Origin of the sequence: Thermotoga petrophila RKU-1 (genome assembly GCF_000016785.1) — a bacterium.
GTDB classification, from domain to species: Bacteria; Thermotogota; Thermotogae; order Thermotogales; family Thermotogaceae; genus Thermotoga; species Thermotoga petrophila.
Genome location: NC_009486.1, coordinates 1719342 through 1777012, shown reverse-complemented (window position 1 = coordinate 1777012; position 57671 = coordinate 1719342). Strand labels below are relative to the sequence as shown.

Sequence of the window (57671 nt, the reverse complement as noted above, 5' to 3'; positions counted from 1 at the left end):
GATTTTGTCCTTTTTGAGAGAGCAAAGGAAGAGTTTAAGAGTGTAGAGAAGGAGTGGCTTGGGAAGTACATACCGGATACTGAAATTCCAAAAGGTCAAGAGACTTATCCGAGACTTATTGAAAACCATGGCTACAAATACTGGAAAGACATGTTCAATGAAAGACAGCTTTTGAGCCTTGGGAGACTTTTGAAGTCAATTTTAGAGTTGGATGTAGATGAGAATGTAAAAGAGTTTTTGGTAATTACGTTTTCGGAAGCACTAAACTACCATAATATGCTTTGTGAATATGCAAGAACCAAGAATCATCTAAGAGACATGTTTGGAAGACATGCATTTCATCCTCCTTTAAATCCTGTAGAAAACAATGTATGGGGAACCCGATCCGGAAGAGGAGTCTTTATTAATGAAATCGATAAAATAATTGAAGGAAAACAATTCAACATAAAACCCTTCGAAAAATACATCCAAAACGGCAAAACATTAGAAAAACCCATGAAAATGCAGATAATTGGGAAACTCGGTAATATTTTTAACGATAGTGATGCAAATGCGATGATAACATGTGGGGATTCCTCTTATCTTGATATTCCAGATAAATCCGTCGATGCAGTGATAACAGACCCACCTTATTACGGCAATGTTATGTATTCCGAGCTTTCCGAATTTTACTATGCATGGCTTCGCTTGGCATTGAAAGACAAATACGAATACTTCAGAAGTGAGCATGTGCCAAACGCAACGGAGATTATAGTAAACAAAGTTCAGGGCAAAGATGAAAAGGATTTTATTGAAGGCTTAACTGCTGTTTTCAAGGAGGCAAACAGAAAACTCAAAGACGACGGCTTGATGGTTTTCACATTCCACCATCAGGAAGAGAAGGCTTGGGGAGCAGTTTTGCAATCCGTTCTGAATGCGGGCTTTTACATTTCAGCCATTTATCCTGTTCAATCGGAATCAGATGTCAGTCCACACATTTTCCAAAAAGCAAATGTTCGCTATGACATGGTTGTTGTTTGCAGAAAAAGAAAAGAAAAACCAGAAAAAAGATACTGGTCGCAGATAGAAGATGAAATTTACTTCAAAGTTCAGGATGAGATAAAAAGGCTTGAAACAAGGAAACGCAACTTGTCACAGGAGGACATATTTGTCATAACCATAGGAAAGTGCCTTGAACTCTACTCCAAATATTATCCGGAGGTTTATAAGAACGATAAGAGAGTCTCCATTGACGAAGCTCTATCTTCAATAAGAGAAATAGTCGATTCTCAACTCATGCACACCCGTTTTAATCAGATTGCATCAGAGACTGACACCTTAACAGCCGTCTATCTATTCTACATGGCTGGAAAAACGAGCATATCCTATGATTCCCTAAACAAAGCCCTAAAGATGAGAAACATTCCAATGAAAGAAGTTCTGGAATCAGGACTCGTAGAAAAAGAAGGAAGCCAGCTTTTAATTTTGACACCAAAAGAGAGAGCAAAGATCATAGAATCAAAAAGAGATCTTTCTGCTATTGATAGAGTTCATTACCTCTATCACCTCTGGAAAGAGGGGACAATCTTAAAGTTTGAGAGTTCTCTAATCAAGGATGAGAAAACATTGTGGTCTTCACAGGCAGTCATCAGAACCCTCGAATATCTCCATGAAATTGAAAACGATAGAACCTACAAAGACTTAATAACATTTATCAAAAGCAGATGGCTTGGGTAGAAACGCAGTTGGGGGTGTGAGTAATGGCAAACATGGATATAGGATTTAATATCATAGAAAAGAAAGAATATTCAGATCAGATTTTTAAAGACAGAATGAGCATAGTTGAGTTTTTAAGACAGGTTTACAGAGAAGAAGAACTTCCACTTAACCTTGCTGTCTTTGGTATAGAGAGCTTGCTTTATTACTCGGAGGAACCTGAAAAAGTTTCGAGAGAAATAAGAAACCTCCTTCAAGACGCTGCAAACTTTCTTGTGAGAGGGAATTACATAATCCAGATCGTTGTTGAAGGGAAAATTGAAATTGTAGAGAGTTTTGAGAGGCCAATAATAAACTATAAAGATGCATCATTTTTATTATATCCCATATTTGGTAGAGTGAAGCAGGTGGATTCTAAACATTTTATTGCTCCACTGAACTTACAATCGTGAGATGTTCAAAATGAAACTATATGGGTGGGAAGGCTGGCATTTTCATCACCTGGCAAGGAGAGCCCGAACGTTTGGATTAGACAGAATAGCCTGTATACTGGAAAAAGCTGGATGGGAGTTAACGAAGAAAGGAAACATTCCTGAAGAAATCATTCCGGATTTAGAAAAAACTCTCAAAAAAATATCATCAATAAAGAATTTTGAAAAAAACCTGCGATAGGTTTGATTGCGAAGTATGTAAAAGAGTCGTAGATGAATTCTTCTCTGATGACTTCGTTGATGCTCCCTGGAAGCTTTCCGTTGAACTCTACAGATGGCAAAAAGAAGCAAAAAAAGCATGGTGGAAAAATGGTGGGAAAGGCATTGTTAAAGTTGTTACTGGTGCAGGGAAAACGATCTTCGCTCTTTCTTTGATATCGGATCTATTTAATTCCGAAGCATACAGTGAGGGTGGTTTAAAAGTAATAATAGTTGTTCCTACCACCGTTCTTCTCGATCAATGGCTCATCGAGATAATGGATAAACTTCACATACCAAGAGAAAACATAGGTGTTTTTTATGGAAAAGAAAAAGAGAATGTTGAAGATAGAAACATACTGATATATGTCATTAACTCGGCAAGAAGGTATCTGAAAGAACATTACGAAAGATTTTTCAAACACGAAGACTTATTTCTGATTGCCGATGAATGCCACAGGTATGGAAGCAAAGAGAATTCCAGAATATTCGAAATACCCTTTTCATACACACTGGGACTTTCTGCCACTCCGGAAAGGTATGGAGACTACGGCTTTGAAGAAAAACTCGTGCCAAATCTTGGTAATGTGATTTACACATACACTTACAGCGATGCTTTGAAAGATGGAATAATACCCCCCTATAAAATTGTGAAACTGAAAGTTCCCCTTACTCCATCAGAAGAAGTTATTTATGAGGATTTAACAGAAAAAATAAACAAACTCACAAAGGCTTTGATATACAAGTATCCAGAGTTAAAGGAAACTTCTCATGTCAATTTTATCAAGCGGTTGAATATGATCCACGAAAAAAACGGAGATGAACTTATAACAAGATACATTGCTCTTTTGAATCAAAGGAAATCTGTGATCCACACCTCAAAATCCAAATTGTACGCTCTTAAATGGTTGTTTAGTGAGGAAAAACTTGACAAAGAAAGAGTATTAATATTTCACGAGAGAATTGAAATTGCCGAATACATTTTCAAATACCTGAAGAAGATAGGATTTGCCGCTGGGATATATCATTCGAAAATGCCTGTAAAAGAAAGACTGGTAAGTATATCTGAATTCAAAGATGGAAGGATAAATGTTCTTGTGGCATGCAAGGCTCTGGATGAAGGATTTGATGTTCCGGCCGCAGAAACAGGGATCATTGTGGCTGGTACAAGTAGCGTAAGGCAATGGATACAGAGAATGGGTAGAATATTGAGAAGATCCACATCGAAAGAATTTTCGAAAATATATGTGATGTTCGTAGACAAGGTTGAAAAGGATGTTTTCACGGAAAGTGATCTCCTGGATTTTGAGAAAGAAGCAATAAAAGTGGAATCGATATACATAAGGTACACTTCATGAGGCTTACGAGCTGCAAATAATCTAAACCCCTATACGGTCGCCTTTTTCTCTCTCAGGTTCCATGCTGTAGATTTCCTTTTATCTCTTTAAGCTCTTCGATAACCTCCTGCACCAATCCTTTGTACTCTTCTTTCAATCTGAAGTTATCTTTCTTCCAGGGCTTGGGCTTGTCGTACATTATGATCGCTCCCAACAGTTCGTCTCTTCCTATCACTGCTGAAACTGTTGATAAGACCAGTCCGGCCTGTCCTAAATCCTTCGCCATTTTTCTTAAAACGAGTTCTTTTTTTACCATTTCTCTCGAAACAACGTCGTACTTCAAGCACAAAGGAAAGAGTATTTCTCTGAGAACGGTTGGGACACGCTCAGTTCGAGATAAATATTCCACGAGTCTGTTCTTCAAATCGGTTTTTGGTTGCTCTTTTCCTTTAAGTTCTTCGATAACAGCGTGGACCATTTCTTTGTACTCTTCTTTTAACCTGAAGTTATCTTTCTTCCAAGGCTTGAGTTTGTCATACGATATGATTGATTCCAATAGTTCATTTTCTCCTATTGCTTTCGAAACCGTCGACAAAACCAATCCAGCCTGTCCCAAATTCTGTGCCATTTTTCTTACAACAAGTTCTTCTTTTATCATTTCCCTTGAAACAACACCATGTTTCAAGCACAGGGGAAGGAGTATTTCCCTGAGAACGGTTGGAACACGTTCAGTTCGAGATAAATACTTTATAAGTTCATCCTTCGTAAGTTCATTCTTCACAAGTTTATTCTTCACATCATCTTGTTCTTTTTGTTCTTTTTCTTGTTCACAGGCTGAAGCAAGTCTTCCAAAGAGTTTTGAAAGTTCCCTCTTGGGAATAACCAGAACATACTTCCCCTCCGAAACCTCTTCAACAGCTTTTATCAGGGGTGAGTTCAGAAGGTCTATGACGCTTTTTATCATCTGGGGTCCCAGTTCCGTTCTTGCAACCAGTGAATCAACGGAGAAGTACCCGAGCAAACTCTGTAGATTTTCCATCTCCTCCACTATGAGTTTCAGGTTTTCCAGAAAATTTGTCCTGTCTCGATGAGATCTTATGATTTCTTCTACAACATAATCAGCGTTACCGGGTGTTTCAAAGAGTCTTTTTAACTCAAGCAGATTGAATGGGTATCTGGCATGTTCTTTCAAAAGTTCTATCAGATCTTTCACCTTCAAAAGAACAACGCCACTTTTTTGGGCTCTTTTTTCCACGTTTCCTTTTGAAAAGTCGGGACCAACAACCACAATGAAATTTGCTTTTGTTTTCTCCCTGTGATCTTCAAGTGAAAGCCAGTCTATCTGAACGTCTGAGATCTTCCCAGACCTGCTGGTTTTCCCATCCACGTTCACTGTGTATGACTCATCGCGCCCTATTTTCGCTTTGAGAACAACGTCCGTGTTTCCTGGTTCCCCCTTGAGTTCTGTCTCAAATCCAAGAAAAGAAAAGGCTTCTTTTAAGACCTCTTCGAACTCTGAGGGAGAGTTGCTTCTGTACTGTGTCTCCTCGAGCCTTCTTATGAGGTGTTGCACCTCTCCAACGGTTTCTTCTCTTTTCTGTTCATAAAACTCTCTCAATCCAAAAAGCCCCCTTCCCACCTTCACAAATGGTGAGTTCTCTCCGTTCAGTCTGATATCATCGTAGATCTGTATTGCCAGGTCCCTGTCAGGTGACTTGGAGGAAGTTTTTATCAACTTTTCTTTCAGGGCTATTTCCACTATTTCCCTTGCAGTCATGGGTCTTTTTTCTCTTTTCAGAATGAAATAGGCAGCTTCTTTGAAGGTCATGATATCGCCTCATTAACCTATTTTTTTCATTTTTTCATCTTTATTTTACTACTTCATACACCCTCATCATATCTTCCGGTGTGATGAGAAAGAGATTTTTGCTTTTCAACTTTAGAAGATTTTCTTCAAAGCCACTTCTGGAAAAAAGAGCGTAGATCTTTCTTCTTTTTCTAGTGTTCACATATTCGCTCCTCAGAAGGAGTTTTCGATATTCTTCTTCTCCCACTTTTTTGTTAGACCACTTGCATTCTCCAAACAACACGTTCTCATCATCGTACGCAACAAGGTCTATATCGTACGACTCGTTTTTTCTGTGAGGAACCCTCCCCCAGTGCTTTCCAACATCTTTCGGTATAAAACCAAAAAAGCCGGGATTTTCCAGAAGGAACTGTCTGCATATCTCCTCAAACTGGAAACCCATGTACTGGTTGAAGTTATTCCAGACGATTTCAAGGGCTTTTTCTGGAGCGTATTCCATGATGGAGTAATTCCTGTAAATGTTTCTGAAGAAGAAGTTGTAGTAATGATCTTTGATCCTGTATTTGTAGTTTCTCTTCTTTTCGGAGAGCAAAGGGCGCTCTTTCGACAGTATCTCGTAGATCTCTGAAAGTTCGGTCAAGTACTTGGAAAGTTTCGTCGTTTCTATGCCGGAAGAATCGGAAATCTCAGACAGTGATTTCATACCTCCCGCTATTGCCTCCAGTATAGAAAAGTACGTCTTGTGTTCTGAGCCGAATTCCGATATCAGAAGGTTCCTTGCCTCCTCTCTAAGAGGAGCAAATTCGTCGATGAAGACATCGTAGATCAGTTGCTTGATGTCTCTTTTGTCTTTGAACAGCCACAGATACTTTGGAACACCTCCCACCATTGCGTATATCTGGAATGCCTCGTGAACATCGTATCCAAAGTCTTTTAACATAGAAACTGTTTCACCAAGAGGAAATTCTTTGATGTTGATGATGCTGTCTGCTCGGCCAAACAACGGCATCTTCTCATCCGTGAAAATGTTCTTCATCAAGCCCACATAAGAGCCGAGTACAATCATCTTTGTTTTGTTTTTGTTATCGTCCCATGCGTGCTGAAGAGCGTATAGAATATCCGGATTCACCTTATGAAAATTCTGGAACTCATCGAACACGATGTACTCGTATCTGTTGAAGAGTTCAGAAAACAAATCGTACCAGTTACTGTACACAGCCTTTGAGAAAGAAAAACTCAGATCTTTCAAGAGTGTCTCTTCTTTCTTAACCTCCACAAAGTAGTAAAAGGCCTTTGTATCTTCAAAGGCTTTTCTTATCAATGTGGTTTTTCCGATACGTCTTCTTCCGAATACCACAACAAAATACTTTCTGTCCATGCCTTTTACCTTCTGAAAAAAGTCAAGTTCTTTTCTTCTGTTGTAGAATTTCATGGTCTTACCTCCTGGATTTATATACTTAGAAGTATTATACCATTGAGTATTATACTCATGAGTATAATCATAAGAGTTCAATTTTCTTGTGTCGTAAAATGTCAATTTTACGACACTACGATTTGAAAAGTATCCACCACTTGGGTTCTGGGGTGAAAAAGCAGCTAGTATTCTGAAAGCCTTTCAAAAATCGGACGAAGAAATGAAGGAAAAACGTCCTGTTGTGATTAAAAAAAGAGGAGCCAAAGGCTCCCCGCATTGTGTGTTTTTCTGCAGATTCACAGCACCATGTCTTTGAAGTTTTCCTTTATCACCGAAAGCAGATTTATAGTTTCGTTCACGCTATCAAGAACAACTTTCAACTGGGAGAAGAAATTCTGTATCGAGGAACTTATTTCTTCTGCTGTTGCTGAGCTCTCTTCAGAAATTGCAAGCAGATTCTGGATGCTGTTTGTTATACCGTTGAGGTTGTCAACCTGTTGATTCAGGACATCTATGAGATCGCTGAGTTTTTGCGATATGGAAGATATAACTTCGCTGGATTCTTTGTTCCTCTCCGAACTCTCGAGGAGCTGATTCGATTGTTCCTTCATCTCTTCAAATTCAGCTTGTATGGTTTGAACGAGTTTGTCGATACCTGTGTTTATGGTCGATAGATACTCTGCTATCTTTGAAGAGGAGCTGCGACTCTCTTCGGCAAGCTTTCTGATTTCATCGGCAACCACCGCAAAACCTCTTCCGGCTTCTCCACTCCTTGCAGCTTCTATGGCGGCATTGAGTGCAAGAAGATTCGTTTGTTCAGCTATATTAGATACGGTTGCGGCAACTTGCATGATCATACCAGCCTGTTCCTGGAGATTTTTGGCCTCTTCAACAAGTTTGGAGAACCTCTGACTCATCTTCACTATACCGTCCGCTGATTGCTCAACGTTATTTGCTGATTGAACAATGAGTGACACGGCCTCATTGAGAGATTTTATGATTTGTGTTTGTTCGGAAATGATCGATGTGATGGTTTCCACGTTTGCTGTAACTGCACTCGATATCCTTTCCGTATCGTTACTTATCTGTACAGCTGTGGTGGCTATTTCACTCGAAAGAGAACTCATGGTTTCAAGCTGTTCCTTCATGGAATTTACTGCATCTACTACTCTCGACGAGTAGGCGTCTATTTCTTGAACGTCTCCCAGTATACCCACTATGATTTCTTTGATCTTTTCTACGGCACTGTTCAGTTCAGCGGAAAGATCAGAGAACTCTTTTAGCCCACTTACTGTAACTGGATTGTCAAAGTTCTTTCGAGAAACGAGTTTTAAAGCTTCTTTCAGAACATTCAATCCCTTTTTGAGGTCTTTCGTGTCAATCACCATTACAAGAGAAATGAGAAGGGCACTTAAAATAGACCTGATCAGGTTTCCGAATGGCAAAAATGTGAAGATGATAAAGATAAAAACGAAACTGAACAGTGGTATCATGAAAACATTTATCGGAACCAGAGATTTCACGAATCCTGCCCCAAGAACGATCAAACTCCTTAGTTTTTCGAATTTTCCGTACTCTTTTGTGGCTTCCACTTCGACTTCGAGGTAGTTTCTACCGTCGATGCTACCTTCTCCCACCACTTTATATTTGATCGGGTCATTAAAAAACTCAGAAGCCGCTTCCATGAGTCCAAGGAAATAATTTTTGAAATTTCGTTTCGATTCATACCTTATCAGCGCTTTACGTGATGAAAGGAGTTTGAAGAAGATTCTCGGAGGTTTCGCTCCTTTGATCCTTCTGGTAAGAACTCTGTGTACCATGTCCATAGCAGCCATGAAAGAAAGAAAACTCGTCTTTTTGAAGTATTCCGGGTAATGTTCGAAGAAGGTTTTCAGGTTTTCTTTACCTGTCTTGTACCAGAGTTCTTCGTAAGTGATCCCTTTTCTTGATGCCAGTTCCCGGGACATATTCACGGGGAGTTCATCGGGGACATCCTCGAGGGGATTGTAAAAAGTATCGGGAACATTGTACTTATTCTTCATTTCTTTTACAACGTCAGCTCCAAAAATACGTGACCAGGTTTGAAGCCAGATGTTGACAACAAAACCCTTCATGTTCCACCCTCCCGAAAATAAAGTTTAAATCATTTTTGACATCAAACTTATCATTTGAATTACTTCATCGACACGATCCTTGAACAGTTCTTCGAACACGTGCTTGAAGGATATCTCTTCTCGAAGGTCCAGGTTGTTTGCTATCTCCTTCAATTTCTGGACGATGAAACCGTCCAGTTTACCATTGATGGCTTCCTGTTCAATTATATCCAGTGCCTCGTGAATTTCCACAGGATCTCGATATGGTCTCTTTTCGGTCAGTGCGGAGAAAACATCACATATTTGTATCAATTTCTGAAGGAACGGCATTTGATCACCTTTCAAGCCAGTCGGGTAACCGCTGCCATCGAGCCTTTCGTGGTGCGCAGCACTGATCAAAGAGAAAAGCCTCAAACCAGCGCGTTCAAGCATGTAGTAGGTATCCACCACGTGTCTCTTCATTATTATCATTTCGCTGGCTTGAAGCCTGCCTTTCTTGTGCAAGATGCTCAGCGGTGTTTTTATCTTTCCTATATCGTGTAAAAGAGAAGCGGTGAAGGCCAGCGCGGCATCTGCTTCTCCTAAAATTTCCTCTGCCAGCAGCTTCGAAACCCTCGCAACAGCAAAAGAATGACTTCTCGTGTATGGACTTCGAAAGTCTAACAATGCGGAAAGTATCATCGCGTAGTGATTGTATTCTTCGAGGCTCAACATTTTTTCCGAGTGAAATTGCGGTTCTTCTTCCAGAAACAGATGATGCTTTGTGAAATCTTTTAACAGATATACAGCTGCTTTTTTCACCTCATCAATTATCCCTTGATCTTTCTGAATAGAAGATATTATTTCATCAATGGATTCTGCGTCCAGCTCTTTATCCGATCCTGTGTATTTTAGAAGTTTGAGTGAGATAACATCCGCCGTTTTTACACAATTGGAAAGGGTCACGATTGAGTCCTTTTCATTTATTTTCTGATAAGGGGTGTGATGATAAAGGATCGATTTTGAACAATCAGAACAGAGCGGTATCTGAGACACTACCATCCACGAAATCACAGAGTGATGATCGTTTTTGTCAAGCGTCAGAACGATCCTTTCCATATCGGGTATTTTTCCAAACATTTCAACGAAGAGTTCGTAGTTACCGATGGAAACTTTCAGGATCAGTCCAACATCGTGCAAAAGACTCGAAAGGTAAACTTCATCTTTTTCAAAGGGTAGTTTCAAGCGGTCAACAATCTCTGTGGTGATGTTGGCAACCTGGATCGAATGTTTCACAAAGTATCTGTATTCCAGAACTCCCATTTCTCGAAAAAGCTTAACGAAGGATTCAAGAGGAACCCTCAGTGTTAGATTCATTTTTTACCCTCCTGACACAGGAGATATCAAACTAAGATTTTTCTGATCCGCCTGGGTTACAACAAAAAGTATTTCTGCAACTGTTAAAACAATTACTGGTACAATCATATACAGAAACGTGGATGATTTCACTAACGACACCTTCTAACGCTAATTTTAACAAATTCATCAACATCAGTCAAAAATAGAACAAAGAATAGGCTTTTTATGTTTGAAAAATATCTCACTGTTTTACTGAAAGTACTTCCAATCCTCGTTTTGGTTATGATGGGATATATTTTAAGGAGATTAAATTTTTTCAAGGAGAAAGAGACAGTAATAGTCTCTTTGAAAAAACTTGTCCTGAACATAGGACTACCTTCGTTTCTGTTCACAGCCTTTTCGACTGCGAATTTCAACCTGGAGTACTTTTCACTCTTTGCTTCAAGCTTTGGAATTTGTATTCTGCTGCTTTTCCTGGGAAAGTTCCTGAAAAAGCCTTTGAAGTTTGATTCTGAATATTTCCCGATGCTCATGACAGGTTTTGAAGCGGGGATGATAGGATACGCACTCTACGCGGCTACTTTTGGAGTAGAGAGACTGTACGAATTCGCCCTTCTGAATTTTGGGCTCGTTGCGTTCATATTCTCAGTGCTCGTTTCCTTAGTTTATCCTTCTATTTCCGATCCTTTTCAATTTTTAAGGAGATTACGGTTTCTTTATGTAGATTTTCATCACAGATCCGATCTGTTCAGTGGCCACTTCATAGCCTTCTCTCAGAGAAAAACTTGTGATCCTCTCTCCTGAAAGGGGATAATCACATACTATGATCAAGGTTTCTCCGGGCTGGAGTTTTTCCAGTTCTTTTCTGGTCGTGATCTCTGGAACAGGACATATTTGTCCTCGCATATCGAGAAGTTTTGTCGATCCAGACGACTCTTCTACTGAGGTGATACTGGAAATTTTCTTTTCTTTTTCGTTCTCGTGGAGCAATTCCACTGCTGCTTCGAGCATCCTGAACACCTGAACAGAAGAAAAATCGTACCTGTCACCTTCGGGTGTCTTTAAGACTTTGAGGATCCCCGCTTTAACCATCTGGTTCAAATACCTGTAAGCGGTTGAGGGATTGATCTTCAGTTTCTCCGCCACTTCTGAAGCGGTGAGACAACTGTCTCTCAAAAGCATCAGAATGTCGAGTCGTGTCTGATTCGATAAGGTTTTAAAGAGTGTCAAAACGCTTCCACGCCGTCCCATGGGTTACCACCTTCTGCAAAAGCCGCGGACGAGCCGCGGCCTGCTGTTGACTTAGTCTTATTTTACTACATCTAAATCCCATCAGCCGATGAACTTCTCTTCACTCTCCAGAAGATCTATGAATTCACTGTAAGTGATCAGTGGAACCTTTGAATCCTCTTCGGAATATCCTCTCGCAAGGAAGTCGTCCTTGATTGTGTAGACCTTTGCTGGTGTCTCGAGTTCTTCCAGAGCCCAGAAAACACCATTTTGTATGAGAACTATTTTATCTTCTGCCTTTGCAGATCTTATTTTGAGCTTTTCCACGGGATGATCCGTTCCGTACTTGACGAGTACGAGTGCCATCTCCTATCACCTCACATGAATATAACGTAGTCGAAGCTGTGTAAGAATTCTGGAAGATTCGCTTCGTCGATCACTTCTGCCCCGAAATTCTCGTCCAGTTCTTTTACCCTGTACTTCTCAAGATGCTGTTTGACTGCGTAAACTTTGGTACCGTATCTTTTGATGTATTTGTGACAGATCGAGAGAGGAAGTAGTCCCAGCATCTCCGGCTTCGTATTTTTGGATAACGCAACAGAAGCCTCTTCAATTAGGAGAACACTTGGTTCCAGATCCTCTCCGTACATTCCAAAGGCAGTTCTGAATGCTTCGTTAACCCAGACACTTCCAACCGGTGATTGATAGGCTACAAACAGTATTTTCTTCATGATCCCACCTCAAGCCATCAGATTTATGAATCTGTCGCAGGTGGCAATCAGGTTTGCGAGTTCTGGGAGGCCGCTTGGTTTCGAACCCTCTATTATCATGTCTGTGGTTATCCCTCTGTAGTCCATACATATTCCACATATATGAACCTCGAAGTTTCCTTTTTGCATAAGTTCTACAAGTTTCTGTGGAATGTTTCTGTCGATTTTGATTGGCTTTATGTTCTTGTTAGTACATATGACGGAATCCGCGAAGAGAAAGAGTGTCACTTCATGACCTTTTTCCATTGCGGCTTCAGCGATCTTTATGGCGGTATCCAGATCTTCATACGTATAGGGTGGAACCATCACCTGTATTCCTATCTTCATGATTTTTTCCCCCTTGTCATTTCTGTCTTCCGAAGAGGAACCAGGCCATTGTCCAGTTTCCGAGAATGAAGAAGATAGATGCTACTATCGATGAGATGGCCAGTGTCGGGACACCGGTGAGGAAGTGACCTATATTACATCCTCCGGCTGTTACCGCACCGAATCCCATGAGGAATCCTCCCAGAAGAACCTGAGCGTAGGTTTTGGGATTCTTTGGCATTCTCAGTTTGAACTCTTTTCCTGCAATGGCGGATATGGCAGCTCCTATTATTATTCCGAGAATCTCAGCACCTCCCCAGTTCAGAGGGGCGTTGTTTGCGTAAACAGAAACCAGATTTATCCAGCCTCCTGTGATACCAAGACCGTAGTTTCTTCCTGTGCTCGCACTTGCCCACCAGGCTATGGGTGCGAGTATCGCTATGAGAACAGAAGCAGCGATCCAGTTCAATTTGGAAGGCCTCTGAGACTTATTCTTCACTCCGAAGGCATACCAGAGCATGAGCGCAAGGAAGATAATTGAGGCGATCCATGGACTGATACCGAGCACCGTTGCGATAGTTGGCCCAGTCTTTGGCGCGTAAATGGGATTCGTGTTCGAAACTGTCACCGTGTAGTTGTTCAGCCATTTGATCCATCCCGAGAACAATCCCTTACTTGTAGCATGAGCCGTCAAAGCGTAGGCCAGAGCTGCGAACCACGCTGTTGTCATTCCTTCACCAGTTCTGTAAGTCACTCCCGAAGCACATCCACCAGCGAGCACCATTCCTATTCCGAAGATGAATCCACCGACGATGTTTCCAATCCAGTTGAGGGGTTTGGGGTTGAGAGTTATGATGCCGGCCTGAGCGAAGATCAAGAGTGTGATGGATTCGAGACCAAGCGTCAGCGCTGCGAGCCTCATCAAGTAGTTGTCTTTGAAGATCAGAACATCTCTGAAGGCAGAGTTAAAGCAGATCCTACCGCGCTGAAGGATTACACCGAACAATACTCCGATCAGTAGACCGGTCCAGACCATGTCGTCTGCACCTCCTTATTTCACTTTGATGTAAATCTTCCATTCGCTTGGACCCACTTCTTCGATTTCCAGAACTTCGTGGCCGAGTTTTTTGACAGTTTCCGGGATTCTTTCTTTCGACATCGGATAGTCGATCCACACCTCGAGGATTTCTCCTGGCTTCATGTTCTGCAGGGCTCTTTTGGTTTCAACATCGGGCACTGGACACACCTCTCCTCTCACATCCAAAGTCTTGGTGACCTGGTACTTCGCCATACCGCACACCTCCCCTTGAGTTTTTGTGAAAAAAATCTCAATCCTTGTGAAAATGATAACATTCTAATGTTACATAGACGTTGAATAATGTTACGATATGGTAAATTTACCAAATGATCACGTTTGAAAATCGAGCTTCTGCTTTTCTTTCGTTAAGTGGTATCATAGAATTAACATTTTAAAAATGTGAAAGAGGGGGATGGGTATGAAGAGATTGATTTTCTTGGTTTTTCTTCTGATCAGCTTCAGTCTTTTTGGAGGATACGCCTATTTCTCTAGATATCCTGTTCTGCATCCAGATGATGGACTCTTCTTTGTGATCTCAGATCTGGAGGATGTCACCCTGAACGTGTGGAAGATAAGTGAAGAAGACTTTTTGAAGGCAGTTTTTGATCCAGAAAACTTCAACTTCTCGCTGTTAGAGATAACACGTCCTATCTACAGTAAAAAGTTCTCCTCAGAGGAGTGGAAAGAATTCTCATTTCCACTGAAAGACAGGGGATTTTACTTTGCGACTCTGGTTTCCAACGAGGGGACGGTTTTCAGAAAGGTGATGGACAGGGGCCTGTTCATCGTCACCGATCTGGAGGTGATTTACTTTTCCGACAGCGAAAAGCTGAGGCTCCACGTGTTCGACTCAGATGGTGATTTTGTGGAAGGAGCGGAGGTCCTTCCCTTTGAAGATTCGAAACTGATCGACAGAGTTTTCACCGGCAAAGACGGGGTCGTTTCTATCACGAAACACTTCGACACGTTCTACATCAGGTACGGGGACTCTCGATTTTTGGGAGGGGTGTACTTTTCAGGTGGAGGGCTTGAAAGAGAAAAGCTTTTCTTTGTCACAGACAGGCCGATCTACAAACCTTCCGACACGGTCCACTTCAGAGGTCAGATCTTCTCTTTTGAAGAGGGTCTCTACAGAGCCTTTGAGAAAACGAAAGTAACCGTTTCCATTTTCGACACAAAGAACAACGAAGTTTACAGATCGGAGCTTGAAACCGACGAGCTCGGTGGATTCAACGGTTTTATGAAGCTTCCAGACACAGCCCCGGTCGGACTCTACAGGGTGAAGGTCGATCATGGAGGAAGACGCTACTACGAATATTTTCTGGTGGAAGAATACAGAAAGCCCGAGTACAAAGTCGAAATCGAAACGGATAAAGACTTGTACATATCCGGCGAAGTTGTGAACTACCTTGTCAGGGTGAAGTACTTCAACGACCAGCCTGTTGCGAAAGCGCAGGTTGCCTACTACGTTCGAGCCTTTCCAGAGGAAGGAAGCGGATATCTGGTTTACAGGGGAACGGACTTCACAGACGAAGAGGGAAACCTCAGACTCGGTGTGAAAACAGAAGAAGGATTTCAGGGGTTCTACCGGCTGGAGGTGATCGTGACGGATGAAAGCCAGCGTCAGATTGAGGAAACAAGGTCTGTGAAGGTGTACGCAGACAACGTTCTGATATCTCCGATGAATCGGTACGTTTTCGCTTCACCGGGCAAGCAGGTGAGGGTGAAGGTGAAAGTGACGGATCTTTCCGGAAATCCTTTAGATGGACTGCTCACCGTCTCTTCCAAAGATTCAACGAGTACGGTGGTCGTGGAAAACGGCGAAGCGATCGTTACTTTCACTCCAAAAGAACCAGAAAGTTACAGAATAGAACTCTCCTTCGGAAAGGCGAAAACTCACCTCTACGTGTACGCTTACTACGGTGCAGGAACAAGCAGCGAGTTCGTCATTAATCCAGCAACGAACACGGTGAAACCTGGAGATGAACTTTCGGTTCAGATCCTTGCACCTGGTAAGGTGATGGGAGTTCTGGGAATCGTCTCAAACAGGGTTTACGACACTATTCCTGTCTCCTTCACCGGGTCTGTCAACCTGCGTGTCAGAATACCGAAAGATATCCCTGAGAAGAATCTCTTCCTCAGCTTCATAGGACTCGACGACAATGGGCGTATCTACAAGCTGGAAAGGCTGAACGTTCTGCTCGACACGAATTTCACCACCATGAAGATTCTGTTCGACAAGGATCAGTACGAACCTGGAGAAATGGCACAGATCACGATCGAATCGAATGTGGACAGAGTCTGTCTTTTCCTCGTTGATGAAGCGATATACGCCATGGTTGGAGCAGAACCACCGGTGCTCGAAAACTTCCTCTATCCTCACATGAACTATCCCCAAACAAGAGGAGGATTTCCGCATTACTGGAGACTCTATGTTTCAAGGGATTCGTTCCGAAACAAACTCGCTTCCCTCCCGGAGGAGAAGACCTTCGCCGATTTCAAACAGAACGCCATTCCATCTAAGTTGAACGTCAGGGAGTACTTCCCGGACACGGCCCTCTGGATTCCTTCACTGGAGCTTCACAACGGAATCGCGAGGGTGAGCTTCAAGGTCCCAGACAGCATCACTTCTTTCAGGGCAACGGCCTACGGTTTCTCAAAGGATCGATTCTCCCAGGCAGAAAGCGAAATGGTCGTTTCCAAAAAGTTCTATCTGATGCCTCACCTTCCGTCTTTTTTGAGGGAGGGTGATGTGATAAAAATATCCGCAACCGTTTTCAACAGGACTTCGAAGACGCTTCCGGTTCAACTCATGGTGGAACTTCCCGAGAACATAGAACTCCTCGAGGGGAGTTCCTCAAGACGCTTTTTGATGGAGGCGAACTCCTCACACACAGAGACCTGGACAGTGAAGGCTGTCTTTGCTTCTGAAGGAAGTTTTGTGAAATTTACTGCGGTTGGAGGTGATCTGAGCGACGCGGTCTCCATGAGACTGCCCGTTGAAAGATTCGCTTTTGAAAGGGAATTCTACCGCATCATGCTCTTGGACGGGAAAGAGACGCTGAAGATCCCGGAGCAGTTCATCTCATCGAGGATAAGGTTTCTGGACAGCATCGTTCCGCTCGTCGAGGATAGCCTGAAAAGGCTGGTAGACTTCCCGTACGGTTGTGTCGAACAGACCATGAGCCGGTTCTTCCCGGCCGTGGTTGCAGCAAGTGTAGGAATAGAGGTGGAGAACCTGGAAGAGATCATCCAGAGGGGGCTGTTCAGACTCTACTCCTACCAGCACAACGATGGCGGTTGGGGATGGTTCAGATTCGACGAATCCGATGACTTCATGACCTGCTACGTGATGGAAGGGCTGTACTTCACCATGAAGGCGGGATACGATGTCGCAGAAAGCGTCCTGCAGAGAGGAATAGAGTATCTCAGGGAACATCCGTCGGCCTACGGATCGTACGTTCTCGATCTGTACGGAGTAGATCACGAGCCGTTCAGGCCAGAAAGCGAAGTGGATCTGGTGTTTCTGAGTTTGAGTTCAAAAGAGGCTCTGAAACAGCTGATGAACTACGTCGTCCAGGACGAGCAGAAGGCCTATCTGAAAATATCTTCCGATAACCCCCTCATCAGTGAAATCCAGCTCAACAGCGTTTTCCTCAGGGCTCTTGCAAAGTGGAAAGAATTTCCGGAACTGGAAAGAAAACTGGCAAATTACCTTCTCTTGAAAAAAGACAGCGCCTTCTGGACTTCCACAAAGGACACGTCCTTTGTTATTCTGGCTCTCCTTGAGGCGATGCCGGAGTACGCTTCAACCACACTGAAAGTCATCAACTCCGAAAACACCTTCGAACTGAAGCCAGGTGAAGAAAGATCTCTCGTTCCCGGTTCACTGATCGTTTCTGGAAAAGGCATCGTGGAGGTGGAGATAACCTACGTCGAAGTTCCGAAAGAGTCTGTGAGTGAAGGCCTGGAGATAAAAAGAGAATTCTACAAAAGGTACGAACTCCTGATAGAGGAGAAAAAAATGATTGTAGATGCCTTCGTGCCGATCGGGAGAGGATACGTACCGCACTCGATACACCCTGTCGAGAAAGAGCAAAACGAAGAACTCTACATCCTGCCGTACGAGTACTGGAAGAAGACAATCGAATACAGAGGATTTCCCCTCGAGATAGACGGTGCAGAAGTGAAAATAAAAGGAGAGACTTACACGTTCTTCAGGATCGAAACGTTCAACGGCCTGATTCTTGTAGTTCTCAGAAACGAAGCGCTCGTCTATGATACGGAAAAGAACACTATCACCAGGTATCTGGACGTGATGGACGCAGGTTTCATGAAGAGTGGTCTTGTCTTTCTCATGAAAGGATTCGTGCTGATCGGTGATGAAAAGATACCCGTTCCTGAAGACGTTACGGGGCTGTCCTGCACGATGGATGAGATCCTGCTGAGGGGAGAAAACAAAACGTACTGGTACAGGAACGGAGAGTTCGTGGATCTTCCGTTCGTTGCCAGAAGGGTATTCTTCTGGGATGGAAAAAAGCTGGTTGCGGAGAACATACGCTTCAGCGGGTCTTCAAAGACTCTTCGGAACAGAGTTTTCGAGGTGGTCTTCGATGTTGAAGATGTGAGGATAGAGTTGGGAGACATAATCAAAACGGTGGTGAGGGTTGAAGGAGACGGGAACTACCTCATAGTGGAGGATTTCATTCCGTCCTGCGCGCAGGTGCTCTCGAACTACAGAGAAAAAGGGATCGAGGAAAACAAGTTCTCGTACAGCTGGTACTCTTCATGGGACGCGTGGTACTCTGGAAGGGAGATTCGAACGGACAGGGTTGCGCTCTTTGCCCGATACCTTTACGGTGATAGTTTTGACTACGTCTGGAGGGCGACTGCAGAGGGGGTGTTTCATCTTCTTCCAGCACGGATTTATCCGATGTATTCTCGTGATCTCTATGCTCATACAGATCCAGATGTGCTTTTCATCGGGGCGGATTTTATCGATGGAAGAGATGATCAACCTTGAGCTGGGAAAAGACTTTCTGGATCGCTTCACGAAGGTATGTGAATTCTTGAGAATCGAGCCGAACCTGGACGTGATGGTCTTCGAGTGCGGAAGTCTTGTGGAGTTCCACGGAATTACGGGTATGCCGTACCACACAGGCGGGGTTTACCACGAAGGTGTCATCTACACCCAGCCGCTCGATGTACTTCGAAGAAAAAACTCCCTCGAAGAGACGATCCTCCATGAGCTTCTACATCACGTTCTGGAGACGTACTTTGATCTGCCTCGGTGGATGGAAGAGGGTGTGGTCCTTGCAGTGCTCGGTGTGAAACCGGAAGAGGTCTTTGGCTACCACAGGGACTGCCTTTTGAGACTCATTGGGAAGGTGCGTTATGAGGAGATACCTGATCTTGTTGATCGTTACAGGCGTTCTTCTGTGGAACGTCGTTGAGGTTTTGAGGTTCAGGGTGGAGTTTTCTGGTGAGACTTTCGTTCTGAAGGACGTCCAGGACATTTTCGTTCCTCTTGAAGTCAGAGGAGCGAAGGTGGAGTGTTCCAAAAACTTCGTGCTCGAAGAAAACGGTGTTCTGATTAAACGGGTGAAGCCCGGCGAGACCGTAACTCTGCACTTTGAAAGCGGTGGTATCTTCAGGATGAAGAAGAAGCTGAAGATCGAAGCCAGAGCCAGCGAAGAAGACAGCGACGGCGATGGATATCCGGACTCCCTGGAGCTCGACAGTGAAGACAGCGAGAGGTTCAGAAACTGGTTCGTCTGGATAGCCCTGTCGGCGTTCAAGAACGATCCTCCTCTCTGGCCGAAAGAGGAAAGGGACTGCTCTGGTTTCGTCAGGTACTGCGCAAGAGAGGCACTGAAGAAACACACAGGAAGCTGGCTTTCTCTCTCAGGTTACGACGGGCCCATCTGGGAAGACGTGGAGAAGTACAACTACCCGAATCTTCCACTGGTTGGAACGAAGATGTTCAGGATAGAGAAAGGAGCTTACAGGGGAGTGGAGGACTTTTCAAGCTTTGCGGTTGCGAGGATCCTTGTGGAGTGCAGTATGGAATTTGTCACAAAGAGCGTTTCAAAAGCGCTTCCGGGTGACATAGCGGTTTTCTTCCATCCTGAAGACGTCGAGATGCCGTACCATCTCATGATATTCGTCGGGAACCTGAACCTCGCTGATCACGAAGGGTGGTTCGTGTACCATACGGGTCCGATCGGAGAAAGCCCGGGAGAGCTCAGATTCGTCAGATACTCCGAACTTGTGAACTATGACCCCTCCTGGGCACCCCTTGAGATAAATCCGTACTTTCTCGGGTTTTACAGGTTCAGGTTTTTGGAGTGATTTTGTGTACAATTTGAGTGGAATACAGCAAATTTAACAAAGACAGCGTTGTTTTTATCACAAAATACTTTGATACATTCTACTTCTATGATATCCAATGTCATATAGAGAATTTGAATAAGGTGGTACGCAGAGTTACGTATTTGCTTTTTAGATGATGAACGGATATAGTTATTTGATTTTAATTTCAGGTAAAGTATCACTGAACTCATTATCGATTAGACTTATTTGGCTCTTAATGATTTTTCTCATTTTTATTGCTGGTTTTAAACAAAACGTTTCAAATTCATTTTTGCTAATGTCATCTCTCTCGTGTACATGGGGGAAAATCAGTTTTAAATATCCTGTGCATATTTTTACTATAGCTCTAGTATCCCTCGTATCTGCATTTTTAGGTATATCTAACAAAGAATCCACTATCTTAGTAAAATCTGGAGTTGTTCTTAGCTTATGTAATATTTCAGAGAAATATTCAACATTCAATGCGTATCCTCTCAACTTTAAATCTTCTCGCATTCTAGGTAATTTCCATCCTTCAATGAAACCATGGAATCTGTCTAGCAAAGCAGAATCTTGAAAGAATTTTGGTAAATTAACGAAGTATTTGCTATGTAGTGGTTTTCTATCTTTTGTTAGTGGAATATTTCCCAATAACATGAAACCTGCAGAAGAAACCCCTCTATAGTTTGCCACAGAAAAATTCCCTGATTCCAAATAATTTTTTAAAGCTCCCTGTAATTCGCTTGGATCTGTAAATGTTATACTCTCAATCTCATCTAAGACTACAAAATCATAGCGGGTTATTATACCGGGAGTCGAACGAGCTACATCGTAAAGCAACTTTGCCCTTGAAACAGTGCCGCCACTTATAACCCAACCGTATTTACTTAAATTATTAAATGTATAAGACTTGCCCGTTCCTTTAGGTGCCAATTCTATCATATTCAAGTTTGGTTCAACAAAAACGAGAAGTCGGGCTAGAAATAATAACTTTTGAGAAAGTGATTCGAACCCATTGGGGTTGTATTCCATAGAACGTATTAAAAGATCTATCCACTCTTCTAAAGTAAATTCCTTTCGTTTCTCTCTGAAATATTCTACATCTACTTCATAAGGTTTAAATGGTTTATAATCCACTATTTCTATTGTTCCTTTTTGTTTTCCTTCGGGTGGAATATAAGCTAATTTAACGACACCCCAAACTTCTCCTCCTTTCAACTCCAGATACTTCTTAGCAACATGAGGGGGAATTCGTCCTTCGTCGAGTTTTATACCGATATCAGGTATAGAGAATCTCAATATTCCTGACTTTATATCTGGCTCCACTATAATTCTCGCAAGCAATGTAACTTCTTTTAAGTCATTTAAAAGAGTCCCTTTTATTTTGCTTCCTTTATGTGCAATGTGGGTATTCAAAAAAAGTTTTAAAGCATCTACATCCAAATTTCCAAATTCGTCTGTAAACTTCCTTAATATCCAATCCTTAACAAAAGATGGAAGATTATATCCAGAAAACATTCTATATTCTTTTGGACTTTTAAACACAGATTCCTCTGAAAATATTTTCTTTATCTTTTCATCTAACTCATTCATAAAAGATCCCTCTCTTTAAATCCTCCTCTGATAGTTACATTTATTTGATAGTTCATATCCCCTATCTTCAACATTATCGTGTATGTCCCAGCTTTTAAACCTTTTAGATCTATTTTATAGATATCATTCTCTTTCTCGTACGACATATTCAATAATTGTTCATTGAAGAAAGCTTCAGGAATATACGAAGGTTGTGGATATATTTTGAATTGAACTACAGGATTGGTTATCCATACCTCAGGATCAGTAAGTTCAATTTTATATTTAATTTCATCTTTATTTTTTTCAGTTTCTATTACAATATAAGGCACCAAAACTTCTTCAGGCGTGGCACCTCCATGGACTTCTCTATAAGGAGTGTTATTTAATGACACATGTTTCAATGCCACAAGGACTTTTCTATCCCGGCAATTTCCTTCATCAACATTCCAAACAATAAAATATTCGTCATCTTTATAATCTATCTTGTCAATCCACATGTATCTTCCCTCATGTTCGGCGTTTGAAAAATTGAATCTTTTGAAGTTATCAAAATCCTTCAAACACAAAAAACTGAATCCATGATCTGAAACAATACATATTCTATCGTCCGGCATTTCCATAATTTTCTTCACAATTTCTTCTATAAGTTCAATTTCTTTGATTAAATCATCTGGATAATTATATGATTTTTGGTTATGTATATGATTATCTAAATCTTCAATTCTTTCAAATTCATATCTATTGCATTTTGTAATGCTTGGCAAATTGACTCGTGTAAGCATTTTCTTTTTTATAATTTTTCCGTTCTCTTTGCCATATTTGTTAAGTAGATTAACTATTAACGGAAACCACTCAGCTCCCAATCCATCTATCCACACATATTTGAAATCTTTTGCTATTTCTGCTTTAGGCAAAGAATAATACCAATTCGAAAAAGTAGACTTATCTTTGTTTTTGTTACTAATTAATTCTTCTATTTTTTGAGATTTAGTATGCCTTATTTTCGAACAGTTGTACTTTTTAAAGTATTCAAGTATCCAATTATCCACTTCATTATCGGGCTTTATTAAGTCCCAATCCAGATAATATGCTAATTCTGGATAAACTCTTTTTAGATCAGGAATAATTTCTTGAATATTAATATTAGTGTTTTTTAATTCGGAAATAATATATCTTCTTTCAATAAATGTTATGTTGGTCAAATATTTGAGTTTTTTCTTTAATGGATAACTTTTTATGTTATCAAGCGCATTATCGAGTTTTCTTTCTATGAATTGAGCTGATATATTGAGTTTCTTATGTATGAAATTTAAAAATTCTCTTCTCTCGGAAAAAATATCTTCAGTTAGTGTTTCGAAAGGTAAGTTAAATATTTCTAACCATAACTTTTCTATCAAATCCTTTTCTTTTAATTCCCCTAATCTTTCGAAACATTTGTATAAATAAGAAGATTTAAACTTACCTAAAGATAACAAAAAATTTCTAATTAGCCACCTTTCATAATGTTCATTAGTTCTTAAATAGCGATCAAGAAATTCTTCAGATGTTAATTTTTCTGCGCTTCCAAGATTAAAATGACTCAAAAATATATTCTCTATAGTTAGTCCTTTTTGATTATATCTAACTGCTTCTTTTATGAGTTCATTCCAAAACTCCTTTTCATCATCTTTAAACTCTATCGGAACATTGATTTCAAAAATATCTTTAAGAAATTCTTTTTGGTTTGAAATCTCTCTCAATTCAAATACTTGATCTGGGAGAAAATTTTTATAAAAGCATGACAAAGATTTAGACAAGGATAGAATACCTTTCATGTTTCCCTTTTTCCAAACATTTAGCCATTCTTCAGTGGTAAGTACTATTTCAAAGTTTTCTGGCAGAAAAAGATTTTCATAATTTAATTCAAAATTTATTTGATATATAATTATTTTTTGAGAATGGCTTTCTAACTTCCAAATCGGTGCCCATTCTTCCTTTCTGTAAAAATTTGTCCAGAACTCTTGTTTAAATCTTTCACATAATCCAACTAATGGTATATAAATTCTTATATTATTTTGTGTTTCGATTTCAGTTAATTTTTTTAAAGTTATATAAAAATTTTCTTTATTTTGAAATCTCAAAAATTCTGAGAGCGAGGTTACGACAGCATTGTTATATATTCCCTTTATCCAATTTACTATTTCATTTGGTGTTAGCCATTGATCTTTGCTAGATAGAAGTTCCGTTATTTCTTTACTTTCAGCACCACAATCATCCTTCAGAAATCTAATAATTTCTTGTAATTCTTCGAAAGAATTAATGAAGATAAGCCTTATTGGAAACCTCCTGTCAGAGATTCTTTTAGAATTTTTATCCTGTTTTATTCTATCGTATAATTTTTCAAGAGAATAAAAGTTCTCTATTTTCATTAATCCTCCTCCAGATATTCTTTAATTGTTTTTACGATTTCGGGGTGTTTGTCTATCAGTTTAATTAAAATTTCTCTGATCTTCTCTGCGGAACAGCTTTCGATTTGTTGTTTAATATCCTGTTTAATATCCTCCACCTTTTCTTCAGATATTGAATTATTTCGGGGGGTGGCTGTTTCATTACCCTGCTTAGGGCTTCTCGATTCTTTTTGCTGGTTTTTAAGTAATTCTTTAAGTTTCCAATCTTTAACCTTTTCTCTAACTTTGCCTTCTGTCCAAGAAGCAACCTCTTCTTGCATATTTTTTCTAATGTAGTCTATAACCTCTTCTATATCCTCGGACGAAATTTCAATTCCTTCAATACTTTTCAACCACTTTTTAAACATCTCTTTCGGATTCTCTCGGATTATTAAATTGCTAAGATCATACTCTAAGCCCTCTATGGTATTTAGATAATCCTTTATCTTTTCATGTGTGAGCTCTCTATCAATTGATTGAATGAGCTCAAAAATGGTATCTATAGCTTTTTTAGTATTTTCATTTATATTCTCTGCGAATTTGAATACCCATATCGGAAATCCTTGTTTTTTAATCCATTCTCTAATTTTCCACCTTGCATCATTCAAACTTCTAACATCTTCAAGTCTAAACAAATCTTTCAGAATTTCAATAAGTTGTTCTTCATCTTTTGTTCCAAAACGAACCTCCAACTTTTCTCCACGCGTTCCTTCTCCCCAGTAATCGAATAAGGTTAGTATTTTATCTCTCATTACCTCTTTTTGAATTGGTATTCCTGTTCCCGCCTCAAAAATTTTACCGATGTATTCCCTCATTAAAAAGCTAATTGCCGCCATACTAACCATATTGAGGTATAACCCATATGGTGGTTTGGTCAGGAACCTTAGAGCTTCCCCTAGATTAAACACTCCGTTGCTCTTTTCTTTTTCAAAGACTTTTCTTACTTCTAAATACATCTTTTTTAGAGGATGATTTTCAGGAACATCATCTTTTATTTTCAGATTTGCATCTACGATGTATTCTCCGTTGTTATCTTTTATAATCTCTCGTAAATATTTTTCTAGACTTCCAGATGTTTTTTCTTCTATATCCTCTCTACTATTGGCGAATAAAAATATTTCGACAGAAGTTTTAGATCGTTTGTATGTCCAAATGTTTCTATTCTTTTGAGTTCTAGCTATATTCTCTAAACCATAGGAAAATATCTTTCTGGACAATTCCTCGTTTATCTTTCTACTAAATTGATTCATCAGTTCTTTACCAGTCTCATCCCGAAAAAACCACTCGATGTATCCAGATTTTACTTGGTTGATCCAGTCGTCAATAATTTTCCTTGCATATTCCTCGTTTATCCTTCTCTCTTCAGTATAATTATGTCTGTCTGCAACTATCGCCCTTGCTTTATACTCTATGAATCTATTGAATGTTTTATTATCCAAAATTATTTCAGATACAACAAAAATTATATTTCTAAAGTCATCATTAGAAATACTCTTTAATATATCTTTTATTTGTTGTAGTTCTTGATCATTTTTTCCTAAAAACAAACACAAGTGAATTGCATGGTCTTTTTTAAAGGCTTTTTCTATTTTACTCCTTATTAGATATTCTTTTGAATTAGCGTCCATTATTATGAACTCAACATCTCTATTTACGGAAGCTCTAATCGTGTCTTGTAGCTCTTTTTTTTGCTCTCCATTAAGTATTCTGTCAATTGTATCATATTCATTTTTTATCTTATTTTTCTCAGTTTCAACTTCTCTCGAGTGTAGACTTGAGCTTGTAATTAAGTATAAGTTATCTGGTGTTTTATTGATAATTTGCTTTTCATCAATGAATGATAGGATGACAGTTAAATCTTTCTGATTAATAACACCAGCAAAAAGATTTATTATGTTCTTCTCGGAAGGAGCAACAAGAGAAAATTCCCCAACCTCCACAAATCCGTAAAGAAGGTTTAGAAGAAGAACTCCTTTAAACACAGATAAATATTCATCACCTTTCTCTTCCAAAGAGTTCTTATGTAGTTTATATTTTTCCAACACGGCATGAACTTTTTCACTTTCCATCCTTTCAAATTCTTCATAGAAAAAGTCCCAGAGATAATCTGCTGTCAAAAATATCTTTCCTTTTTCTTCTGGATTTTCTTTTATGAATTTCTTGAAGCTGATTTCCGCTCCAGCCTTACCATAAAGGAATTCGAATATACTCCTTTCTGTAGAGCCAATATTTCTTCCTATAAAAGTTGCTAAATATGCAGTATAAGGATGGATAGGGAAAAGGTTCTCTAAGGATTTTTGAACTTTTGTTCCTTCACTTCCTGTAATTTCTTCTATTAAAGGTTTCACTGAATCTATGTATTCATCTTTGATTTTTATAAATCTGTCCATATCTTTTTTCTTAATAGCAGCGTCGATAATGTGGTAAGTAGTTACAGGCTCCATTGAATAATCCAACACTTTAAATCTTCCAAGAACTTTCTCTACATCATCTCTTGAAATATTTGTCTGATAGGGTTTTCTATGGGCAACAACAAACAAATAAACACCTTTATTGATAGATAGTTCTGCTATATTCTGCAATTCCGTCAATAATAGACCAGATTTAGGGAGTTCCAAAATCCCGGTGAATTCATCCCAATAAATTACTAAATAATCTGCAATTCCTTTATCTTTTAGTTCGTTTCTTACCTCTACCAACCAGTTTGCAATATTTTCAGTAGAAAAGTGAATGCTTTTTTGTGAAAGTGCCTCTTCTATCTTGGTTAATATATATTCATCCCCTTGTTGAAGTTTAGAAATTATATCTTCCTTGGTCCCGTAGAACTCTAACTCTGTTCCTTTGAAAACTCTTTCCCAATTTATCTCATCACTTTTTAATTTTGTGATTATTTTATCAAAATCGGTTTTTGTAGTGAGTTCGATTCCTTCTTTCTTTAAGGAATTTTTTGTTGCTTTTTCAAGTACCAATGCAAGGGTCCTATTATCAATAACAGAAGATGTTCCTTTTAAAATAACCGGAAAAACCCTATTATTTTTACGGAAATTTTTTATTTTAAACTTTATCTGCCCTTCTAGATTTTCGATGAAATCATTTATCTCATCAAGTTCATCGAAAAGAATGTGTTTTACTACAGCAGTTGCGTGGCTTTTTCCAGTGCCATAAGCTCCCTGAAGCCATATCGATTTTCTTTCTTCAGGGTTGCTACTCTCAAGTGAGTTTATTGTTTCCGATAGCATTTTATAAAATTTCTCATTAGGAATAAATTGTTTCCAATATGTTCCAATTTCATTTTCCAAATCATAAACCGGTTGAAAGTAATCATTTAATTCTATAATTTCTTCATACCTCATTTTAATTTCCCCTCTGCAATTCTTACTATATCCAAAGATGAAAGGTCCTCTCTCAAGTAAATATTGTCTAAGTCGGCAATTAAATCTACCCTTAAGATTTGCTCTTTATCTTCCTGAAGACCCCTTAAAATTTTTTCTAATTTATCTTTTGAAATTCCAAATAACTTATATGGTCCTCCTTTGAATTCTTTGCCGTACAATTCCGATACGGTGAAATCCCTACTTCCTACATGCTCTGCTGCCTTATAAAGGCTGTATGCAACCGACAATGGGTGAATATTGTCTGTGCCAATTTTTTTACGTATCTTTCCCTTCCCTCTTTTTCTATTATTCCTATCTTTAATTCTTTGCCTAAAGGAGAAAATTCAAAAGTGTTAAACAGAGAAGAGAGACCACTCTTTATTGTCCTTTCCGATATAGTGTTATCCAGTTCTGCTACCATTTCAGTAATTTCTTTTACGGATTTAATTTCATTCCACTCTATATTTTCAATAAAGAATCTACAAACTGGTGAGTTGTAATACAAATTTGCCCAAATCAATTCCCAAGCAAGGTTTTTATGTCGTAAGTAGATCTCCCTAATATTTTTCGCCAATGGAGTGGGTAATTTATCCTTAGTTATGAGTTCAGCATCTAATAACCAGACTTTCATGCTTTCTATCTGTTTGTTGCCCAAATTATTCTCAGCAAACCATTCTTCTGGATTATTTAAAAAGCCACTTAACCAATCATCTCTTAAACCAAAAGTCAAATATCTTCCAAATCCTTTTAATTTACTATCTCTGCTCATTTTGCCCATATTCCTACCACCTTCTGCCATTTGTAATGATTTTGCAACTAAACACCCTTTCTCAACAAAATACAAGCAATTTCCACAATGAGTACATAAATTACCATCTATTTTGACACTAGGAAGTACATACAATGCATTAGTTGGACATTCCGCTTCACATGCACCACAATTAACACAATAAGTGGTTTTATAAAGTATGCGTTTGATTTTATTTTCAAATACTTTATCATTGGCGGTTTGTATTTCAACGACCTCATTTTTATGTTTTTTTAATATATTAAATTGATGAGTGTTGTTGCTAACTTTTATTTCCCCTTCTGTTTTATTGTTTGGGCTGTGTTTATAGAAAATGTCCCCTACTACTTTGACCCATTCAAGAAAATTTTCGCTAGAATTTCTAGTATTCCTAATTATACCAACCAATTTGCCATCTTCTGAGATCAATTCCAGGTGTTTTCCATTACTGTTAATTCCTTCCCCACCTGCTCTTTTTTTCCATTGTCCTTGGATTATGTACTCTTGAATTTTCATCGGATCTTCAACGCCTAGGTAATTTATATAATTTTCTAATATTTTAACATATTTATCAATAAGATCGCTATGCATACTGTATATAATGTACTCCGACCATTCCGATGCAAAAGGGCACACAGAACATCCAACTCTGTTCAAACCATATCTATACCCTTTATTCATACGTAAGTTTCTGTAGTAAAGGTACAAGAACACTTCTAAAGTATTCCAGTCTCTAATAACTTCTGCATTAATTTGCAAAATATGTTTTGCCTCTATCCCCAATCGCTGGTAATTACTGCGTCGAGCGCTTTCTTCTGAGCGAATACCATCAAAAACAATCAATTTAGTTTTACTATTCTCACCTGCTGTTTTTCCAAAAATCGCTTTGATGATTCTTATAAAAGGTGCGGTTTTGGCAACAGTACAACACCACCTATGAACTCTACTAGGCGGACCGAATTCCTTCCAGAACTCCATCATTGGTTTCGGTGGCTTTGCTACGTAAAATTTTAATCCAGGATATCGTTTCTCATACTCTTCTTTAGTTTTTTCTACATTTTCATATGTATACGGAATTTCCATTGTGGTGTCTGAAAAGATAACTACTAAATCATCGCAAGGTACAACTCTTGTTACAAGGTCTAATACGACCTGTGAATCTTTTCCTCCACTATAAGACACAGCAAATAGGTATCCCTTTTTTTTGTAAACTTTATATGTATGCTCTATAAAATCCAAAGCTTCATTCTCCAACACAAATAAAGCTTCTTTATTTTTTTCAATCACCTTCTTAATATCTATTGGTTCCAACTTGAGATTTTGTCCTTTTTCGATGAGTATTATTTCAGGTGGTTCAAATATGTTTCCGCCTTTAGCCTCAGCTACTAGTTCCCCTTTATAGTAATATCTTCTTCCAATAGCCCAGAGCAATGGTTCTTGAGCTTTAGGGTATTCCCAGAATTCATTAAAGCCCAAAAGATCTAATTCTTCAAAAAAAACAGGACGCGGCGGAGCTATAACGTTGGAACCATTCGCATCATTCACTAACAAAACACCATTCGAAACACAATCCCAAGTTACTTTATACATCTTTTCTCCACCTTACTGTTGTTTTTGACCACGAGTTTATAATCTAACATTTTTCAGATATCTGAACTCATGAAGGAATAAAAAATCAAGAGAAAGAACTAAGACTGAAACTAAATATTCACTTCTCGTCAACAGAATCAAAGGGTAATCTCACAAAATCGAACAATGAATTTTGTCCAGGGATCACTTTATGTCTTTTTTTTAATAATACACTGCTAACCACTTTTATTGTTTCAGTACTCCACTTTAAATAAAAGTCTCTATCTTTCTAGAACAAATCTTTCAAGTTAATCTGTCTGATTTTCCCAAGTTTTGAGTTTATCATTTTATAGCCTTTTTTTGATTCACAAACAAGAGTATTCGCAACTGTCAGATGATATCCCTTGTTCTTTTTTTTCATTTATTATAACATTCTAGTAGCCTAAAGGCAAGTGTTCTGATAAATAACTTCACTATGACGTTTTCCTTAAAACTCCCTATGAAATCATCATACTAAAAATTGAAGACACTGACAGAGGATATGAAGAAAGAACTCAGGAAAGAGTTGCCTGGTTTTGAATATCTTAGGAAAGGATGGCCGGTATGCGTAAAAACCCATATATGGTATAGTAATTATAACACAATTGTAAATGAATTTAACAGGCAATGTCTCAGTTTTTTGCTTTGCGAGGTACGAGCTGGTCTTGGAAGGATGTCAGAGATTGAAAAAACTCTTCAGAGAGGCTTTTGATGAAGAATAATACAAACAAAGCCGCCTGAGAAGGCGGCTTTATCTTAAACAGAGTTCTGTTTTAAGCCTGCTGAAGTACCTTTTTGACTTCATCCAAAGATGGAATTCTGCCAGAGATGACAACTTTTCCGTCCACCGCTACCGCAGGAGTTGCCACGACACCTCTTGAGATGATCTCGTCTATGTCCTGAACCTTTTCAACGACCGCATCGATTCCCAGTTCTTCGATTGCCATTCTCACGATTTTTTCTGTCTGTTTGCACCTCGGACACCCTTTCCCAAGTATCTCCACTTTCTTTGCCATACTATCCCTCCTTTTAAATCGCTCCGTATATCAGTCCAAACAGAGTCGAAAAGATGACCACAAGACCAAAGTAGGTGAAGGCCTTTTTCCTTCCAAGGAGTTTTGTGATAACGATCATGCTCGGAAGGCTGAGGGAATTACCGGCCATGAGAAGCGCAAGAGTCGGTCCCTTTGCCATTCCAAGTTCTCGCAGAGCTTGAACTATTGGAACCTCCGTAAGAGTGGCAAAGTACATGAGAGCACCTATGACGGACGCTACGAGATTGGATAAAAAGCCGTTGCTTCCAAGAAGTGCCGTTACCACCTGCTGTGGCAAAAGCCTGGTCAAAACACCCGCGAAAAACACACCGATGAAGAGATACGGCAGTATCTTCTTTGCAAAATCCCAGGTTTCGTACAGCCAGTTTTGAACGGTGTCCCTTTTGAAACCAAACAAAGCCATGAAGAGTGCAGAAAGCCCAAGTACTGTCATCAGGGAATATTTGAAGGTCTGGTTGATACCAAGAGAACTCGTTACCAGAAATCCAAGCTGTATCAAGAAGAATATTATTCCTCTTACACCGTACTGATCGTCATCGGAGGTGAACGCGAGTCCACCTTCTCCCCTTTCCTGATAGATCATTTCCATGATCAAACCTATGAGGACAGCCGCTGTTATCGTTGCGATGAGACGGGCAAGTCCCAAATCCCATCCGAGAACTCGTGCTGTCAGAAATATCGCTGCGATGTTTATGGCAGGCCCAGCAAACAAGAAAGTGGTTGCAGGGCCTATACCCGCACCTTTTCTGTAGATCCCTCCAAAGAGCGGAAGAATGGTGCAGGAACAGACGGCCAAAATACCACCGGAAATCGCAGCAACAGGATAAGAAATGATCCTTCTAGCGTTTGGGCCAAGGAGTTTCAAAACGGCGTCCTTTTTGAGCATCACCGATATCGTTCCCGCGATGAAGAACGCGGGAACAAGACACAGGAGAACATGTTCACGTGCGTATTCGTGGAGCAAATAGAACCCGTTCAGGATACTCTGATCAACAATTGGATGCCCGAACGGAACGAAATAGAAAGCCACAAAGATCAGTGCGATCAGGATGAAGGTCGCCAAATTTCTCACTCCTTATTTGATAGATTTGGTAAAGAACAGGAGTTAACGGTCTTAACATCATATTCCTTTCTCGCACGTTCGAGAATAGTGAAAAGGAACGGATATTCTTCGATGAATCTTTCATCGATCGAATAGTAAACGAAGGAATCTTCTCTGCGAGATTTGACAATGCCGTGGTTTCTGAGAACATGGAGATGCTGTGAAATGTTCGGCTGAGTTGTTCCTATATTTGCCAGTATCTGACAAACGCACATCTCTTCCTCCAGAAGAAGAGTTAAAATCTTCAGCCTGGTTTCGTTTGAAAGGATATGGAACAACTCATGAAGCTTCATATAATCACCTTCTTATATAATTTATCACTTATATACTATCAGAAAACATAAATTTCATCGTTTAAATTGGGCAACAAAGAGAAGACCTATGGGTTACAAAACGAATGATTGAAAAAAGCGCAGGAGAACCTGCGCTTTTTCAGTCTTTCCAGTCGAGAAGTCTCTTTTCTCCTTCGAGTTCTTTTATCCTTGTAATGTCCTGCACCACTTCCAGTGTCCCCAAATAGTTTCCCTCTTTGTCCAGGACCGGGAAGTATCGTATGTGGATCTTTCTGTCACCCATGTTGATCCAGAACTCCGCAGGTTCTTTTCTTCCCTCTTTGAAAGCCTTGAGAATTTTGTTCACGATATGAACGCTCCTTGGGGGATGACAGAACTGGACCGGTCTTCCAAGAACGGTGGGAGCTCTGTGGAAGATCCTGTGACCTCCAGAGAAGAAACGTACTCTTCCGTGTTTATCCACAAAGGTTATATCGAACGGCAACGTTTTGAAAATAGCGTTCAGTTCTTCCAAAGACAGATAACCACTTTCTATTTCCATATCGTTGTCTCGAACCAACGAGTATTCGGTGTCTGGAGTGAGCATTCCGGCAACCCTTTTGATCTCATCGGGAAGTTTCTCGTAAGTTTCAGGGGAAACGGTTGGATCCATCTGGTGTGGAAGAACAGGCTCCGCTGAAGTTTCCCACTCGTCTGTCACTTCAATCTTGTAGTATCCTATGTCTTTCTCCAGCAGCTTTATCGCTTTCCACTCACCTTCAGAGAAAAGCACCTTCAGTGTCGGATAGAGTATGTTGTTTTCTCTGAAGACCATGTCTGAGAGCATCCTTGAAAGTTCCAGGGCTTCTTCTTTCAGCCGTTCATCAGATTCTTCTTTCTTCAAAAGATTGAGAAGGAGTCTTATCTTCAATCTGATCTCGTCGTGTTTGGACCAGAGGACCGTTGGAACGGCTGTGATACCTCTTCTCTCGATGTATGGGAATATCAGCATCTCTTCCCTCGTGTAATGGGTGAGACCTATTCTGTGAAGCCCTGAGACGTGCTGCACGAGTTTTTCGTAGAACTGTTTCCTGCGAGGATCGTCTTTTGGAAGAGAGAACGTGCTGGAAGCAAGCAAACTCAAAGCTTCCGCATCTTTTAGTATCTGTTTGTTCTCCTCGTAGAGCGTCCTTAGCGGGTGTCCATTCGGGAGCTTTTCTATTTCTCTGCCGGCTTCTGACACGGCTCCCCTGAAGAACTCAACATGAAGATCGCACATCTTGATGATGTCTCTTACGTCTATCTCACCGCTTTTTATCAATTCCTGCTCGATGACGGGTATCTCGAACGGTGGAATCTGCGAGAGCAGTTCTCCGAATTGTTTTTTCAAGGATTCCACGTCTTCCCCTTCGTGGAGTTTTTTCAGCACTTCCTTAAAAAGTTCCACTTTTTCTCTTTCCATAGGAATCTCCCCTTTTTAATTATTCTCACCTAATTACCGACTCCGAGCATATTATAGCACAGAAGCATTTCTTGTAGCAACAAAAAAACAGATGACTTTGCTCTATAACCATTGAACGGAAAAAGCTTTTCAAGCTGGATCAGGTGTTTGTATCCTTTGCTATCCGTTTCGGTATGAACGAGTACCTTTCAGGGGAGCTGAACACTTTGAACCGGGTCGGGTTCAGGTTTTGCAAAAAGGAATCCCTGCATCAATTCGATACCCAAGTCTCGAAGAGTTTTATACTCTTCGATCGTTTCCACGCCTTCAGCTATCACTTTCACGCCAGATTTGCTTCCAGCAGAAAACAGTGCCTCAACCATGTGGCGTTTCAGCCGATCTTTATCGATGTTTCTGTTCATATCGATTTTTATGATGTGATGATTTTTTTCGCCGAGAACGGAAATTCTGGAAAAGGTACCCTCATAGAACCACCCCTTCTTGATATTATCTGTGGAGCATTGTGTACGGCTTCTTCATAGCCTAACTGGGAAGCAAAAATATCACAACAGGAGAACACATACCAATTTCCGATTAATACGTGAACAGGACAAATATCTTTCCAAAACCCTTTCTTTCCCAATCCTCAGTGAACCACATCCATTAAATTACTGTTCCTCAATCTCTTTGCATCCTGTGAAGGAGAAACACCGAAGAATCTTTTGTACTCCCTGCTGAACTGAGAGAGGCTCTCGTATCCCACCTGGTAGGCTGCGGTTGTAACGTCATGACCTGCCATGAGAAGCTTCCTTGCCTCGCACAACCGGAGTTTCTTCTGATACTGAAGGGGAGTCATGCCGGTGAGAGTCTTGAAGTTCTGATAAAAAGTCGAAACGCTCATTCCCACCATCTCGGCAAGCTTTTTCATGTTCACGGGTTCGCTGAAGTGTTCTTTCAGATAATTCAATGCTGCTATCACATCGTTCTTTCCAGAGAGCGCAATCTGGATGAGTTTTGATCCCTGTTCGCTCACAAGGAGCCTGTAGATGATCTCTTTTTTTATCACGGGAAGGAGTGCGGAAATGTGTTCCGGTTCATCAAGGAGATCCAGCATCCTTTTGAAAGCGTCTAAGAGCTGGTAAGTGACCTTCCCCAGCGATGTACCGCGGGATGACGCGATGGGTCTTGTATTGAGCTTTTGCTCAACAACGATCTCCATGAGGATCTCCATGTCTATCTCCCAGGTTATTCCGATATAAGGTTTTTCCTTAGAAGCTTCTATCACCTGGGCAATCACGGGAATGTCGAAAGAGTTGAGAAGAAAATTCTCCACGTCATAAACGTAGTACTCTTCTCCGATAAGAACGCGCTTTGCACCTTGAACTGCGATGCATATCGATGGCGGAAGAATGTAAGTGGAAGGTTCTGTAGGAGACTCCCTCCTGCCCACAGTCAGACCCGGAAGTGGTCTCACCACGGGTTGTTTTTCTGTGAGATGTAAAATCCTTTCAATCAGCTTTCTCCGAGTGTGATCGAATTCATCCATGATTTTTTTCATCTCCTTTCTGTTAAGATTTTACCCTTTGATGGAAAATCAGGCAAATATTCGAGAATATCTTTCTAACGTTTCCGGAGCAGATAGCGGTATGTTTTAGAGCGAAAGGAGGGGAAAACATGGGCATTCCGAAGAGAAAACTTGGAGAGAGAGGACCTGAGGTTTCTGCCGTAGGACTCGGCTGTATGAGAATGAGCTTCGGCCAGAAGAATCTTCCAGACAGAAAAGAGATGATCAAACTCATCAGAACAGCCGTGGAGCTTGGTATCAACTTCTTCGATACTGCGGAAGTTTACGGTCCTTACACAAACGAGGAACTCGTAGGCGAAGCACTCGAGCCGTTCAAAGGTGAGGTCGTGATAGCAACGAAGTTTGGTTTCGAGCTGTACGAAGATGGAAGGCCAGGCTGGAAAGGTCTGAACAGTAGGCCGGAACACATTAAGAAAGCAGTGGAAGGTTCTCTAAGAAGGCTCAGGGTGGAAGCCATAGACATTCTTTACCAGCACAGGGTGGATCCGAACGTTCCAATAGAAGAAGAAGTAGCTGGGGCTGTAAAGGAACTCATAGAAGAGGGTAAGGTGAAGCATTTTGGACTTTGCGAAGCTTCCGCCGAAACGATAAGGAGAGCTCATAAAGTCTGTCCTGTTGATGTGGTGCAGTACGAGTACTCCATGTGGTGGAGAAAACCTGAAGAGGAAATACTTCCCACCTGTGAAGAACTGGGAATAGGCTTTGTGGCTTACAGTCCTCTGGGGAAAGGATTCTTTACAGGAACGATAAACGAAAACTCCAGGTTCGATGAGGAAGATATTCGAAGCAGGATTCCACGCTTTCAGAAAGAGAATTTGAAGGAAAATCTTGCACTCGTAGAACTCCTCAAAAAGATCGCTGAGCGGAAGGGTGCGACACCATCACAGATAGCTCTCGCATGGCTTCTTGCACAGAAACCCTGGATCGTTCCCATACCCGGCACAACAAAACTGAGACACCTTCTGGAAAACATCGGAGGGGCTTTTGTTGAACTCACACCGGAAGAGCTCCAGGAAATAAACGATGCTCTCTCAAGAATAGAAATAAAAGGTGGAAGATATCCTGAGGATCTTGAGAGAATGACGTATCTATGAAACATTCTGTGCTGTTGGTGTCCGACCTTCTTCGATCTTTTTCACGGTAGCGGGAAAGGTTGGTACGAGAACTTCAGAAGCATGAATTCATCGATGGGAGGTGTTACCATGCAGGTTCCAAAAGTCACTTTGAACAACGGTGTAGAAATGCCTATTCTGGGATACGGAGTTTTCCAGATACCACCAGAAAAGACTGAAGAATGTGTCTATGAGGCCATCAAGGTGGGTTACAGACTCATCGATACTGCAGCAGCCTACATGAACGAGGAAGCTGTGGGAAGGGCCATCAAACGGGCTATCGAAGAAGGACTCACCTCGAGGGAAGAACTCTTCATCACCACCAAGCTCTGGATACAGGACGCAGGTTATGAGTCTGCAAAGAGGGCTTTTGAAAAGTCTCTGAAGAAGCTTCAGCTTGAGTACATCGATCTTTATCTCATTCACCAACCCTTTGGAGACGTACACTGTGCCTGGAGGGCTATGGAGGAGCTGTACAGAGATGGACTAGTGAGGGCCATAGGTGTGAGCAACTTCCATCCTGATCGACTGATGGACTTGATCGTTCATCATGAGGTGATCCCAGCGGTGAACCAGATCGAGATACATCCGTTTTATCAGAGGCAAGAGGAGATCGAATTCATGAGAAATTACAACATCCAGCCTGAAGCCTGGGGTCCTTTCGCTGAGGGAAGAAAAAACATTTTCCAGAACGAAGTGCTCAGATCGATCGCGGAAAAGTACGGCAAAACGGTTGCGCAGGTCATTCTGAGATGGCTCACCCAGAAAGGAATCGTTGCCATTCCCAAAACTGTGAGAAGAGAGAGGATGATAGAAAACATCAGTATCTTCGATTTTGAACTCACGCAGGAAGACATGGAAAAGATCGCAACGCTCGATGAAGGGCAGAGTGCGTTCTTCTCCCACAGGGACCCCGAAGTCGTCAAATGGATTTGTTCACGGAAAATATAGTTTTCTGGGATGATAAAAATGAGAAATATTTCGATGATTGTGCTGACCCTTCTTGTGTGGACTCTGGGCTTTGGAAGTGATAATGTGGCATCAGAAGTAATAAACATAAAGATTCCTCAGGAATTGAAAGAGATTCCAAACGAATATTTCAGACCATCATCTCAATCAGGAACATTGGTGGAATTATATTATGACACTTATGAATCTTTCTCCTATTCTGAAAAATCAAAGACCCTTAAAAAACGTGCAATCGTATATCTTCCTCATGGCTATGATAAAAACCGAAAATACGATGTCTTTTATCTGATGCACGGTGGTTGGGGAGATGAAACCACCATGCTCGGCACTCCAGATAGACCCTCTCCGCTTAAGAATGTCATTGATAATGCAATTGCTGCAGGAGAGATCAGGCCGCTGATCATAGTATGTCCGACTTATAACAACACGAATGAAAATGGACTGGATTCTGCCAGCTTTTCCCTGGCAATGCAGTTGACAAGGAACTACCATAATGAATTGGTGAACGATTTGATCCCTGCGGTGGAAGGGACCTACAGCACCTATGCTGCAAGCACGTCAAGAGAGGACCTAATCGCTTCCCGTGACCATCGTGGATTCGGAGGGTTTTCCATGGGTGCGGTTGCAACCTGGCGAACATTCCAATACGCCCTCGATTACTTCCGCTATTTCCTGCCGATGAGTTGCGGTACCACTCTGGATGATGAGGAGATCTTTGCCACAGCTCGTAGACATGATCTGAATGATTATTTTGTCTTCATTATTACAGGGACGAATGACTTTGCGTACAGCTACGATAAAGCCAGAGTAGAGCTTATGGAAATGTCCCCTTATTTTATCAATATCGATGAAAGACATGACGGTAATTTTGCGTTTCGTGTTAAGGAGGGGTATTCTCATGATATGAAGGCTGCAATGGAGTATATCTACAACGGGTTGAAAGCATTTTGGGGTGTTCAAAATAATATCAAAAAAGGTTTGTCGGAGGCTGAGACGAATTTGCAGAAGAGCCAATCTCAAGAGGATTTTACTGTAAATACAAAAATTGAAGAGGTAATTAAATATCCAGCTTTTAAGGATTTTGGTAGACTTCTTTTTCCAACAAACAAAAATTACTACAGTGGAGATACTCTTGGAGAACTTTCTCTCATGTGGTATAGCAATATCAACCCAAGTAAAACGGTAGAAATTGTTAATTATCTTAAAAAACGGGCTGATGCAGGGGAAACTATTTTCTATGATATCTACTCCGATGAAGAAAAATTAAAGGATCCAAGCAAAAAAGACACAGGGTTGTTTTTCTTTCGTGGTAATGAAGGTGCAAAGACAGCTATTATCGTTGCGGGTGGAGGATTCGTATATGTCGGAGCAATGCAAGACAGTTTTCCACATGCTCTTGAACTCAGCAAAAGAGGATACAACGCTTTTGCTTTAATTTATCGTCCAGATCCTCAAGCTGCTTGTGAAGATCTTGCAAGAGCAATTGCGTTTCTATATGAGAACGCCGATGAACTTGGAATAGATATGCAAGATTATTCATTGTGGGGAGGCTCTGCTGGAGCCCGTGTTGTAGCGTGGGTCGGAAGCCATGGTACTGAGAGTTTTGGAGAAAAGAGATATCCACGTCCGGCAGCTGTAATAATGCAATATACTGCTTTGACAGATGTTACTGGGAAAGAACCACCAACATTCGCAGTTGTAGGAACAAGCGATCCAATCGTACCTTACAGGGTTATGATGGACAGGATCAAAAGGATTAAGGCAAATGGAACTGATGCAGAAATAATTGTTTTTCCTGGGCTTTCACATGGTTTTGGGCTTGGAGAAGGTACCATTGCGGAAGAATGGATTGACAAAGCAATAGAATTCTGGGTGAAAAACATGAAAAACCACTAAGAGGAGGTACAACCATGGTGGATGATATCTTTGAAAAGGGTTCTAAAGGCTCGAGCGACTTCTTCACTGGGAACGTCTGGGTGAAGATGCTGGTTACTGACGAAAACGGAGTATTCAACACACAGGTATACAACGTGGTGTTCGAGCCAGGAGCGAGAACACACTGGCACAGCCATCCAGGAGGGCAGATCCTGATCGTGACCCAGGGAAGAGGCTTTTACCAGGAAAGAGGAAAACCCGCAAGAGTTTTGAAAAAAGGTGATGTGGTGGAGATACCACCGAACGTGGTTCACTGGCATGGCGCGGCCCCCAATGAAGAACTCGTACATATAGGTATCAGTACACAGGTTCATCTCGGTCCTGCAGAGTGGTTTGGACCTGTTACAGAAGAAGAGTACCGGAAAACCACGGAAGGAAAGTAGCGAATTTCTCCGTTTCATTCGCTCAAAATCTTCTCAAAAACCGGATCAACTATTCTGTATCCGCTCTGTGTTTTTTCTATGAAGGACATCTTTTCCAGAGTTTCGAGGAGAGAGTACAATCGGGAGTCGCCGATGAAGTCGCCTTTTGCACGAAAGATGTTTTTCAGAGCAGACCAGGTGTTTATACCTCTTGAGATCTGTCTCAATATGAACGGATACCTTTCGCTCCTTTTTCTGAGCTCTTCCATTTCCTTTTCAAAAAGGGCCTTCACGGCATGGAACACCTCTTTCAGCGCTTCATCTTTGTTCTTCTTTTCGAGGTACTTCACTCCAAACAGGACGAGATACCCCACTATGCCGTCTATTTCTCTCACGATTTCTTCCACGTCGAAGTTGACCTTCTCTCCCACCTCTCGAAAGCCTTCCATGAGGAAGTCCACGGATTGATCGAAGGTGAACGGTCTCACCGTGAGAAAACCTATTCCACGGCCGTGGAGGGGTGAGCTGTAGTCTTCGAGTTTCAAAAAATCGTGGAGAACGCCGACTTCTGAACCGCTGATGATGAAGCGTACGTTTTCGAAGTTGTCGTAGGAGTAGGCAAGGAGTGCCAGAAGATCGCTTCCGCCGCGAGAGCCGTAGTATCTGAGATACTGCGCCTCATCGAAGAAGATGACCATCTTTTTCTTTCGCCTCTTTGCCGTTTCGTTCAGCTTTTCGAGAAGATCAGAGAGACTGAACTCCTTTGGATTGAGTTCTATCGATGTTCCACTCACCGTGATCCCACGGACCCTCTTGAGAACGTTCAGAAGTTTCTGAGATTTCGATATTCTGGACAGCTCTTCTCCGAGAAATCTTGTGAGATGATGGGATGAGATGTTACCTCCCGATGTTTCGTAGAGTCTTCTTCCGTCCACGGTTATGTGTAAGAGATCGCTTTCGTTCAGAAAGACTTTCACGAGGGAGGACTTTCCAACCCGTCTCAGACCGGTGATCACAACGATCGGGTAGGTTTGGAGCAGTTTTTCGAGGTCTTTCAGTTCTTTTTCTCTGTCGAAGAGATCTTCCTTTTTCGTCTTGGGAGTGAGGGAGAAGAGCAAGTCGATCACCTCCATCTTTATTATATCACTTCCGGGGTCGGAAGTTGCTTTCGGGGGCAGAAGTAACATAGAAGCTTTTCCCTCTCAGATTTTGAAGTGGTAACATATTTGTAAGGAATCCTGCAAGGAGTGATAGGAATGACCTTCAAGGAAATAGTGCGCTTCATTTTGGAGAGAGAAAAAAGACCCATGAGTGCAAAAGAAATAGCGGAAATAGCATTAAGAGAGAACCTAGTCGATTCTCCGAAAAATTTGTCCAAATTGAGGACAAAAATCCGTCGTGTTTTGTACAACGACATCATTTTACACGGTGATTCCTCCACGTTTGTCAAAGTTGGAAGGGGAAAATTCGCACTGAGGGAGCACAGCGCAGAAAGAAGAAGAGAAGGTTCAGAACTTGAAGATCTGATCAGAAGACTGGAAGAAACACAATACAAGAGCTCATCACCATCGGAGTTTGAAGAGACCTTGAGAGACGCTTTTTCTTTCCTGGGATTTGAGACAGAACTCATAGGAACACCTGGAAACACAGATGTACTTTTGAAAGCAGAAGTGGGAGAGAAATCTTATAGGGTGAACGTAGATGGAAAAACGAGCAAACATGGAAAGATCGAAGACATACAGATAGACTGGTTTTCTCTGAAAGACCACAAAGAAAAAACAGAAACAGATTTTGTGGTCGTTGTCGGACCTGATTTTGCAAAAGGAAACGTGGAAAAAAGAGCCCAAAAAAGTGGTGTTGTTCTTTTGAAGGTGAAAGATCTGATAGAACTTTTGAAAGAACATGCCAAATACCCATTCAACCTGCTTGAGTTAAAAAGCCTCTTTGAAACACCCGGTAACACTGATGATGTTGTAGAAGAGATCATAAGATCTTATCTAAACAGGACGAGTTTTCTGGAAAACCTGAAACTCATAGTGGAGAAGATTGGATAATCTACGGAGTTTGTTCGAGTATTTCTCTGTTGATTCACTGGTTGCAAGAACGGTGGAGGAAAAATTGGGGTCCCAGATGATAAAAAGCGTCATAGACCTTCTGAACTCCCATTTGATAAAAGCCGTTGAAGAGGTTTCTGAGAGGAAGTAGGTTCTGGTTATGGACAAAAAGAATTCATCAGTTGTTTTCAAACAGATAGCGGATTCTTTTGGACTCGAAAAAGAAAAAGAAACTTCGAAACTTGTGACAAAGTATTTCAAATGGGGAATAAAAAAACAAATCGGTAGTTGTTTGGGCTCGGAAAGAGAACCCATATCAGCATTTTTTCCTCTCAAACATTTTCATGTCGTCATAAGAAAAATTATGGAAGCGCTTAGAAACAATACTGAAGTGAGTTCCAGCATAATTTCCTCTCTGCTTAAAGAATTAGTCCCTGGAAAGCCATTCCGTGGCAAAAGCGAAAGGTACAAGATAAACATGGTGCTTGGTGTTCTGGAACTGCGAGGTTTTATCGAATGGACAGGGAAAAAGAAGCCTGTGATGTACAGATTGAAAAAACCGTTGAAGAGATAGAAAAATGGACAGTTCAGAGGTTTGAGATATAACGGGAGAATTTTTCATGGTTAGTCCAAGGGAAGGATGCATTGTTGAAGGAATTTTAGGGGGACCTGTCAGAATTGAAAAAAATTCAGGAGATTGGAAATCATATACGCATTCTGGGGATTGCTTTGAGTTCAAAAGAACTTCAGGTTCTCAGGGATAACAGTAACCGTGTCTATTCAAGCAGAAGATGGTGCACTGGAAAGATCTGATTACGAAGATAGATATTGGAAGCCTTGAAGCAGTCTGGGATTGATATCCTCTTTGAGGATAAGAAATGATATCATAGTAAAAGAAGAATGAACAATACAACTGAAACAAATGCTCCTAAAGTCATAACTGAGAGTATTTTTACTCGACGTTTTAATTTACCAACTTCCATTTGAAGTTCATTGATAAGATTTGATTTCAAAGAATTTATCTCCTCGCTGTTTTTTCTCACCAGTTCCTCAACTTTTGACAAGGTTTCAGATACACCTTTGAGATCTGACTCTATTTTATGGATAGATTCAATGTTCTTTTTTGTCGTTTGTTCGTTTCTTGTCAAGCGCTCGAAAATGATTTTAAGATTTGATTCTATTGTATAAAATTTTTTATTAAACATCTCTGCCGATTTAAGTATCTCTTTTATCTCTTTCATCAGTTTTTCTTCAATAAAGTTAATAATATCATCATTCTTCTTATTACGTTTAAGTTCCTGAAGATACTTTTCTATTTCACTGAATTCAATGACTCCATGCATTATTGCGATTATTAAAAAAAGCACGAAATTTGTAAGACGTTTTTCCAAATTCACAAGCTTAAATACAATCTCTGCGAGTCGCTTAACATCATAACTTGATGTAAAGAAACCAATAAATGCATTTCTGTTTCTAATGATATCTAAGGCTTCTCCGTAATCGGACAACTCTTCAAGATCTTTTCGTAGTTCTTCTAGTTCTTCTCTCACTGATATAAATTTTGCTGTAACCTCTTTCTTTATGATTTCTGTAAAATTAGAATCTGATTTGTTTATTTCTTCATACTGCCTCGGCATTTTCTGTAGTTCATTCATTTTCTGAATACCTCCTTCGTATGTTTTCTAAATATAATTTTATTTCTCGTAGAGCTTTAATCATCCTTTCATTTGATATTTCGTTATCCAATTCAATTTTACAGTTAGATTTATCATCAGAAATAACACGCTGATACTCATTCATAAGATTTATTACGTAAAGAATTTGCTTTTCGGTTGTTCGAGTCCAAGCATTATTTATATTCGATAGTTCAAGTAATTTCAAGTTTTTAGTTTCTAATAGATTCTTTCTTTTTTCTTGAATTTTCTTGATGTAACTCAATAAAGCTTTTATAAACATGATGCAAGCACCAAAATTAAATGAAAACAGCTCCTTTAAAATAGCAGATTTTAGACCGCTAATTATTACTAATGTAACATAGGATATCATCTCCATAAAAGTAAACTTTTCTGTTTTTTGGATTTCTTTTAATTGTTTTTCTGTCTCTTTAAAAGCTTCAACAAAAGGTAATTGTCTATCTTTGTTGTCTTTAAATAACTTTAGTGACCAATAAATTTTGATTCCAACATTTATTGCTAGTATTCCAATACCACCAGCCAAAAGATTTTTTAGGTTGAAGCCATTTTTATACATATTTAGTACTATCTCAGCGGCCCTTGGATTCCCATCAGCGATGAGAGTAGTACCTGGTACGGGCAAACTCCTCCTAGTGAAGAGATCAACATACATATGCTTTAACCACTCAAGGATAGGTTGTTCGGGAATATTGAAACCATTTAATTCTTCAGCTTTTTCAATAGATAATCCTATCGGTCGCAGTTTTCCATTCATCACTTCTGATATTGTGCTATCCCAGAGTGGAAAATCAATCTTTTCCCCTTTCATCATCTCTATCGCTTCTTTGAATCTGAGAAGATCATGTCCTGGTCCTATTTGACGATGTAAATCTGATACTGAGCCCTTGAAACCCTGTGGTTTTGGTATGGCATAATCGATAGGTACTCTGGTGACTTCGTGCTTATGATCCGGGGCAAGACCAGATTCACTTATCAAGACTTCAAATAATCCCGCAACAATCCCGATAAAAATCGCTGCTAGAGTATCTTTCACGCTGATAGGAAATCTTAAGAGACTTAATTCTTTGTAGATCTGGTCAAGTTCTTTTTGTATCTGCTTCTCATCTCTAAGATAAGTAAGTGATTCTTCCAGTAAATAATAATCATAGAGTATACCCTCGAAAAAACTGTTGAAATCAACGTTATTCATAATGATTTATCCCCCACCTGGTGTCATGAGGATATTAGATTATTTTCTTATTCATAATTATAACACAATATGTAGTGATAACATATTTGTGATGGCGAAGGGTACAATTCAGATGAAAAACTATCCAGGGAGATAAGAAAATGATAAGGCCCTAATATTTTCGCGTTCTTCGCAAAATATACGATCGACTGAGAAATGAGAAAGTGAACTGGGTAGTTATGGGTAGTCTCAGTTTTGCGCTGTAGGGAGTTCCTGCTGAAGTTCACGATATCGACATTCAAACTGATAAAGAAGGGGCTTATGAAATCGAACGCATTTTCTCTGAGTTCGTAAGTAAAAAGGTCAGGTTTTCTTCCACGGAAAAAATCTGTTCTCATTATCGGTGAATTAATATTTATGGGAGACATTCAAAAACGGCTCGAAGATGAAACCTGGGAAGATCCCGTAAACCGGTTTTATCCATGTAGTATGAATATCAGGCATATTTGAAACTGGGCAGAGTAGAGAAAGCTGAGGTGTTGAGGAAGTGGTTAAGCAAAAGGAAGGAGTGATACCTTGATCAAGAGGTTGTTTTTTGCCGTAGTTCTTTTATCTGTCGCAGAACTCTTCTCCGGTGTTCTCCACTTTGAGCACGCGGATGTTGTCTATCCTGAAGGATACATAGAAAACGCCGTTCTTGTAGGAAACATCTTCGAGACGATCAGGTCGAAGGTGATAGAGCTTGTCGGAAACGACCCGGGACGGATAACGATCGTTCTCAAAGACAAAGGTACCATCTCGAACGGCTACACGATGCCTTTCTTTCATAAAACGATTGTGATCTACCTGTGGCCTCCCGAAAGCTGGATTTATTTTCGCCTTCCTCTCGAGGACTGGTACGCTTACGTTCTCATTCACGAATTCTCCCACATGTGCCATCTCACCTATCAGGACAAAATAGGAAAGACGATAACAAAACTCACGGGAATTCCTCTTTATCCTCAACTCTTCAGCGACCTGGTGGAGGGTGTTACCGTTTTCAACGAGAGCTCTTTCTCGAGCTCATCCGGAAGACTGAACAGTCCTTTCTACTCAAACGGCCTCTTCTACTACTCACTTTCCAATTTTCCATCTCCCGGTTATATAAAAATTGCACCCGATGACGACTACAGAGACGGGCTTCTGTACTACAACTTCACAGCCGGGTTTTACAGCTACCTTGTGGAGACGTACGGCCTTGAGAAAGTGAAGGAATTTTTCAGGGAAACTTCCAGAACGTTCAGTACTTTTGCCTTTGAGGGTTTCAAGGACCCATACGAGAAGGTCTTTGGAAAAACGCGCGAAGAGATCTACACGGACTGGATCTATTCTCTCACAAAACACGAGTACCCTCAGGGAGATCTTGTATACAGCGCAAAAAACACCTGGCTTCACAAGATCGATCTGTACGGGGACCATCTGGTTGTCCTTTCGGAAGAGTACGGGCCCTCCACTTCGTACACGGGGATGAAAAAACAGGTTTTGAAGATCCTTGACCTGGATGGGAAAGAAGTTCAGGAGATTCCCGTGAGAAACGTTCTGGACGTGAAAATCGATGGAGAGAAGATTTATGTACTCTCTAAAGAAGAATTCTCTGGTCGATACGAGAATGTCCTGTGGGATGTGAAGGGTAGAAGACAGATTTCAAAGGGGAACATAAGCGCTTTCGATGTGGAAAACGGAAGGGTTTGCCTTGCTATCTACGATACGAAGACAAGGAAAACAACAGTAGAGGGGCCGAATTTTCGTATCACGCTCGACGAGTTTATAAGATACATGGACGTATCAAACCGTTTTGTGGCGCTTCTCACAGGAAAGAACGACATAATCGTTCTGAAAACAAACGGAGAAGTCGTTCTTGAACTGGACAACGGAACGATGAAGGGACCATACGTGAAGTTCTGGAAAGATGGAATAATATTCGTTCAGGTGGAAGGGGATCACACCGTTCCCTGTTATTACGATCTTCAGAAAAGAAGACTCTATCGACTCGCATCAAAGACCCTCATCGGGGATTTCGTGATCGATAAAGACAAAATTTACTACATAAGTTACATACCCTACGGGCAGACAGGCGGAACTGGCATCTACAAAATTGATCTGAAAATGGAACCTGTGGAGATCGAAGAGAAAAAGAGTGAACTTTTTGTGATAGAAAAAAGAGAGTTCTCCGCTGGAGACGAATTCGGTTTCAGACTGAGGAAATTTTTCCAGCCTGCGATGTGGTTTCCAATGTATTTTGACGGTGCTTTCTCGATTTTTCTCACCTTTTCCAGCGTGGAAAACAACACTTTCCTGTTCTTGATGCCGTCTGTTGATTTGAAAGGAAATTTCAATCAATACACTGGCTTTGTGATCTCCAGAGACAATTTCACAGCGTACGGTGACTACTCCTCTTCTGGAGATTACAGCTTCGGTTTGACGGGGGTTTTAGGCGATTTCCCTGTTTCAGCAGACACACGACTTGGCGTTACCTTTGAAATGAGTTTTAGTTCGACCCAAACGTTTCTGAACAATGAATCAGGAGTCTCTAACAACATTGGAGTAGGTGTCGATCTCAGAACGTATCTTCTGGGTATGCCTTCCTCCTTGAAGGTGTCTTTGAATCTTATCAATTATGATCTCTCGCACCTTTTCGATCTGAACAGTTTGTTCTGTTTCGCTGGCCTGACTTCAACGCTTGGAAAAGACAACAGTTTCTCCGCGAACTTCAAGTTTCAGCTTTTAAACCCGGAGAATTTTTCATACGATGTGTCTTTTGCTCAAACGCTTTTCAAAAACAGTGCAGAACTTTTCGATGGTCTTATTCTTCTCAGAAACACAGGGAACACATTGGGAATCGCTCGACTAAGATTTTCAAATGGGGAAGAAGAACACGTTATTTATGATCACCTTTTCCAGGAAGTGTACATGGAAGGACTCAAGTTCTATATCACAGTTGGAGGGTTTTTGAACATGAGCGATATTTCCTCTGGTGGTTTCTACGTGGGAGTAGGTACCAGTCCGAATGGATTGCCTTCTATTCCTGTTTTCATCAGCATTAGGTGATAAAATAATTATAGAGAGAACTCAACAAACTTCGTATGAAAGGAGGTGGCAGTGATGATTGTAACAAAAAGACATGCAATCGTGCTGAAAAAGCTCTACGAGAAGGGAGAAGAGTTCAGCGTAAAGGGATGGGAGGACTTCGACAGAGAAACGCTGTGGCACCTTGAACTCGCTGGGCTGGTCAAACCCGTCGGTGTTGAGATGTACGATCTGACTTTTTCCGGTAACATTCTTGGAGAACTCCTCGCCGACATGATAAAAGAAGGTGTCTTGAAGAATCCTGAGGAATGGGACGACTCGTTCAGGTGGATCGGTTCCGAAGTCATTTCCATGATCAGATACTCCAAGCTGGCTCAGTCGAGGGTAAGAGGAGAAGTCGCTAAAGCGCTTGAAGAGAGAGGGTTCGCGAAGGAAGGAAATCTCACACCTTACGCTTACACTCTCGATGAGGTTTACCACGCTTCACATCCCAGACTGATCGTAAATTCGAAAGTTGCGAAGTACCTGAGAAAGATGGTGGAGGGCCCGGGGGAGTCCAGTACGCTTCCAGTAGAGGGAGATGAACTTCTCCAGCTCGAAGCGATGAGGATGATAGCCTTCTCTGTTCCGAAGTCCGACATTTACGCTCTCACAGGACTCGGACAGCAAATCAGAGCGGCGCTCAGAAAGGGTCTTGTTGTGACGGATGAACTGATCCTCGACGAACTCGTTCTGGACACCGTTGCGAAGGCTTACGAAGGTAACCGGTTGAGTGACTTTGAAAGGAACGTACTTCTTGAAAGGGGCCTCATCGACTGGACGGGAGAACTTCACCCAATGGCGGAGCATCTCTACCTCGCGTGGAAGATATACAAAAAGGGTCCTTACCTCATAACTCCCGCTTTCCAGATCTCGGAGGACGAAGCAAGACTCCTGGAAGTGATCGTCAAGCTCTGGAAGAGGCATGAAAAGGAAGAGGATGTCTTCCCAGAACCAAAGCAGATAGAAAAGGCAGTAGACTGGGAATGGAAGAGAAAGGACCTCACCGTGAAACTCGCACTCTACAATCTTGAAGGTTTCGGCCTTTTGAAGTCGAGAGAACACAGACACGGAGCAAGGAGAACACTTGTGTACGAGTTGACCAGCTATGGTGAAGAAGTGCTCGAAGATCAGAGAAAGAACCTCAGGAGTATCACAGCTGTCGGTGTGAAATCAATCACCATGACAAAGAAAGAGTTCGCAGCTCCAAACGTGGAGTGGTACGAACAGGCAAGAAAAGAAGGTCTCGTCAGCGATGCAGCTCCCACTTCTTCTGGTCGCCTCTACGCGAGGCTTTCTGTCGAAGTTGAGAGAAGGCCACTCATAACGAACGTGGAAATGAAGGTTCTCAGAAAGGTTCCGTACAAAGCGGGTGTCTTTATCGAAGATATGAATCTTTCAGAGGAGGAAAGAATTGCACTCGACAGTCTCGAAGCGAAGAATCTGGTGGAGATTTTGCCCACAAACGTTGTCACGCTCACAGAAGCAGGTCAACTCATGAAGAGAGCTCTCTCTGCTGTTTCCGACGACGTGGAAGCACCGGTGACACCCCTTGTGATCAGGCTTCTTCAGGCTATAAGAACACACGGTGGACTTCATATGAGGGAGAAGAGGATCAGGATAAACCCGGAGAGCTGGAAAGCTGTAGAAAGAGAACTCGGTGTTGATCCGGAAACCTTCGATGAAACTGTCAACCTCGCCAGGATATCCAAATTCATAGCAGAAAACGCACTGACAGAAGCGGGAGTGGCACTCCTTCAGGCGGTGGATGAGCTTGCAAGAAAAGAGTATCCATGGGTTGAAGTTTGATAAATACGAAGCCCCACCGACCGGTGGGGCTTTTTTCACGGATAGATACCTCTCTTCTTTGTGGCGTACGCAACACGATCGATCGCGAGAATGTAAGCAGCAGTTCGCATGTCGACGTTGTATTTCTTTTTTACCTTCATAACATCTTCAAATGCTCCTTTCATCATCTTTTCCAGAGCACTTCTTATCTGGTCAAGATCCCAAAAGAACTCCTGAAGGTCCTGAACCCATTCGAAGTAAGAAACCGTGACTCCTCCAGCGTTGGCGAGTATGTCTGGTACCACAAGAACACCCCTTTTCGACAGAATCTCATCAGCTTCAGGTGTTGTGGGACCGTTTGCTCCTTCCACCACAGCTTTTGCCTTTATTCTTTCCGCGTTTCCAGCATGGATAGCACCTTCCAGAGCAGCAGGGACGAGAACATCAACATCCAGTTCTAAAAGTTCTTCGTTGGTTATTCTTTCACCCTTTGGATATGTGACGATCGTTCCGTGTTCTTTTTTGTATCTGATCAGTTCTTCCACGTCGAATCCTTCGGGATTGTAGATACCTCCTTTACTGTCACTCACTGCAACTACCTTTGATCCGAGTTCCTGAGAAATCAGAAGGGCGGCGAACTGACCAACGTTTCCAAATCCCTGAACAGCAACAGTTGCCTTCCTGGGATCTATTCCAAGAACGTCCATTGCAAGTCCTGCGCACACTTTAACGCCACGTCCTGTAGCTTCTTCACGTCCCTTGGATCCTCCCAGTTCCACAGGTTTTCCCGTGACAATTCCCAGAACGGTGTGACCTACGTTCATACTGTACGTATCCATGTACCATGCCATCACATCTGCATTTGTGTTCACATCCGGTGCGGGTATGTCGTTGTACGGTCCTATTATCACCTGAATCTCTGAAAAGTACCTTCTTGATAGTCTTTCAAGTTCGCTTCTTGAAAGTTTTTTCGGATCTACTTTGACTCCTCCCTTCCCACCACCGAAGGGCAGATTCATCACAGCCGTCTTCCATGTCATCCAGAATGCGAGGGCTTTCACCTCATCGAGGGTGACATCCGGGTGGTACCTGATGCCACCTTTGGCTGGGCCCCTCGCGACGTTGTGTTGCACGCGATATCCGGTGAAGACTTCGACGTGGCCGTCATCCATTCTCACTGGAAATTCAACGATCAAAACTCGCTTTGGCCTCCTCAGAACCTCTGCAAGGTCCGGTTCCAGATCCATGAGCGATGCGGCACGGTTGAACTGTTCAACTGCCATTTCATAGAGGCTTTTTTCCGACATGTATTTCCCCCTTCGAATAGGAATATGCGATATAAACCATATCGTTACCTATTGTATCATTTTTGTCCATAATACAGAAACATTTTGTGCTCGTGGAATGTAACTTGGCTTCATTCGAAAGGGGGGAGTTTTAAGCGGGAACGGATTTTTTCAGAGAGTGTTTTTTAAAAAAAAACCAGTAGATGAGAATATTTACTACCGTTAGTGGAAGGCCAATTTTTGTGAATTCCCAGAAAGTGATTGTGTCTCCCGTTCTTTTTTCGGCGCTCTGTATGATTATGACGTTGCTGGCAGCACCAAGTATGAACAAATTTCCGGCCACTGTGCTACCAGCAGCAAGTGTAACGAGTTCTTTTACACCAGCACCAGCTTCAAGAAGTATTGGAAGATAGAGTGTAACCATGGGTACATTTGAGATGAATTGGCTCATGATAACACTCACCAGTAAGATCGCAGATACGGAAAGAACATCAAAATTCAGGCGTTCGAAGATAGATTGGAAAATTCCAGTTTCCCAGACACTTTGCATCAGAACAAACATAGAAGCAAAAAAGATAAGAGTATGCCAATCGATCTTTTTGATGATTTCATTTCTCTTCTTGCTGAAAATAAGAATGGGTAAGGCAGAGAGAAGTGTGATATGAACCAGTTCAATGTTCAAAGAAGACTTCAAAAAAGCAAGAATGATTTTGAGAATGATCAGGGAAAAAAGAAGAACAATCGAAATCTTGGAAATTTTTGCGAGTTCAACATCTTCAATTGAATCTTTGATATGGTTAATCGTTTCATTTACGAAATGTTTCCTGTAGAAAATTCTCACCATGAAGAACACTACCAGGAGATTAAGAACAGTTGGTAAGGCGAGATATCTAAGGATTCTTTATAACTCCCGCCGTGGCTATAATGAAATTCTGTGGATTACCGAGAGGGCTCATAACACTTCCAACAGTCACGGAAAAAGCAAGAGTGATCAAAAGAATCGACGGTTTTATGTTGTTTCTTCTCGCAAGGTGAAGAACAACGGGAGTACCAATGATTGCCGTAGTATCGTTCATAAGAAACGCTGACAAAATACCGAACACAAAAACGATTGAAAAGATCAGTTCTGTTTTGTTGCGAGTTCTTCTAAAGATGATGTAAGAAAGATGATGCAGGTATCCACTTTCTTCAAGAGCGGTCCCTATAATGAACATGCTGAACAAAAACAACATAACTTCAAGGTTTATCGACTTCAAAGCACTGGAGATAGAAATTTGTCCTGTTAATACGACACAAAGTGCCCCAAGAAGCATTATCTGCCACATTTGAATTTTTACTTTACCAAACTTTCTTACACTGATGAGAGCAAAAACTACTATCAGAACAATCGCAGGGATCAAGAGAAACCCTCCTTGGCGGATTCAGGTGTACGACTACTGTGCCATCATCTATTTTCCATTTCCAATGTTTCCTTCTGACTTTCTATTCTGGAAACTCTAAGTGAATCAGTTTTTAAATCTCAGACAACTGCTTTGCACTTTAAATCGCGTCTATTGCAAGGTAGGAGTATGGCTTTTGACCGACCTGGAGTGGTTAAGGCTCGTAAGCTGAGCACACCGCATGAAGAATCACATCCTCTTTAGGGGATTGGGGAGGAGATAAAGATTCCCACTGGGTATCTTCAGAACTCTTCGTGATAATTTCTCCAAATTTTTCTGAACCTGGTGTACTTTCAGGAGATTCAAAGAAGATATCAACTTACACATCTGGAAATTCAAGTCTTCAACTTCGAACATATCTTTTTCTTCAAAGGGGACAACTATACCTTTTCTAAGTGTTGGGAACAATAGTAAATCGGGATGAGCAACACACAATTCATAGCTATCGGGTTCTCGCTCGAGAGAGACAATATACAATTTGTTCAGTCTAGAGAAAAACATGTAGATGAAAAATAGTTTCAAGATCTCCCTTAAATGTCGATTAGAAGCGTTTTCAAATTTCGTGAAGACGTCGGAAAGATTGTCATTGGCAGGAGTATCACATAACCAAGGGCCTATTTCTATTTTTCTCAAATTTTTCACTTCCTATTCTTGAGTGGAGGGAATATTTTTTTATTTCATCTAATTTGTAAATTTCTTCTAAGACTTCATTTAGAGTCATCTCCCCATACTTTTGCAGTACCTCATCTAATATTTCTTTTTCTTCATTTGAAAGGTTAATTTTTCCTGTTTCAAAGGGACCAGGTTCTATAATATGTTCCTCCGTGTGGATAAGACCTTCTACATACATTTTATTCAATACAAGCTCAAAATTCTTATCATATGGACCATAAAAATATTTCTTGTAATCTAAATCGGTTATTTGTTTCCCAATTTTTTTGATCGCATAATAATCAACAAGGAAAAGTAATTTCAATAGTTTTGTCTTCAGTATAGGTCCTGTCTTCCGAAGAATTGCGCGTATTACCTCGTAAGTTTTCCTCATCAATTCACCTCCTTCGCAAGTATTCTATTACAAGACTATATTTACTCCTTACGAACCGCCATTGCGATTATAGAAACGATTATCAATCCCATCCCTGCAATCTGTTGAATTTCCACCGTTTCGTTTCTGAAAACAACCCCAGCTATCACAGAAATCACCGTTGTGAAGTTGGAAAAGAGGGTGGTGAAGATGGGAGACATTTTCCCTATGGCGTAGTTGAGAAGGAAAAACGCGACGGTGGAAGAAAGAACACCGAGATACAGGGTACCGATTACCACATGGACGTTGAACACCGGTCTGAAATCTCCTGTTGAAAGACTCAAAAGTGTGAAGAAAACTGCTCCGGTCATCATCATGAAGAAAGTGATTTCAGCAGGTGTGAACTCTTTTGAAAACTTTCTCGAAAGCACACTGTACATCGCTCCGGAGAGAACAGCTAAGAGTAAGAAGGCTTTCCCAATGATGTTCCCAGGCGTGATGTTGAAACCAACTATCAACGAAACTCCAAGAAAACCCATTCCCACAAGAAAGTAGTGAAGAAGATCTCCCTTCTCTTTGAGTATGAAAGGAGCAAGAAGGTTGACAACGACCGGGATGAGGGCAATGATCATACCCGCTTCCGAGGAGTTCACCCTCTGAAGGCCGTACGTTTCGAAAAGAAAGTAAAGCACAGGCTGGAACAGGACGAGTTTCCAGAGCTTCCAGTAGGGTTTCTTTCCAAGCTTCACAACGCCGGTTATCAAAAGAAGAAGGTAAGTGAGAAAAGCAACGCTGAATCTGAAAGAAAGAAAAGTCAGGGGAGTCACATGATCGAGAGCGTTCTTCGTGAAAAGAAAAGAAAGTCCGAATATCGTGGAGTAGGAGAAACCCGAAAGGAGAACCTTCAGATCCATGCTGTACCTCCACTCTCTGGGAGTTCAAGAAGAAATATCTTTGGCCAGCTTCATCATGCTTTTCTGAAGTCTTTCCACGTCCCTTGTGAAGTAAAAAACCAGAACAAAGAGCAGCACCGCACAGATAAGCCAGAAATAAGCGGAGACTTTCAAGGCAGCTCCGAGAGATCCGAGGGCAACGGACATCACTCCTCCCGCGAATTTTCCAAATCCCGTTCCGAGCGAATCGGTGAGGTTGAATATGGAGAATATCCTTCCTCTTTCCTGTGGTTCGTTGACGTTCAGAAGCATGAACTTCACGTTCGGACCCGTGAGACTCGCGGTGAAAGAAGCGACGAAACCAAGTAACATGAGAACGAGAAGACTTCCCACGTAGTCCAGGGTCATAACGGTGAAGAAAGTTCCAAGAGCGGTTGTGATCGAGCAAAACAGCGGTAGAAATGGCCTGGATTTCGCGTAGATGCTCGCTCCCCACAGTCCTCCGAGGATGATTCCAGCGATGTTTCCAAGACCGAACACGAGGAAAACAAGGGTAGCCGTCTCCACCGAAAGACCTCTTTCTCTTCTGAAGAATTCCACAAGAAAGTAAGGAATGGCACCCCAGGGAATAGTCCCTGCTATACCCTGAAAGAACAAAAGAAGATTCGTTTTCACCTTCACAAGTTTTGCGTAATCAGAGAGTTTCGGCGCTTTCGGATACTCGTACCCGGATTGAACGAGTTCACCGATGCCTTTTTCAAAGGCACCTCTTTTCGGTTCTTTCAGAACGAAGATGGATAAAATCGCAAGGGCGATGTTTGGAACAGAAACCACGATGAAGGGAACTCTCCAACCGTATTTCGGTCCCAAAAAACCCCCAACGATCATCCCAAGAACGCTTCCTATGGAGATCGCAGAAGATATAAGAGCCACGACCTTTCCTCTCTTTACCTCGTCGAACATGTCTCCTATCATCGAGTAAACAATGGGAAAGGACGCTCCCACACCTATTCCGGTGAGGGCTCTCCAGAAAAAGAGTTCTCCGTAGGAGTGAGAAAACGCACTCATGAGACAGGGAATCTCACCAACGAGAATGGAGTAGATGAGAAGGTTCTTCCTGCTGTATCTGTCGGCAAGGTACCCCCACACAAGGCTCACAAGAGCCCCTATCACCGTGAAAGACGACGCAACGAGACCTATCTGAGCATCAGTGATGTTGAACTCCTGTTCTATCGCTCCTATGTTCGGAGACATCACCATCTGATCCGCGTTCAGGAGGACCATGAGAATCAGAATGAATATCACTGCCATCTTCATTCCCCCTTCAGCCATTCTATGACCGCCTTAGTGACATCTTCCTTCTCCACGTCGTTGCTCAGAACGTGACCGGATTTTTCAAAAACAAGAAGCTTCTTGTTTTCTGATCTGATGTTGTTGTATATGAACTCGGTTGCCTTCATGGGAACCATGTTGTCGTTCTTTGCCGCAACGACGAGAGTGTCCGATGTGATCTTCGAAACACTCTTTCTTGCCAGTCTCATGAGTTTGTAGAGCTCCGCTGCCTGCTTGGGCCAGTTGTAAGACCAGTACTCTTTTCTCAGGTATTCGATGCCCGGATCTTCGTACTTTTCTGTGCTTTTGCGGGGCATCTTCTTCGAAAAGAGCTTCAAAAGAGGCGTGAGGACTATCCTTTTGTCGAAAACATGTGTTGCCGCGGCAAGTGTGACCAGTTTTGGAGGATTCATCTGAGATGCGAGTATCAGGGCGATCACACCACCCATGGAAAGTCCAACCACATGGACTCTATCGCATATGGCTTTTAAATCGTAATATGCATCGAAGACGCGTCTCAGCCAGTCTCGAGCGGTTGTCATCAGAAAATCTTCACCACAGGTTCCGTGTCCTGGAAGTCTCGGAACGGAAACGGTGAAACCCACTCTGTTCACCTCTTTTGCCATGTACTCGAAATCGTGGGGTGATCCCGTGTAACCGTGGATGAATAAAACACCTTCGTTTTCACCCTTGAGGAAGATCGGGAGCGACTTCTCCACAGTTTTACATCGTGGAAAATTCATAGGAGCACCCCCTGATGAGTTTTTGGGTGCAACAATATTTTAACATTTAGTTATAGGAAGTACGAAACGATGGTAGAATTCCTGTTGAGGTGATAGGATGAAAAGATCTTTTTTGATTCTAATCCTGATATTGATATGGATCGGTCTTGTCTTTTACTTTTCATCGCAGCCCCCTGATGTTTCTGGAAGGCAGTCCGGGAGCGTTTATAAGTTTCTCAAAAAGATAGATAGTGTTCTTGATTTCACACGGACAAATTGGTACAAAAATCTGAGATCTCTACTCGAAAAATGGTGGTTCCCTGACAAAAAACCAACGGGGGAAGATCTTGTCAGAAAATCTGCCCATTTTGGACTTTATTTTATAATGGGCATTCTTTCTTTCACGTTTAGTTATACTTATCTTAGAAAGTATGTGTTTTCTATTTTGTTGGGAGTGTCTTTACCTACATTGATAGCCGTTCTCGATGAGTACAACCAGGTTTTTCACAACAGAGGATCTTCGCTGTACGATGTGTTCATAGACATGAACGGTGCTCTGTTTGGAGTGGTGATTGCTCTTCTGATTCTGGTCGTTGGGAGGTTGATCACCCGCACATACAACGTCCATCGGGGTGAGAGGTAGTATGAAAAAAATTGTGGTGTTGATGATGTCTTTCGTTCTTGTCTCGTGTTTTGCCCAGGTGCCAGACTTACTCTTTTCTTCGAAATATCCCGTTCCTGAATGGATCAGGGCTCGTGGTTACATGTCAGCATGGTTCGATTGGTGTGAAGAGAACGAAGATTTACTCAAACGGGAATTTTTGAGAAGAATAGAAGAAAAAGAACCTTTGAATCCATTCTTTGGTTCGTGGTATGAACTTTTTGAGAAGCAGCTCCTGGGTTACTGTCTCGGGTACAAATTCGTTTGCTGGCTTGAGGATGAGTTTTCACTCGAGAGAATAGCAAAACTGAAAAGAGAAAAGATCGAGAGTAAAATTTTAGAGTTTCTTCGATGATGAATGCTTTCAATTCAGGAGATTTATCTCATCCCACAAAGGCATGTTGACATGTCTGATTTTATTTTGTTAGAATTTGACTGACCAGTCAATCAAGGAGGTGTAAACGTGTCGGTGATCGAAGTGAGAGATCTCACTAAATACTACGGAAAGTCCAGAGGAGTAGAAGGTGTAACTTTCTCAGTTGAAGAAGGAGAGATATTCGGCTTCATCGGACCGAACGGTGCCGGGAAGACAACCACCATAAGGCTTCTTCTTGGTTTGATCTTTCCGGATTCTGGTCTGGCAGAGGTTTTCGGAAGAGACGTTCTGAGAGAAGGAAAAGAAATAAGAAAGAACATCGGTTACATTCCAGGAGAGGTGAGCTTTTATCCGGAAGTGACGGTGGAGGAATTTCTCAGGTACTCTGCCAGTTTCTACGAAAGGGTAGACTGGGATC

50 protein-coding genes and 1 pseudogene (2 of these 51 cut by a window edge) are annotated in these 57671 nt (G+C 41.3%); 19 read left to right on the top strand and 32 right to left on the bottom strand.

The annotated features are described in order from the left end of the window. From TPET_RS09035 to TPET_RS09020, 3 genes are all read left to right on the top strand, one after another. Window positions 1-1716, top strand: partial view of a DUF1156 domain-containing protein gene (locus tag TPET_RS09035; RefSeq protein WP_011944176.1) — the 3' portion only. It extends 1035 nt beyond the left edge of the window; the window shows 1716 of its 2751 coding nt (coding positions 1036-2751); its start codon lies beyond the left edge, outside the window; the stop codon is at window positions 1714-1716. 23 nt (window positions 1717-1739) lie between these two features. Then, a complete protein-coding gene (locus TPET_RS09030) occupies window positions 1740-2147 on the top strand; it encodes a DUF8076 family protein (RefSeq protein WP_011944175.1) in 408 nt (135 codons plus the stop codon). A gap of 200 nt (window positions 2148-2347) precedes the next feature. Continuing rightward, window positions 2348-3742, top strand: a complete 1395-nt coding sequence (locus TPET_RS09020; protein ID WP_011944173.1) for a DEAD/DEAH box helicase — start codon at window positions 2348-2350, stop codon at window positions 3740-3742. A 52-nt stretch (window positions 3743-3794) separates the two neighbouring features. Here TPET_RS09020 and TPET_RS09015 read toward each other — a convergent pair whose 3' ends face one another. The 10 genes from TPET_RS09015 to TPET_RS08965 form a co-directional block, all read right to left on the bottom strand. After that, window positions 3795-5549 (bottom strand): winged helix-turn-helix domain-containing protein, encoded by a 1755-nt coding sequence (locus TPET_RS09015; RefSeq protein ID WP_011944172.1) that lies wholly within the window; start codon window positions 5547-5549, stop codon window positions 3795-3797. 40 nt (window positions 5550-5589) lie between these two features. Further along, entirely contained in the window at window positions 5590-6960 is a 1371-nt protein-coding gene (locus tag TPET_RS09010; protein ID WP_011944171.1) for an ATP-binding protein, read from the bottom strand. Between the two features lie 278 nt (window positions 6961-7238). Beyond that, a complete protein-coding gene (locus tag TPET_RS09005; protein WP_011944170.1) occupies window positions 7239-9056 on the bottom strand; it encodes a heme NO-binding domain-containing protein in 1818 nt (605 codons plus the stop codon). Window positions 9057-9080: 24 nt separating this feature from the next. Next, on the bottom strand, window positions 9081-10391 hold the full coding sequence (locus tag TPET_RS09000) for an HD domain-containing phosphohydrolase (RefSeq protein ID WP_011944169.1): 1311 nt from the start codon (window positions 10389-10391) through the stop codon (window positions 9081-9083). Between the two features lie 687 nt (window positions 10392-11078). After that, a complete protein-coding gene (locus TPET_RS08990; protein WP_011944168.1) occupies window positions 11079-11624 on the bottom strand; it encodes a sulfurtransferase TusA family protein in 546 nt (181 codons plus the stop codon). 81 nt (window positions 11625-11705) lie between these two features. Beyond that, on the bottom strand, window positions 11706-11969 hold the full coding sequence (locus TPET_RS08985; protein ID WP_011944167.1) for a DsrH/TusB family sulfur relay protein: 264 nt from the start codon (window positions 11967-11969) through the stop codon (window positions 11706-11708). 11 nt (window positions 11970-11980) lie between these two features. Further along, the gene (locus TPET_RS08980; RefSeq protein ID WP_011944166.1) at window positions 11981-12334 is read right to left on the bottom strand and encodes a hypothetical protein; all 354 of its coding nucleotides are present in this window, start codon (window positions 12332-12334) and stop codon (window positions 11981-11983) included. Window positions 12335-12343: 9 nt separating this feature from the next. Then, window positions 12344-12700 carry a DsrE/DsrF/TusD sulfur relay family protein gene (locus TPET_RS08975; RefSeq protein ID WP_004080583.1) on the bottom strand — a complete coding sequence of 119 codons (357 nt, stop codon included), beginning with the start codon at window positions 12698-12700 and terminating at the stop codon, window positions 12344-12346. Between the two features lie 16 nt (window positions 12701-12716). After that, on the bottom strand, window positions 12717-13715 hold the full coding sequence (tsuA, locus tag TPET_RS08970; RefSeq protein ID WP_011944165.1) for a thiosulfate transporter TsuA: 999 nt from the start codon (window positions 13713-13715) through the stop codon (window positions 12717-12719). Window positions 13716-13730: 15 nt separating this feature from the next. Beyond that, window positions 13731-13970 (bottom strand): sulfurtransferase TusA family protein, encoded by a 240-nt coding sequence (locus tag TPET_RS08965; protein WP_004080581.1) that lies wholly within the window; start codon window positions 13968-13970, stop codon window positions 13731-13733. Between the two features lie 199 nt (window positions 13971-14169). Here TPET_RS08965 and TPET_RS08960 point away from each other — a divergent pair, with 199 nt between their 5' ends. The 3 genes from TPET_RS08960 to TPET_RS08950 are packed head-to-tail and all read left to right on the top strand — an operon-like array spanning window position 14170 to window position 20108. After that, window positions 14170-18780: an alpha-2-macroglobulin family protein gene (locus TPET_RS08960; RefSeq protein WP_148186852.1), complete on the top strand. Its 4611-nt coding sequence runs from the start codon at window positions 14170-14172 to the stop codon at window positions 18778-18780. Beyond that, window positions 18758-19210 carry a hypothetical protein gene (locus TPET_RS08955; protein ID WP_011944163.1) on the top strand — a complete coding sequence of 151 codons (453 nt, stop codon included), beginning with the start codon at window positions 18758-18760 and terminating at the stop codon, window positions 19208-19210. The genes TPET_RS08960 and TPET_RS08955 overlap by 23 nt, the downstream gene beginning before the upstream one ends. After that, complete coding sequence (locus tag TPET_RS08950; protein WP_048810901.1) at window positions 19152-20108, top strand: DUF1175 domain-containing protein; 957 nt, start codon at window positions 19152-19154, stop codon at window positions 20106-20108. The genes TPET_RS08955 and TPET_RS08950 overlap by 59 nt, the downstream gene beginning before the upstream one ends. 171 nt (window positions 20109-20279) lie before the next feature. Here TPET_RS08950 and brxL read toward each other — a convergent pair whose 3' ends face one another. From brxL to TPET_RS08895, 11 genes are all read right to left on the bottom strand, one after another. Beyond that, entirely contained in the window at window positions 20280-21701 is a 1422-nt protein-coding gene (brxL, locus tag TPET_RS08945) for a BREX system Lon protease-like protein BrxL (protein ID WP_011944161.1), read from the bottom strand. Continuing rightward, window positions 21698-24091: a BREX-4 system phosphatase PglZ gene (pglZ, locus tag TPET_RS08940; RefSeq protein WP_011944160.1), complete on the bottom strand. Its 2394-nt coding sequence runs from the start codon at window positions 24089-24091 to the stop codon at window positions 21698-21700. The genes brxL and pglZ overlap by 4 nt, the downstream gene beginning before the upstream one ends. After that, the gene (locus TPET_RS08935; protein WP_011944159.1) at window positions 24091-27462 is read right to left on the bottom strand and encodes a hypothetical protein; all 3372 of its coding nucleotides are present in this window, start codon (window positions 27460-27462) and stop codon (window positions 24091-24093) included. The genes pglZ and TPET_RS08935 overlap by 1 nt, the downstream gene beginning before the upstream one ends. After that, a complete protein-coding gene (locus tag TPET_RS08930) occupies window positions 27459-27662 on the bottom strand; it encodes a hypothetical protein (RefSeq protein ID WP_048810900.1) in 204 nt (67 codons plus the stop codon). The genes TPET_RS08935 and TPET_RS08930 overlap by 4 nt, the downstream gene beginning before the upstream one ends. Window positions 27663-27688: 26 nt before the next feature. After that, window positions 27689-29860: a phosphoadenosine phosphosulfate reductase domain-containing protein gene (locus tag TPET_RS08925; protein ID WP_011944158.1), complete on the bottom strand. Its 2172-nt coding sequence runs from the start codon at window positions 29858-29860 to the stop codon at window positions 27689-27691. Between the two features lie 791 nt (window positions 29861-30651). Further along, window positions 30652-30894 (bottom strand): thioredoxin family protein, encoded by a 243-nt coding sequence (locus TPET_RS08920; protein WP_011944156.1) that lies wholly within the window; start codon window positions 30892-30894, stop codon window positions 30652-30654. 13 nt (window positions 30895-30907) lie between these two features. Then, window positions 30908-31996 carry a permease gene (locus TPET_RS08915; protein WP_011944155.1) on the bottom strand — a complete coding sequence of 363 codons (1089 nt, stop codon included), beginning with the start codon at window positions 31994-31996 and terminating at the stop codon, window positions 30908-30910. A gap of 5 nt (window positions 31997-32001) precedes the next feature. Beyond that, on the bottom strand, window positions 32002-32328 hold the full coding sequence (locus TPET_RS08910) for an ArsR/SmtB family transcription factor (protein WP_011944154.1): 327 nt from the start codon (window positions 32326-32328) through the stop codon (window positions 32002-32004). A 139-nt stretch (window positions 32329-32467) separates the two neighbouring features. Next, entirely contained in the window at window positions 32468-33769 is a 1302-nt protein-coding gene (locus TPET_RS08905; RefSeq protein WP_011944153.1) for a DUF438 domain-containing protein, read from the bottom strand. Window positions 33770-33957: 188 nt separating this feature from the next. Beyond that, window positions 33958-34176 (bottom strand): EAL domain-containing protein, encoded by a 219-nt coding sequence (locus TPET_RS09740; RefSeq protein WP_420794671.1) that lies wholly within the window; start codon window positions 34174-34176, stop codon window positions 33958-33960. Window positions 34177-34394: 218 nt separating this feature from the next. Next, complete coding sequence (locus tag TPET_RS08895; RefSeq protein WP_011944152.1) at window positions 34395-35294, bottom strand: AraC family transcriptional regulator; 900 nt, start codon at window positions 35292-35294, stop codon at window positions 34395-34397. 128 nt (window positions 35295-35422) lie between these two features. On the opposite strand from TPET_RS08895, the gene TPET_RS08890 reads away from it, so the two are divergent. The 4 genes from TPET_RS08890 to TPET_RS08875 all read left to right on the top strand — a co-directional run bounded on the left by TPET_RS08890 (window position 35423) and on the right by TPET_RS08875 (window position 39732). Beyond that, window positions 35423-36427, top strand: coding sequence for an aldo/keto reductase (locus TPET_RS08890; RefSeq protein WP_011944151.1), 1005 nt, complete (start codon window positions 35423-35425; stop codon window positions 36425-36427). 108 nt (window positions 36428-36535) lie between these two features. After that, window positions 36536-37396, top strand: a complete 861-nt coding sequence (locus TPET_RS08885) for an aldo/keto reductase (protein WP_011944150.1) — start codon at window positions 36536-36538, stop codon at window positions 37394-37396. A gap of 33 nt (window positions 37397-37429) precedes the next feature. Next, a complete protein-coding gene (locus TPET_RS09375) occupies window positions 37430-39310 on the top strand; it encodes a prolyl oligopeptidase family serine peptidase (RefSeq protein WP_202943192.1) in 1881 nt (626 codons plus the stop codon). A 14-nt stretch (window positions 39311-39324) separates the two neighbouring features. After that, complete coding sequence (locus tag TPET_RS08875; RefSeq protein WP_011944148.1) at window positions 39325-39732, top strand: cupin domain-containing protein; 408 nt, start codon at window positions 39325-39327, stop codon at window positions 39730-39732. A 14-nt stretch (window positions 39733-39746) separates the two neighbouring features. Here TPET_RS08875 and TPET_RS08870 read toward each other — a convergent pair whose 3' ends face one another. Further along, complete coding sequence (locus TPET_RS08870; protein WP_148186900.1) at window positions 39747-40844, bottom strand: AAA family ATPase; 1098 nt, start codon at window positions 40842-40844, stop codon at window positions 39747-39749. 123 nt (window positions 40845-40967) lie between these two features. Here TPET_RS08870 and TPET_RS08865 point away from each other — a divergent pair, with 123 nt between their 5' ends. The 3 genes from TPET_RS08865 to TPET_RS08860 are packed head-to-tail and all read left to right on the top strand — an operon-like array spanning window position 40968 to window position 42339. Next, window positions 40968-41765 carry a winged helix-turn-helix domain-containing protein gene (locus TPET_RS08865; RefSeq protein ID WP_048810897.1) on the top strand — a complete coding sequence of 266 codons (798 nt, stop codon included), beginning with the start codon at window positions 40968-40970 and terminating at the stop codon, window positions 41763-41765. Between the two features lie 10 nt (window positions 41766-41775). Continuing rightward, complete coding sequence (locus TPET_RS09535; protein ID WP_167310318.1) at window positions 41776-41916, top strand: hypothetical protein; 141 nt, start codon at window positions 41776-41778, stop codon at window positions 41914-41916. A 9-nt stretch (window positions 41917-41925) separates the two neighbouring features. Continuing rightward, window positions 41926-42339, top strand: a complete 414-nt coding sequence (locus TPET_RS08860) for a hypothetical protein (protein WP_011944146.1) — start codon at window positions 41926-41928, stop codon at window positions 42337-42339. Between the two features lie 310 nt (window positions 42340-42649). Here the strand turns inward: TPET_RS08860 and TPET_RS08855 are convergent, their stop codons facing one another. Next, window positions 42650-43420 carry a hypothetical protein gene (locus TPET_RS08855; protein WP_011944145.1) on the bottom strand — a complete coding sequence of 257 codons (771 nt, stop codon included), beginning with the start codon at window positions 43418-43420 and terminating at the stop codon, window positions 42650-42652. Further along, entirely contained in the window at window positions 43413-44648 is a 1236-nt protein-coding gene (locus tag TPET_RS08850; protein WP_011944144.1) for a hypothetical protein, read from the bottom strand. Before TPET_RS08850 ends, TPET_RS08855 begins: the two co-directional genes overlap by 8 nt. A gap of 257 nt (window positions 44649-44905) precedes the next feature. Between TPET_RS08850 and TPET_RS09735 the strand changes: the two are divergent. The 3 genes and pseudogenes from TPET_RS09735 to TPET_RS08840 all read left to right on the top strand — a co-directional run. Beyond that, window positions 44906-45034 (top strand): annotated as a pseudogene (locus TPET_RS09735) (nucleotidyltransferase domain-containing protein); the annotation flags it as partial. A 169-nt stretch (window positions 45035-45203) separates the two neighbouring features. Continuing rightward, window positions 45204-47714, top strand: a complete 2511-nt coding sequence (locus TPET_RS08845) for a hypothetical protein (RefSeq protein WP_011944143.1) — start codon at window positions 45204-45206, stop codon at window positions 47712-47714. Window positions 47715-47768: 54 nt separating this feature from the next. Beyond that, the gene (locus TPET_RS08840; RefSeq protein ID WP_011944142.1) at window positions 47769-49541 is read left to right on the top strand and encodes a DUF505 domain-containing protein; all 1773 of its coding nucleotides are present in this window, start codon (window positions 47769-47771) and stop codon (window positions 49539-49541) included. A gap of 35 nt (window positions 49542-49576) precedes the next feature. Here TPET_RS08840 and gdhA read toward each other — a convergent pair whose 3' ends face one another. The 8 genes from gdhA to TPET_RS08805 form a co-directional block, all read right to left on the bottom strand. Beyond that, window positions 49577-50827 carry a glutamate dehydrogenase gene (gene gdhA / locus TPET_RS08835; protein WP_011944141.1) on the bottom strand — a complete coding sequence of 417 codons (1251 nt, stop codon included), beginning with the start codon at window positions 50825-50827 and terminating at the stop codon, window positions 49577-49579. Window positions 50828-50957: 130 nt separating this feature from the next. Then, a complete protein-coding gene (locus TPET_RS09670) occupies window positions 50958-51650 on the bottom strand; it encodes an SLC13 family permease (protein WP_202943191.1) in 693 nt (230 codons plus the stop codon). A gap of 46 nt (window positions 51651-51696) precedes the next feature. Continuing rightward, the gene (locus tag TPET_RS09665; protein WP_202943190.1) at window positions 51697-52206 is read right to left on the bottom strand and encodes an SLC13 family permease; all 510 of its coding nucleotides are present in this window, start codon (window positions 52204-52206) and stop codon (window positions 51697-51699) included. 228 nt (window positions 52207-52434) lie between these two features. After that, entirely contained in the window at window positions 52435-52878 is a 444-nt protein-coding gene (locus TPET_RS08825; protein ID WP_238374302.1) for a hypothetical protein, read from the bottom strand. Next, window positions 52844-53290 carry a type II toxin-antitoxin system antitoxin SocA domain-containing protein gene (locus TPET_RS08820; protein WP_011944139.1) on the bottom strand — a complete coding sequence of 149 codons (447 nt, stop codon included), beginning with the start codon at window positions 53288-53290 and terminating at the stop codon, window positions 52844-52846. The genes TPET_RS08825 and TPET_RS08820 overlap by 35 nt, the downstream gene beginning before the upstream one ends. A gap of 41 nt (window positions 53291-53331) precedes the next feature. Further along, window positions 53332-54183, bottom strand: coding sequence for a DMT family transporter (locus TPET_RS08815; protein WP_011944138.1), 852 nt, complete (start codon window positions 54181-54183; stop codon window positions 53332-53334). 24 nt (window positions 54184-54207) lie between these two features. Beyond that, window positions 54208-55473 carry an MFS transporter gene (locus tag TPET_RS08810; protein ID WP_011944137.1) on the bottom strand — a complete coding sequence of 422 codons (1266 nt, stop codon included), beginning with the start codon at window positions 55471-55473 and terminating at the stop codon, window positions 54208-54210. Between the two features lie 2 nt (window positions 55474-55475). Then, window positions 55476-56237, bottom strand: a complete 762-nt coding sequence (locus TPET_RS08805; protein WP_011944136.1) for an alpha/beta hydrolase — start codon at window positions 56235-56237, stop codon at window positions 55476-55478. A 97-nt stretch (window positions 56238-56334) separates the two neighbouring features. Here TPET_RS08805 and TPET_RS08800 point away from each other — a divergent pair, with 97 nt between their 5' ends. The 3 genes from TPET_RS08800 to TPET_RS08790 all read left to right on the top strand — a co-directional run. Beyond that, the gene (locus TPET_RS08800) at window positions 56335-56859 is read left to right on the top strand and encodes a VanZ family protein (RefSeq protein ID WP_011944135.1); all 525 of its coding nucleotides are present in this window, start codon (window positions 56335-56337) and stop codon (window positions 56857-56859) included. A gap of 1 nt (window position 56860) precedes the next feature. Continuing rightward, the gene (locus tag TPET_RS08795) at window positions 56861-57232 is read left to right on the top strand and encodes a hypothetical protein (RefSeq protein ID WP_011944134.1); all 372 of its coding nucleotides are present in this window, start codon (window positions 56861-56863) and stop codon (window positions 57230-57232) included. Between the two features lie 108 nt (window positions 57233-57340). Beyond that, window positions 57341-57671, top strand: the 5' end (the start) of a protein-coding gene (locus TPET_RS08790; protein ID WP_011944133.1) for an ABC transporter ATP-binding protein. 551 nt of this gene lie beyond the right edge of the window; only the first 331 of its 882 coding nucleotides appear in the window; its start codon is at window positions 57341-57343; its stop codon lies off the right edge, out of view.

Bases quoted from the DNA above. Each gene is read 5' to 3' on its own strand.
- TPET_RS09030 (WP_011944175.1), top strand. From the start codon at position 1,740: ATGGCAAACATGGATATAGGATTTAATATCATAGAAAAGAAAGAATAT.
- TPET_RS09015 (WP_011944172.1), bottom strand. From the start codon at position 5,549: ATGACCTTCAAAGAAGCTGCCTATTTCATTCTGAAAAGAGAAAAAAGA.
- TPET_RS09010 (WP_011944171.1), bottom strand. From the start codon at position 6,960: ATGAAATTCTACAACAGAAGAAAAGAACTTGACTTTTTTCAGAAGGTA.
- TPET_RS09005 (WP_011944170.1), bottom strand. From the start codon at position 9,056: ATGAAGGGTTTTGTTGTCAACATCTGGCTTCAAACCTGGTCACGTATT.
- TPET_RS09000 (WP_011944169.1), bottom strand. From the start codon at position 10,391: ATGAATCTAACACTGAGGGTTCCTCTTGAATCCTTCGTTAAGCTTTTT.
- TPET_RS08990 (WP_011944168.1), bottom strand. From the start codon at position 11,624: ATGGGACGGCGTGGAAGCGTTTTGACACTCTTTAAAACCTTATCGAAT.
- TPET_RS08985 (WP_011944167.1), bottom strand. From the start codon at position 11,969: ATGGCACTCGTACTCGTCAAGTACGGAACGGATCATCCCGTGGAAAAG.
- TPET_RS08980 (WP_011944166.1), bottom strand. From the start codon at position 12,334: ATGAAGAAAATACTGTTTGTAGCCTATCAATCACCGGTTGGAAGTGTC.
- TPET_RS08975 (WP_004080583.1), bottom strand. From the start codon at position 12,700: ATGAAGATAGGAATACAGGTGATGGTTCCACCCTATACGTATGAAGAT.
- tsuA (WP_011944165.1), bottom strand. From the start codon at position 13,715: ATGGTCTGGACCGGTCTACTGATCGGAGTATTGTTCGGTGTAATCCTT.
- TPET_RS08965 (WP_004080581.1), bottom strand. From the start codon at position 13,970: ATGGCGAAGTACCAGGTCACCAAGACTTTGGATGTGAGAGGAGAGGTG.
- TPET_RS08960 (WP_148186852.1), top strand. From the start codon at position 14,170: ATGGGTATGAAGAGATTGATTTTCTTGGTTTTTCTTCTGATCAGCTTC.
- TPET_RS08955 (WP_011944163.1), top strand. From the start codon at position 18,758: ATGGAAGAGATGATCAACCTTGAGCTGGGAAAAGACTTTCTGGATCGC.
- TPET_RS08950 (WP_048810901.1), top strand. From the start codon at position 19,152: ATGAGGAGATACCTGATCTTGTTGATCGTTACAGGCGTTCTTCTGTGG.
- brxL (WP_011944161.1), bottom strand. From the start codon at position 21,701: ATGAATGAGTTAGATGAAAAGATAAAGAAAATATTTTCAGAGGAATCT.
- pglZ (WP_011944160.1), bottom strand. From the start codon at position 24,091: ATGAAAATAGAGAACTTTTATTCTCTTGAAAAATTATACGATAGAATA.
- TPET_RS08935 (WP_011944159.1), bottom strand. From the start codon at position 27,462: ATGAGGTATGAAGAAATTATAGAATTAAATGATTACTTTCAACCGGTT.
- TPET_RS08925 (WP_011944158.1), bottom strand. From the start codon at position 29,860: ATGTATAAAGTAACTTGGGATTGTGTTTCGAATGGTGTTTTGTTAGTG.
- TPET_RS08920 (WP_011944156.1), bottom strand. From the start codon at position 30,894: ATGGCAAAGAAAGTGGAGATACTTGGGAAAGGGTGTCCGAGGTGCAAA.
- TPET_RS08910 (WP_011944154.1), bottom strand. From the start codon at position 32,328: ATGAAGCTTCATGAGTTGTTCCATATCCTTTCAAACGAAACCAGGCTG.
- TPET_RS08905 (WP_011944153.1), bottom strand. From the start codon at position 33,769: ATGGAAAGAGAAAAAGTGGAACTTTTTAAGGAAGTGCTGAAAAAACTC.
- TPET_RS08895 (WP_011944152.1), bottom strand. From the start codon at position 35,294: ATGGATGAATTCGATCACACTCGGAGAAAGCTGATTGAAAGGATTTTA.
- TPET_RS08890 (WP_011944151.1), top strand. From the start codon at position 35,423: ATGGGCATTCCGAAGAGAAAACTTGGAGAGAGAGGACCTGAGGTTTCT.
- TPET_RS08885 (WP_011944150.1), top strand. From the start codon at position 36,536: ATGCAGGTTCCAAAAGTCACTTTGAACAACGGTGTAGAAATGCCTATT.
- TPET_RS09375 (WP_202943192.1), top strand. From the start codon at position 37,430: ATGATTGTGCTGACCCTTCTTGTGTGGACTCTGGGCTTTGGAAGTGAT.
- TPET_RS08875 (WP_011944148.1), top strand. From the start codon at position 39,325: ATGGTGGATGATATCTTTGAAAAGGGTTCTAAAGGCTCGAGCGACTTC.
- TPET_RS08870 (WP_148186900.1), bottom strand. From the start codon at position 40,844: ATGGAGGTGATCGACTTGCTCTTCTCCCTCACTCCCAAGACGAAAAAG.
- TPET_RS08865 (WP_048810897.1), top strand. From the start codon at position 40,968: ATGACCTTCAAGGAAATAGTGCGCTTCATTTTGGAGAGAGAAAAAAGA.
- TPET_RS08860 (WP_011944146.1), top strand. From the start codon at position 41,926: ATGGACAAAAAGAATTCATCAGTTGTTTTCAAACAGATAGCGGATTCT.
- TPET_RS08855 (WP_011944145.1), bottom strand. From the start codon at position 43,420: ATGAATGAACTACAGAAAATGCCGAGGCAGTATGAAGAAATAAACAAA.
- TPET_RS08850 (WP_011944144.1), bottom strand. From the start codon at position 44,648: ATGAATAACGTTGATTTCAACAGTTTTTTCGAGGGTATACTCTATGAT.
- TPET_RS08840 (WP_011944142.1), top strand. From the start codon at position 47,769: ATGATTGTAACAAAAAGACATGCAATCGTGCTGAAAAAGCTCTACGAG.
- gdhA (WP_011944141.1), bottom strand. From the start codon at position 50,827: ATGTCGGAAAAAAGCCTCTATGAAATGGCAGTTGAACAGTTCAACCGT.
- TPET_RS09670 (WP_202943191.1), bottom strand. From the start codon at position 51,650: ATGGTGAGAATTTTCTACAGGAAACATTTCGTAAATGAAACGATTAAC.
- TPET_RS08820 (WP_011944139.1), bottom strand. From the start codon at position 53,290: ATGAGGAAAACTTACGAGGTAATACGCGCAATTCTTCGGAAGACAGGA.
- TPET_RS08815 (WP_011944138.1), bottom strand. From the start codon at position 54,183: ATGGATCTGAAGGTTCTCCTTTCGGGTTTCTCCTACTCCACGATATTC.
- TPET_RS08810 (WP_011944137.1), bottom strand. From the start codon at position 55,473: ATGGCAGTGATATTCATTCTGATTCTCATGGTCCTCCTGAACGCGGAT.
- TPET_RS08805 (WP_011944136.1), bottom strand. From the start codon at position 56,237: ATGAATTTTCCACGATGTAAAACTGTGGAGAAGTCGCTCCCGATCTTC.
- TPET_RS08800 (WP_011944135.1), top strand. From the start codon at position 56,335: ATGAAAAGATCTTTTTTGATTCTAATCCTGATATTGATATGGATCGGT.
- TPET_RS08795 (WP_011944134.1), top strand. From the start codon at position 56,861: ATGAAAAAAATTGTGGTGTTGATGATGTCTTTCGTTCTTGTCTCGTGT.